62 protein-coding genes and 2 tRNA genes (2 of these 64 only partly in view) are annotated in these 53,980 nt (G+C 68.3%); 44 read left to right on the top strand and 20 right to left on the bottom strand.

What is annotated here, in order from left to right; genetic code table 11:
- A protein-coding gene (locus NO930_RS11050; RefSeq protein WP_256403513.1) for a diphthine--ammonia ligase crosses the window boundary here: on the top strand, positions 1-390 show its 3' portion. 324 nt of this gene lie to the left of the window's left edge; only the last 390 of its 714 coding nucleotides appear in the window; its start codon lies off the left edge, out of view; its stop codon occupies positions 388-390.
- Between the two features lie 79 nt (positions 391-469).
- On the opposite strand, the gene NO930_RS11055 is transcribed toward NO930_RS11050, so the two are convergent.
- A complete protein-coding gene (locus tag NO930_RS11055) occupies positions 470-1,723 on the bottom strand; it encodes a Glu/Leu/Phe/Val family dehydrogenase (RefSeq protein WP_256403515.1) in 1,254 nt (417 codons plus the stop codon).
- Between the two features lie 118 nt (positions 1,724-1,841).
- Positions 1,842-2,423, bottom strand: a complete 582-nt coding sequence (gene cyaB, locus NO930_RS11060) for a class IV adenylate cyclase (protein WP_256403516.1) — start codon at positions 2,421-2,423, stop codon at positions 1,842-1,844.
- Between the two features lie 127 nt (positions 2,424-2,550).
- Here cyaB and NO930_RS11065 point away from each other — a divergent pair, with 127 nt between their 5' ends.
- A complete protein-coding gene (locus NO930_RS11065; RefSeq protein WP_137783956.1) occupies positions 2,551-3,474 on the top strand; it encodes an FKBP-type peptidyl-prolyl cis-trans isomerase in 924 nt (307 codons plus the stop codon).
- A 62-nt stretch (positions 3,475-3,536) separates the two neighbouring features.
- Positions 3,537-3,797 (top strand): DUF8049 family protein, encoded by a 261-nt coding sequence (locus tag NO930_RS11070; RefSeq protein WP_256403517.1) that lies wholly within the window; start codon positions 3,537-3,539, stop codon positions 3,795-3,797.
- Positions 3,798-3,842: 45 nt separating this feature from the next.
- On the opposite strand, the gene NO930_RS11075 is transcribed toward NO930_RS11070, so the two are convergent.
- The 3 genes from NO930_RS11075 to NO930_RS11085 all read right to left on the bottom strand — a co-directional run bounded on the left by NO930_RS11075 (position 3,843) and on the right by NO930_RS11085 (position 5,691).
- The gene (locus NO930_RS11075; RefSeq protein ID WP_256403519.1) at positions 3,843-4,472 is read right to left on the bottom strand and encodes an RAD55 family ATPase; all 630 of its coding nucleotides are present in this window, start codon (positions 4,470-4,472) and stop codon (positions 3,843-3,845) included.
- Between the two features lie 68 nt (positions 4,473-4,540).
- A complete protein-coding gene (locus tag NO930_RS11080; RefSeq protein ID WP_256403520.1) occupies positions 4,541-5,233 on the bottom strand; it encodes a MinD/ParA family ATP-binding protein in 693 nt (230 codons plus the stop codon).
- Between the two features lie 65 nt (positions 5,234-5,298).
- On the bottom strand, positions 5,299-5,691 hold the full coding sequence (locus NO930_RS11085) for a YlbF/YmcA family competence regulator (protein WP_137784113.1): 393 nt from the start codon (positions 5,689-5,691) through the stop codon (positions 5,299-5,301).
- A 132-nt stretch (positions 5,692-5,823) separates the two neighbouring features.
- Between NO930_RS11085 and NO930_RS11090 the strand changes: the two genes are divergently transcribed.
- The 9 genes from NO930_RS11090 to NO930_RS11130 all read left to right on the top strand — a co-directional run bounded on the left by NO930_RS11090 (position 5,824) and on the right by NO930_RS11130 (position 11,999).
- Entirely contained in the window at positions 5,824-6,024 is a 201-nt protein-coding gene (locus NO930_RS11090; RefSeq protein ID WP_137784112.1) for a DUF7576 family protein, read from the top strand.
- A gap of 116 nt (positions 6,025-6,140) precedes the next feature.
- Complete coding sequence (locus NO930_RS11095) at positions 6,141-6,866, top strand: ribosome assembly factor SBDS (protein WP_137784111.1); 726 nt, start codon at positions 6,141-6,143, stop codon at positions 6,864-6,866.
- 122 nt (positions 6,867-6,988) lie between these two features.
- Positions 6,989-7,474, top strand: a complete 486-nt coding sequence (locus NO930_RS11100; RefSeq protein ID WP_256403521.1) for a YbaK/EbsC family protein — start codon at positions 6,989-6,991, stop codon at positions 7,472-7,474.
- Positions 7,475-7,559: 85 nt separating this feature from the next.
- Positions 7,560-8,624, top strand: a complete 1,065-nt coding sequence (locus NO930_RS11105; RefSeq protein WP_256403522.1) for a metal ABC transporter solute-binding protein, Zn/Mn family — start codon at positions 7,560-7,562, stop codon at positions 8,622-8,624.
- A 139-nt stretch (positions 8,625-8,763) separates the two neighbouring features.
- A complete protein-coding gene (locus NO930_RS11110; RefSeq protein ID WP_256403523.1) occupies positions 8,764-9,504 on the top strand; it encodes a metal ABC transporter ATP-binding protein in 741 nt (246 codons plus the stop codon).
- Positions 9,504-10,649, top strand: a complete 1,146-nt coding sequence (locus NO930_RS11115) for a metal ABC transporter permease (RefSeq protein WP_256403524.1) — start codon at positions 9,504-9,506, stop codon at positions 10,647-10,649. Before NO930_RS11110 ends, NO930_RS11115 begins: the two co-directional genes overlap by 1 nt.
- A 51-nt stretch (positions 10,650-10,700) precedes the next feature.
- Positions 10,701-10,985 carry a DUF7545 family protein gene (locus NO930_RS11120; RefSeq protein WP_137784650.1) on the top strand — a complete coding sequence of 95 codons (285 nt, stop codon included), beginning with the start codon at positions 10,701-10,703 and terminating at the stop codon, positions 10,983-10,985.
- A 67-nt stretch (positions 10,986-11,052) separates the two neighbouring features.
- Positions 11,053-11,487, top strand: coding sequence for a thiol-disulfide oxidoreductase DCC family protein (locus NO930_RS11125; protein WP_256403525.1), 435 nt, complete (start codon positions 11,053-11,055; stop codon positions 11,485-11,487).
- Complete coding sequence (locus NO930_RS11130) at positions 11,484-11,999, top strand: GIY-YIG nuclease family protein (protein ID WP_256403526.1); 516 nt, start codon at positions 11,484-11,486, stop codon at positions 11,997-11,999. The genes NO930_RS11125 and NO930_RS11130 overlap by 4 nt, the downstream gene beginning before the upstream one ends.
- Positions 12,000-12,021: 22 nt before the next feature.
- On the opposite strand, the gene NO930_RS11135 is transcribed toward NO930_RS11130, so the two are convergent.
- From NO930_RS11135 to NO930_RS11145, 3 genes are all read right to left on the bottom strand, one after another.
- Positions 12,022-12,522 carry an acyl-CoA thioesterase gene (locus NO930_RS11135; protein ID WP_137784880.1) on the bottom strand — a complete coding sequence of 167 codons (501 nt, stop codon included), beginning with the start codon at positions 12,520-12,522 and terminating at the stop codon, positions 12,022-12,024.
- A 49-nt stretch (positions 12,523-12,571) separates the two neighbouring features.
- The gene (locus NO930_RS11140; protein ID WP_256403527.1) at positions 12,572-13,024 is read right to left on the bottom strand and encodes a bifunctional nuclease family protein; all 453 of its coding nucleotides are present in this window, start codon (positions 13,022-13,024) and stop codon (positions 12,572-12,574) included.
- 91 nt (positions 13,025-13,115) lie between these two features.
- Positions 13,116-13,793, bottom strand: a complete 678-nt coding sequence (locus tag NO930_RS11145) for an ArsR/SmtB family transcription factor (RefSeq protein ID WP_256403528.1) — start codon at positions 13,791-13,793, stop codon at positions 13,116-13,118.
- A gap of 186 nt (positions 13,794-13,979) precedes the next feature.
- Between NO930_RS11145 and NO930_RS11150 the strand changes: the two genes are divergently transcribed.
- The 3 genes from NO930_RS11150 (at position 13,980) to purM (ending at position 17,526) form a co-directional block, all read left to right on the top strand.
- On the top strand, positions 13,980-15,701 hold the full coding sequence (locus NO930_RS11150) for a TraB/GumN family protein (RefSeq protein ID WP_256403672.1): 1,722 nt from the start codon (positions 13,980-13,982) through the stop codon (positions 15,699-15,701).
- Positions 15,698-16,366 carry a metalloprotease gene (locus tag NO930_RS11155; protein ID WP_256403529.1) on the top strand — a complete coding sequence of 223 codons (669 nt, stop codon included), beginning with the start codon at positions 15,698-15,700 and terminating at the stop codon, positions 16,364-16,366. Before NO930_RS11150 ends, NO930_RS11155 begins: the two co-directional genes overlap by 4 nt.
- A 137-nt stretch (positions 16,367-16,503) precedes the next feature.
- Complete coding sequence (gene purM / locus NO930_RS11160) at positions 16,504-17,526, top strand: phosphoribosylformylglycinamidine cyclo-ligase (protein ID WP_256403530.1); 1,023 nt, start codon at positions 16,504-16,506, stop codon at positions 17,524-17,526.
- Positions 17,527-17,570: 44 nt separating this feature from the next.
- On the opposite strand, the gene NO930_RS11165 is transcribed toward purM, so the two are convergent.
- Entirely contained in the window at positions 17,571-18,596 is a 1,026-nt protein-coding gene (locus tag NO930_RS11165) for a polymer-forming cytoskeletal protein (RefSeq protein WP_256403531.1), read from the bottom strand.
- 141 nt (positions 18,597-18,737) lie between these two features.
- On the opposite strand from NO930_RS11165, the gene NO930_RS11170 reads away from it, so the two are divergent.
- The 3 genes from NO930_RS11170 to NO930_RS11180 all read left to right on the top strand — a co-directional run bounded on the left by NO930_RS11170 (position 18,738) and on the right by NO930_RS11180 (position 20,501).
- The gene (locus tag NO930_RS11170) at positions 18,738-18,920 is read left to right on the top strand and encodes a DUF5786 family protein (protein WP_050026968.1); all 183 of its coding nucleotides are present in this window, start codon (positions 18,738-18,740) and stop codon (positions 18,918-18,920) included.
- A gap of 120 nt (positions 18,921-19,040) precedes the next feature.
- Positions 19,041-19,238, top strand: coding sequence for a DUF5800 family protein (locus NO930_RS11175; protein ID WP_137782918.1), 198 nt, complete (start codon positions 19,041-19,043; stop codon positions 19,236-19,238).
- A 72-nt stretch (positions 19,239-19,310) separates the two neighbouring features.
- A complete protein-coding gene (locus NO930_RS11180; protein WP_256403532.1) occupies positions 19,311-20,501 on the top strand; it encodes an LEA/WHy family protein in 1,191 nt (396 codons plus the stop codon).
- A 158-nt stretch (positions 20,502-20,659) separates the two neighbouring features.
- Here the strand turns inward: NO930_RS11180 and NO930_RS11185 are convergent.
- From NO930_RS11185 to NO930_RS14185, 4 genes are all read right to left on the bottom strand, one after another.
- Positions 20,660-20,834, bottom strand: a tRNA-Trp gene (locus NO930_RS11185).
- A gap of 112 nt (positions 20,835-20,946) precedes the next feature.
- A complete protein-coding gene (locus NO930_RS11190) occupies positions 20,947-21,171 on the bottom strand; it encodes a DUF5795 family protein (protein ID WP_049982565.1) in 225 nt (74 codons plus the stop codon).
- An 88-nt stretch (positions 21,172-21,259) separates the two neighbouring features.
- A complete protein-coding gene (locus tag NO930_RS11195; protein WP_137782914.1) occupies positions 21,260-22,285 on the bottom strand; it encodes a DUF5794 domain-containing protein in 1,026 nt (341 codons plus the stop codon).
- On the bottom strand, positions 22,286-22,492 hold the full coding sequence (locus NO930_RS14185; RefSeq protein WP_137782913.1) for a DUF8099 family protein: 207 nt from the start codon (positions 22,490-22,492) through the stop codon (positions 22,286-22,288).
- 329 nt (positions 22,493-22,821) lie between these two features.
- On the opposite strand from NO930_RS14185, the gene guaB reads away from it, so the two are divergent.
- From guaB to NO930_RS11210, 3 genes are all read left to right on the top strand, one after another.
- Positions 22,822-24,309 (top strand): IMP dehydrogenase, encoded by a 1,488-nt coding sequence (guaB, locus tag NO930_RS11200; protein WP_137782912.1) that lies wholly within the window; start codon positions 22,822-22,824, stop codon positions 24,307-24,309.
- 150 nt (positions 24,310-24,459) lie between these two features.
- Positions 24,460-25,044 (top strand): HalX domain-containing protein, encoded by a 585-nt coding sequence (locus NO930_RS11205; protein ID WP_137782911.1) that lies wholly within the window; start codon positions 24,460-24,462, stop codon positions 25,042-25,044.
- A 128-nt stretch (positions 25,045-25,172) separates the two neighbouring features.
- Positions 25,173-27,191, top strand: a complete 2,019-nt coding sequence (locus NO930_RS11210; RefSeq protein WP_256403533.1) for a DEAD/DEAH box helicase — start codon at positions 25,173-25,175, stop codon at positions 27,189-27,191.
- A gap of 37 nt (positions 27,192-27,228) precedes the next feature.
- On the opposite strand, the gene NO930_RS11215 is transcribed toward NO930_RS11210, so the two are convergent.
- Entirely contained in the window at positions 27,229-28,296 is a 1,068-nt protein-coding gene (locus NO930_RS11215) for a phytoene/squalene synthase family protein (RefSeq protein WP_137784138.1), read from the bottom strand.
- Between the two features lie 156 nt (positions 28,297-28,452).
- Between NO930_RS11215 and NO930_RS11220 the strand changes: the two genes are divergently transcribed.
- Positions 28,453-29,598, top strand: a complete 1,146-nt coding sequence (locus tag NO930_RS11220) for an acyl-CoA dehydrogenase family protein (RefSeq protein WP_256403534.1) — start codon at positions 28,453-28,455, stop codon at positions 29,596-29,598.
- Between the two features lie 48 nt (positions 29,599-29,646).
- Here NO930_RS11220 and NO930_RS11225 read toward each other — a convergent pair whose 3' ends face one another.
- From NO930_RS11225 to NO930_RS11240, 4 genes are all read right to left on the bottom strand, one after another.
- The gene (locus NO930_RS11225) at positions 29,647-31,611 is read right to left on the bottom strand and encodes a PH domain-containing protein (protein ID WP_256403535.1); all 1,965 of its coding nucleotides are present in this window, start codon (positions 31,609-31,611) and stop codon (positions 29,647-29,649) included.
- A complete protein-coding gene (locus NO930_RS11230; RefSeq protein WP_256403536.1) occupies positions 31,608-32,072 on the bottom strand; it encodes a PH domain-containing protein in 465 nt (154 codons plus the stop codon). Before NO930_RS11230 ends, NO930_RS11225 begins: the two co-directional genes overlap by 4 nt.
- Before the next feature lie 146 nt (positions 32,073-32,218).
- Entirely contained in the window at positions 32,219-32,902 is a 684-nt protein-coding gene (locus NO930_RS11235) for a YqjF family protein (protein ID WP_256403537.1), read from the bottom strand.
- Between the two features lie 78 nt (positions 32,903-32,980).
- Entirely contained in the window at positions 32,981-33,931 is a 951-nt protein-coding gene (locus NO930_RS11240; protein WP_137783391.1) for a cation diffusion facilitator family transporter, read from the bottom strand.
- A 152-nt stretch (positions 33,932-34,083) separates the two neighbouring features.
- On the opposite strand from NO930_RS11240, the gene NO930_RS11245 reads away from it, so the two are divergent.
- The 8 genes from NO930_RS11245 to NO930_RS11280 all read left to right on the top strand — a co-directional run bounded on the left by NO930_RS11245 (position 34,084) and on the right by NO930_RS11280 (position 42,661).
- Positions 34,084-35,505, top strand: a complete 1,422-nt coding sequence (locus tag NO930_RS11245; protein WP_256403538.1) for a DUF7289 family protein — start codon at positions 34,084-34,086, stop codon at positions 35,503-35,505.
- 105 nt (positions 35,506-35,610) lie between these two features.
- A complete protein-coding gene (locus NO930_RS11250; RefSeq protein ID WP_137783392.1) occupies positions 35,611-36,312 on the top strand; it encodes an HD domain-containing protein in 702 nt (233 codons plus the stop codon).
- A gap of 105 nt (positions 36,313-36,417) precedes the next feature.
- Entirely contained in the window at positions 36,418-36,663 is a 246-nt protein-coding gene (locus tag NO930_RS11255) for a YhbY family RNA-binding protein (protein ID WP_137783389.1), read from the top strand.
- Positions 36,663-37,553, top strand: a complete 891-nt coding sequence (locus NO930_RS11260; protein WP_137783388.1) for a mechanosensitive ion channel family protein — start codon at positions 36,663-36,665, stop codon at positions 37,551-37,553. The genes NO930_RS11255 and NO930_RS11260 overlap by 1 nt, the downstream gene beginning before the upstream one ends.
- A gap of 93 nt (positions 37,554-37,646) precedes the next feature.
- Complete coding sequence (trkA, locus tag NO930_RS11265) at positions 37,647-38,984, top strand: Trk system potassium transporter TrkA (RefSeq protein ID WP_256403539.1); 1,338 nt, start codon at positions 37,647-37,649, stop codon at positions 38,982-38,984.
- A 3-nt stretch (positions 38,985-38,987) separates the two neighbouring features.
- Positions 38,988-40,496, top strand: coding sequence for a TrkH family potassium uptake protein (locus NO930_RS11270; RefSeq protein ID WP_256403540.1), 1,509 nt, complete (start codon positions 38,988-38,990; stop codon positions 40,494-40,496).
- Between the two features lie 150 nt (positions 40,497-40,646).
- Entirely contained in the window at positions 40,647-42,110 is a 1,464-nt protein-coding gene (locus NO930_RS11275) for a TrkH family potassium uptake protein (protein ID WP_303650543.1), read from the top strand.
- Positions 42,111-42,172: 62 nt separating this feature from the next.
- Positions 42,173-42,661 carry a universal stress protein gene (locus NO930_RS11280; RefSeq protein WP_256403542.1) on the top strand — a complete coding sequence of 163 codons (489 nt, stop codon included), beginning with the start codon at positions 42,173-42,175 and terminating at the stop codon, positions 42,659-42,661.
- A gap of 49 nt (positions 42,662-42,710) precedes the next feature.
- On the opposite strand, the gene NO930_RS11285 is transcribed toward NO930_RS11280, so the two are convergent.
- Positions 42,711-42,956 (bottom strand): DUF7999 family protein, encoded by a 246-nt coding sequence (locus NO930_RS11285; RefSeq protein WP_137783204.1) that lies wholly within the window; start codon positions 42,954-42,956, stop codon positions 42,711-42,713.
- A 102-nt stretch (positions 42,957-43,058) separates the two neighbouring features.
- Here NO930_RS11285 and NO930_RS11290 point away from each other — a divergent pair, with 102 nt between their 5' ends.
- From NO930_RS11290 to ftsY, 11 genes are all read left to right on the top strand, one after another.
- Positions 43,059-43,823, top strand: coding sequence for a phosphopantothenate/pantothenate synthetase (locus NO930_RS11290; protein WP_137783203.1), 765 nt, complete (start codon positions 43,059-43,061; stop codon positions 43,821-43,823).
- 106 nt (positions 43,824-43,929) lie between these two features.
- The gene (gene pyk, locus NO930_RS11295; protein ID WP_256403543.1) at positions 43,930-45,687 is read left to right on the top strand and encodes a pyruvate kinase; all 1,758 of its coding nucleotides are present in this window, start codon (positions 43,930-43,932) and stop codon (positions 45,685-45,687) included.
- Positions 45,688-45,768: 81 nt separating this feature from the next.
- Positions 45,769-46,008: a DUF7312 domain-containing protein gene (locus NO930_RS11300; protein WP_137784779.1), complete on the top strand. Its 240-nt coding sequence runs from the start codon at positions 45,769-45,771 to the stop codon at positions 46,006-46,008.
- A 123-nt stretch (positions 46,009-46,131) separates the two neighbouring features.
- Positions 46,132-46,791, top strand: a complete 660-nt coding sequence (locus NO930_RS11305; RefSeq protein ID WP_256403544.1) for an NfeD family protein — start codon at positions 46,132-46,134, stop codon at positions 46,789-46,791.
- Positions 46,788-47,945, top strand: a complete 1,158-nt coding sequence (locus NO930_RS11310) for a M20 family metallopeptidase (RefSeq protein ID WP_256403545.1) — start codon at positions 46,788-46,790, stop codon at positions 47,943-47,945. Before NO930_RS11305 ends, NO930_RS11310 begins: the two co-directional genes overlap by 4 nt.
- Before the next feature lie 177 nt (positions 47,946-48,122).
- Positions 48,123-48,275 (top strand): 50S ribosomal protein L39e, encoded by a 153-nt coding sequence (locus NO930_RS11315; RefSeq protein ID WP_004050128.1) that lies wholly within the window; start codon positions 48,123-48,125, stop codon positions 48,273-48,275.
- Positions 48,276-48,554 carry a 50S ribosomal protein L31e gene (locus tag NO930_RS11320; protein WP_137783565.1) on the top strand — a complete coding sequence of 93 codons (279 nt, stop codon included), beginning with the start codon at positions 48,276-48,278 and terminating at the stop codon, positions 48,552-48,554. It abuts the gene before it with no gap.
- 1 nt (position 48,555) lies between these two features.
- Positions 48,556-49,221 (top strand): translation initiation factor IF-6, encoded by a 666-nt coding sequence (locus NO930_RS11325; RefSeq protein WP_256403547.1) that lies wholly within the window; start codon positions 48,556-48,558, stop codon positions 49,219-49,221.
- Positions 49,222-49,366: 145 nt separating this feature from the next.
- A complete protein-coding gene (gene rpl18a / locus NO930_RS11330; RefSeq protein WP_137783563.1) occupies positions 49,367-49,543 on the top strand; it encodes a 50S ribosomal protein L18Ae in 177 nt (58 codons plus the stop codon).
- The gene (gene pfdA / locus NO930_RS11335) at positions 49,543-50,007 is read left to right on the top strand and encodes a prefoldin subunit alpha (RefSeq protein ID WP_137783567.1); all 465 of its coding nucleotides are present in this window, start codon (positions 49,543-49,545) and stop codon (positions 50,005-50,007) included. Before rpl18a ends, pfdA begins: the two co-directional genes overlap by 1 nt.
- 9 nt (positions 50,008-50,016) lie before the next feature.
- Positions 50,017-51,111, top strand: coding sequence for a signal recognition particle-docking protein FtsY (gene ftsY, locus NO930_RS11340; protein ID WP_256403548.1), 1,095 nt, complete (start codon positions 50,017-50,019; stop codon positions 51,109-51,111).
- On the opposite strand, the gene NO930_RS11345 is transcribed toward ftsY, so the two are convergent.
- Positions 51,112-52,728, bottom strand: coding sequence for a long-chain-fatty-acid--CoA ligase (locus tag NO930_RS11345; protein WP_256403549.1), 1,617 nt, complete (start codon positions 52,726-52,728; stop codon positions 51,112-51,114).
- Positions 52,729-52,898: 170 nt separating this feature from the next.
- Between NO930_RS11345 and NO930_RS11350 the strand changes: the two genes are divergently transcribed.
- The 3 genes from NO930_RS11350 to NO930_RS11360 all read left to right on the top strand — a co-directional run.
- Positions 52,899-53,120, top strand: a complete 222-nt coding sequence (locus NO930_RS11350; RefSeq protein WP_137783472.1) for a hypothetical protein — start codon at positions 52,899-52,901, stop codon at positions 53,118-53,120.
- Positions 53,121-53,222: 102 nt separating this feature from the next.
- Positions 53,223-53,297, top strand: a tRNA-Met gene (locus NO930_RS11355).
- Between the two features lie 266 nt (positions 53,298-53,563).
- Positions 53,564-53,980 carry the 5' portion of a translation initiation factor IF-2 subunit beta gene (locus NO930_RS11360; RefSeq protein ID WP_137783471.1) on the top strand. It continues 195 nt past the right edge of the window, so 417 of the gene's 612 nt are visible here — the first part of the coding sequence; it begins with the start codon at positions 53,564-53,566; its stop codon lies beyond the right edge, outside the window.

Consider the following 53,980-nt stretch of genomic DNA (forward strand, 5'->3'; position numbering starts at 1 on the left):
GCGGGCGCGGTCGAAAGCGAGTTCCAGACGAGCCGGATTCAAGCGATGTGCGACCGGCTCGACATCGACCTGTTCGCGCCGCTGTGGCGAGAAGATCCCGTCGAACTCGCCGAGGCCATGTTCGACGCGGGGTTCGAGATCCGGATCGTGCAGGTCGCGGCGTACGGGCTCGACGAGTCGTGGCTCGGACGACGATACGACGCGGACGCGCTCGACGAGCTCCTCGACCTCCGCGCGGAGTACGGCGTTCATCCGCTCGGGGAGGGCGGCGAGTTCGAGACGTACGTCCTTGACGGGCCGCACATGGACCGACGGATAGCGATGGACACCGAGGCGGTCTGGGAGGGCGACCGGGGACACCTGTCGGTTCGGAACGCTCGACTGGTCTAGCTCCGCGTCTCAGTGAGACCGGCCGGTTCCGCGTGCGACCGCCTCCGCCTTTAGGGCCGACTGTCCGCCTAGTCGCGCTTCAGGGCCAACTCCCCGCCTGGTCGTACGCGCTCACGATCCGTTCGATGGCGACGATGTAGGCCGCAGTCCGGAGGTTCGCGACGTCGTTCGACTCGTAGGCGTCGACGAGGTCGTCGAACGCCTCGACTATCACGCGTTCGAGCTCCTCGTTGACGCGCTCTTCCGTCCAACTGAACCGCTGGCGGTTCTGTACCCACTCGAAGTACGAGACGGTGACGCCGCCGGCGTTCGCGAGGATGTCCGGGATGACGTGGACCCCGCTGTCGGCGAGCACGTCGTCGGCATCGGGCGTGAGCGGGCCGTTGGCCGCCTCGACGATCAGATCGGCGTCGACCTCGCGAGCGAGGTCCGCATCGATCGCGTTCTCCAGGGCCGCAGGGACCAGCACGTCGACGCCGAGCGTGAGTAACTCGTCGTTGGTGATCGCTTCGGTGTCGCCGTATCCGGTGACGGAGCCGGTGTCGGCCTTGTGCGCTTTCACGTCACGGGGATCGAACCCGTCCGGATCGTAGATGCCGCCGGAGGAATCGGAAACGGCGACGATCCGAGCGCCGAGGTCGGAGAGCAGCGCCGCGCCGATCGACCCCGCGTTCCCGTAGCCCTGCACGGCGACCGTCGCGCCGTCGAGGTCGCGGTCGAGCCAGTCAAACGCCTCGCGGGCAGACAGCGCGACCGACCGGCCGGTCGCCTCGACGCGCCCCTCGCTACCGCCGGAATCGAGCGCCTTCCCGGTGATGACTCCGGGCGCCGTGGTGTTCTCCAGCGTCTCGTAGGTGTCTTTTATCCAGTTCATCTCCCGCTGACCGGTGTTGACGTCCGGCGCGGGGATATCTCGGTCCTCGCCGATGAGCGGACGCAGCTCGGTCGCGAACGCACGCGTCAGTCGCTCCAGCTCGCTCTCTGAGTAGTCGGCCGGGTCGATCGCGATGCCGCCTTTTCCACCGCCGTACGGGACGCCGACGATGGCGCACTTGTACGCCATCCACCCGGACAGCGCCTTCACTTCGTCGCGAGTGACGTTCGGGTGATAGCGGATACCGCCCTTGTACGGCCCGCGGTCCCCGTTGAACTGCGAACGGTACGCGCGGACCGTCTCGAGGGATCCGTCGTCGAGTTCGAACGTCAGGTTCGTCTCCAACACCCGCTCGGGGTTTTTCAAGCGCTCGATGACGCCCGGTGACGCGTCGACCGATCCAGCGGCGTCGTCTACCTGCTCTTGTAAGCTCTCGAACGGATTCGCTTGGTCAGACATACGTCCACGTCTCCCGGCGGTGGATTTAGTTGTGACGAACGGTCCGGAAATTGTGACCGTCGTATGCAAAGTGAAGTGAACAAACGTCAAGATGCCAACGCGGCGTCCCTCCGCCGCGTCACTCCCCTTCCAGAAGTAGCCCGAGGTACGACGTCCTGATCTGGTCGGTGCCGTCGAGCCCCAGTTCGGAGAGCACGTCGACCGCCGCGTCGCGGGCCGACGCGACGGCAGGCTCGTCTTCGACTTCGCGTTCGACTTCGACGAACTCACCGAGACCGTCGACGTCGTCGAGCGTGACCGTGTATCCGTCGTATCGCCAGAACTCGCGGCGTTTCTCGACGGTCGCCGCCGGTTCGAAGCCGAGCCCCCCGAAGACCCCCGAAGCCGCCTCGCCGTCGTCGACGCCGGTCTCGTGTTCGATCCGCGTCTTCGATCCCTCGTCGACGAGCGGGCCCTTGTAGGTCAGCTTCGTCGTCTCGAAGCCGTCCTCATCACGGGTCGTGCGGGAGTCCGAGACCGACGCGATCGGCGTCTCGCGCCGCAGCCGGAGCGCTTCGTCGGTCTCGGCGAAATCGCGGTGGGGAGCGTCGTAGTACACGTCTCGCTGGCGGCGAGCGCCGACCCGCTCGGCGTCGACCCGGCGCAGTCGTTCCCGGACGGCCTCGACGTCTGCCGGTACCTTGATCTCGACCTCGTACATGCCCGTGGCTCCGGCGGCGGCGGTGTTAAGCGCCGCGGGAGCGGGCTCGGCGGAGAGACGGAGGCAGACGCCGGCGTCGCCGGGGCGAACCGTGCGCCTTAAGGGTGTAACCGGTGACCTTGCGGGTATGAGCGATCAGGAGCAAGCGGACGCGGCCGAGGACGGAGACGAGGCCGAGACCGAGAGCGCCGGACTGAACGACGGCGACTTCGTGCGGGTCGCGTACACGATCCGAACCGCGGACGACGACCGCGTCATCGACACGACCGACGAGGAGGTCGCCGAGGACGCGGAGATCGACACGGACGAACACGAGTTCGAACCGCGCGTCATCGCGCTCGGTGCGGGCCACGTGTTCCCGTCCGTCGAGGAGACGTTCATCGGCTCGGAGGTCGGCGACGAAGGGACCGTGGACGTCCCCGCTGAGGACGCCTTCGGCGCGTACGACCCCGACGAGGTCGAGACCGTCAAGGCCGACAAGATCCCCGAGGACAGCCGCTACCCCGGCGCACAGGTCCAGATCGACAACCGGCAGGGCTACCTCGAAACGATCATCGGCGGGCGAGCCCGCGTCGACTTCAACCACCCGCTCGCGGGCGAGGACCTGGAGTACGAGTACGAGATCCTCGAAGCGATCGACGACCGCGAGCAGCAGGCCGCCGGCATGCTCGGTATGTACCTCCAGGACGCGCCCGAGGTCCGTATCGAGACGGTCACGGAGGAAGAAGAGACCGTCACCGAAGACGACGACGGCGAGGAGGCCGTCGAGACCGAGGAGGTCGAGAAAGACGTCCTCTACGTGACGGCGACGCAGGCGATGCAGATGAACCAGCAGTGGATGTTCCAGAAACAGCAGATCGCACAGGACCTGATGAGCCGGCTCGACCTCGACCGCGTCGTCGTCGAGGAGGTCATCGAGGGCGGCGGCATGGGCGGGCTCGGCGGCATGATGGGCGGCATGGGCGGAGCCGGCGCGGGCGACATCGAAGAGGCGCTCGAAGACGTCGACGTCGACGCCGACGAGATCGTCGACGAGATCGACGACGCGTAGACTGCGTCTCGCTGCGGCTCAGTATCGGACCCGTTTGAACGCCGACCGTCTCACTGCGTACCATGGAACTCGAACGCGCCCGCGAAGACGTCCTCGTTGCGGCGAGCGCCGGGGCGACAACCGTCGCGCTCGCGCTGCTTTCGGGCGTCGCCGGCGTCGTCGACGTCGGAACGCTCCCGACGCTCGCACCGCTCGCCGTCTACGCGGCGTACCTCTTCTCGCGGAAGGGAGGTCCGTACGGCTCGGCCGATCGCCCGCGAAACTGGGCGATAGCGGCGATCGCGGTCGGAGTCGCAGTTCTCGTCTTCGGCGCGGTCGCGTGAGAGCGGCCTCGCAGGCGGAGGCGATATGGGCCCTGCGCCGTCGGCTCAGGCGATGTCCCGGCTCGTGTCCACCGTGACCGTGTCCGTGAGCTTCAGCTTCAGCGGCTCTTCGAGCGCCGCGCCGCCGCGGAACTTCGGTACGACGAGACGGTTCGCGATCTCCGTCCCCGTCACCGTGGTCCGGAGGTCGAAGACGACGTCGGCCACCTGCGTCGTCACGGTTCGGTTGGGGCCGTCCGTCTCCCCTTTCAGCGCGTGCAACACGGCTATCCCGCCCGCGTCGACGACGCGTCGGCGTACCCCGTTGAGGAACGCGCGATAGCCGTCTCGGTCGCCGGCCTCGAACGGACCGACGGAGTCGACGACGAGCGTTCCTCGCTCCGGGAGGTCGTCTGCGACGGAGAGCGCGTCGTCGATCGGCTCCGCCTCGACGCTGCTGACGACGACCCCGTCGCCGTCCGCGGTTCCGCCGCTGTCGCGCTTCAGTCCGTCCTCGACGGCCTCCGGCGAGCGAACGGTCGTGAGGTACCGGCACTCCCGAACGCGCGCGAGGCGGTCGACGATCAGCTCCGACTGGCTCGCCGGGCTCGCCGTCAGGACCACGACACTACCGCTCGGGAGCCCCCCGCCGAACTCCCTGTCCAGCACCGAGATCCCGGTCGGAAGCGTCTCCATACGATCGCTGCCCGCTCCGAGGGTTTGGCTCTGTCGGTGACCCGCAGTCTCAGGCCCCGTGCCGGTGCTCACGCGACGCGCCAGTCCGAGGCGACGTCACGCCGAACGAGCCGCCGCGCGAGGTCGTCGTACGCCGACCGCACCGTCGGGTCCGAGAGCGGCTCCGCGTCCGCCTCGGGAACGCGTCCGAGGACCGAACAGCCGAACAGGTCGCGGACGCCGTCGGGGACCGACCCGGTCCGCACCGCGACGACGCCGATCGGCGGGCAGTCGAGCCGCCGCGCGATCGCCACCGTCTTGACCGCGTCGCGGAGGGCGGGCCGACGCAGCGGCGTCACCAGCAGACACCGGTCGGCCGCGCGGAGCGGCGCGGCGACGTCGGGCGACGCGCCGGCCGGACAGTCGAGAAGCGTCGGACGCTCCGAGGACGTCGCACCGGCGAGCGACGCGAACACGGCGTCGGCGTCGACGTCGTCGGACGCCCGAGGCGGCGCGAGCACGAGCGGCAGCGAGCGGCTCGGGCGGACCGTTTCTCCTCCGCGAACCGCCTCCGGGATCGTCGGGGGTGCGCCCGTCGACGCGGTGAGCGACGGCGTCGGAGCGGCCACTCCCGCCTCTGTCGCGAGCCCGTTCAGGTTCGGGAGATCCCAGTCGGCGTCGGCGGCGACGACGGACGCGCCGCGGCGGGACAGCGCGCTCGCGAGCCCGACGGTCGTGGTGGTCTTTCCGCTTCCGCCCTTTCCGCCGGCCACGGCTATCACTGGCGGACGTGCGTCGGCATCCGATATAAGGAGGTGCGCGCGCGGTCGACCCCGGCCGGCGGCGATCAGTCCTGACAGCAGCCGCCCGCCTCGCCGCCGAAGTCGACGGCCAGCGGGTCGGAGATGGCCTCGTTGACCGCTTCGAGCGTGTCGGTCAGTTCCTCCTGTGCGTCAAGGAACTCGCTCATGACGGGCATCGAGTGGAGCTCGTCTTGCGCCTCCTGAACGCGCTGGAGGTCGCTGTTCGACGCCTGTCCGGTCTGTCGGGCGTGCATGAACTCCGAGCGGATCTGCTCGAACTCGTCGATCTTCGCTTGGACTGCCTCGTCGCGTTGTACCGCCGCTCGGGCCTCTTCGAAGCGCTCGTACTCGGGCGTCTGTGCGATCCGTTCGCCCAGTTCGCGACCGAGCTGCTCGACCGAGTCCCCTTCGTCGACAGCCGCCTGTTCGACGCTCATGTATGGCAGTTGGCGCGGAGCTAGTTCAACCTGCCGGCGTCGGGAGTCGTCGAGCGACGCCGGTGGCCAGACACCCCGGCCAGAACTGCCGCCCTTCGCGGGTTCAAGTGCCCGGAGGTGTTGTCACCGCCAATGGTAGATCCGACTTCGGACCTCGGGGAGGACGTCGACGAGGAGTCCGCGCCGCGGTGCGTCTCGTGTGGGGGACCGGCGCTCGGCGTCGGCCGGCGAACCGTGACGTGGGTCGACGGCGTCGACGTGACGCACAGACACTTCTGTTCGCAATCGTGTCGCGACGACTGGACGGACGAGCGACCGTCTGCTGTGAGCTGATCGGCTCGGTCCGCCTTACTGGGTGGCGTCACGCGGCGGCGCGAACCCGATCGCCGTCAGCCGCGGCGTCGGAGCGCCGCGGGAGGATTTTTCACGACGGGGGTGGTAGTACCGATATGATATCGCTCGACGAGGCCGTGACGGCTCGACTGGAGTCACACGGTGAACGATTCGAGGTGCTTATCGATCCGGACGCCGCGCTGGCGATGAAACGCGGCGAGTTCGACGGCGACCTCGAAGACGTCATCGCAGCCGAAGACGTCTTCGAGAACGCTTCTCGCGGCGACCGACCGGCCGAAGAGGACTTAGAGACGGTCTTCGGAACGACGGACCCCCTCGAAATCATTCCCGAGGTCGTCGAGCGCGGGGAGATACAGATCACGGCGGAACAGCGCGAGGAGATGGTCGAACGGAAGCACAACCAGCTCGTCACCACCATCACGCGCAACGCCGTCAACCCGCAGATGGACGACTCCCCGCATCCGCCGGACCGGATCGAGCGGGCGTTAGAGGAGGCCGGGTTCCAAGTCGACCCGATGGAACCGGTCGAAAATCAGGTCGACGACGCGCTCGACGCGCTGCGTCCGGTGATCCCGATCCGATTCGAGGAGGTGACGATGGCGGTCCAGCTCCCGGCCGACTATGCGGGCTCCGGACAGGCACAGATCCGCGAGTTCGGCGACCTCGAACGCGAAGAGTGGCAGAACGACGGCTCGTGGGTCGGCGTGCTCACGTTCCCGGCGGGGCTACAAAACGACCTGTACGACCTCGTCAACGAGGTCACCTCCGGCGAGGGCGACGCCCGAGTGATCAAGGACAAAGACGAGATTCGGACGCGCTGACGGACGGAGCGCGGACGCCCGACGCCCTGCGTCGTGGCGGCGATCGCTCGGTCGACTTTCGACCGGCCCGCATACGTACCGCATCCGGGGAGTTGATACCGACGCCCGTTCCGTCGTGTGGTATGCACGAACGCGCGGCGGAGTTTTCCGAGGGCGTACACGAGCGGTACGGTATCGACGTCGACGTGCTGGAGTTCGACGCGGGAACGAAGACCGCGGCCGCCGCGGCCGACGCCGTCGGGTGTGACGCGGCGGCGATCGCTTCTACCATCGTGGTGTCGCTCGCCGATGAGGGGAACGGAGGCGGGTTGGGTGCCGCCATCACGAGCGGCGCGAATCGCATCGATCTCGACGCGGTCGCCGACCACTTCGACGCGTCGGCGGCGGCGATGGCGGACCCCGATCGGATCCGCGAGACGATCGGCTGGAGCATCGGCGGCGTCCCGCCGCTCAGTCACGACGCGACGATACCGACGGTCTTCGACCCGACGCTCACGGAGTACGACACCGTCTACGCCGCGGCGGGAACCCCGAGCGCGCTGTTTGCGATCGACCCGAGACGGCTCGCCGACCTCGCCGACGCGACCGTCATCGATCTGACGGAGTGAACCACGCGAGGCCAGAAGCCCAGTTTTGTTAACTCCGACTTATGAAATAACAATACTTTTCTGTTAACACGTTCTTCGATCCGGTATGGACCAGTCACGACGGTCGGTGCTGAAGCAGGGAGCGGGGTTGGTAGGTACCGGTGTGACCGCGTCGCTCGCCGGCTGTTCGGGCACTGGTGGGAGTGTCGACGGCGGGGAAGGTGCGGGAGACGACTCCGGATCGTTCGGGGGCGGCTACACCGCCTTCTTCACGCTCACCGACTGGACGAACCGGGTCGCCGGCGACCGTGCGACCTTCGAAGATCCGGTCGAGGTCGGTCGGCTCGGGCACGGGTGGGAGCCCAGCGGGACGCTCGCCGCCGACGTCGCCGCCACCGACGCGTTCGTCTACCTCGACCACCCCGAGTTCGCGTGGACGCAAGACCTCGCGTCGACGCTGGAGGCCGACTACGACTCCGTGGCGGTGATAGACGGGCTGTCCAGGCTGGAGGGGGACCTGCTCGCGTGGGATCACGGGCACGGAGACGGCGACCCCGACGGAAGCGGAACCACGGAGACGGAGGACGGTCACGGCGAGGACGGCGACGGTGAAGACGGGCACGACGGCGGCCGGCAGACCGACCCGCACGTCTGGGTCGATCCGGTCCGATCGGCGGAGGTCGTCGAGACGATCGCCGCCGGGCTCGGGGACGCCGACCCCGACAACGCCGAGGCCTACGCCGACAACGCCGAGGCCTACGCCGCGGAACTCGACGAGATCGACGCCGCCTTCGCGGCGCTCACCGAGAGGGCCACGCGCGACGTGGCGGTCATCGCCGGCCACAACTCGTTTCAGTATCTGGAGGACCGGTACGGGTTCCGACTCCACTCGCCGGTCGGCGTCTCGCCGCAGAACGAGCCGACCCAGACCGAGATCGCGGACACCATCGAGATCGTCGACCGAGAGGGAATCGACACGATCCTCTATGATCGGTTCGGCTCGACCACGCTCGCGGAGGCGATACTCGAGAACAGCGACGCGACGGAGATGGCCGCCGTCTCGCCGGCCGGCGGCACGACCCGGGAGTGGAACGAGGCCGGCTACGGCTATCTCGAACAGATGACGGAGATCAACCTCCCCGCCTTTCGGCGGGCGTTCGGCGCGCAGTGAGCCGACTCCGTGTGCCCCCCTCGCGGTGCGGTGCGTCGCCTGTTGCGCGGGGGTGTCTGGCGACTGCTCCGCGTTTGGGACCGATCGCTCGCAGACTAAAAGAGCTAAACGTCCGGCCGACGCAGGGACGACACACGCAGTGACCGCAATCGTCGACCTCGACGGCGTGACGTTCTCCTACGGCGACACCGTCGCCGTGAGAGACGTCTCGCTGACGGTCGATCGGGGTGATTTCCTCGGGCTCGTGGGGCCGAACGGCTCCGGAAAGACCACGCTGTTGCACCTCATGTTGGGACTTCATACTCCCGACGAGGGCTCGGTCGCGCTGTTCGGCCGCCCGATCGACCAGTTCGACGACGGCGGGCGCATCGGCTACGTCTCACAGAAGGCGACGAGCCGCGGCGGGGCCATGCCGGTCACGGTCCGCGAGTGCGTCACGATGGGGCGGTTCGCACACGCCGGGTTCGGTCGTCTCACCGACGCCGACCGCGCCGCCGTCGACGACGCGATCTCGACGGTCGGAATCGGCGATCTCTCTGACCGACTGCTCACGGAGCTGTCCGGCGGACAGAAACAGCGGGCGTACATCGCGCGTGCGCTCGCGAGCGACGCCGACCTCCTCGCGCTCGACGAACCGACCGTCGGCGTCGACGCGGAGTCGCGCGACGCCTTCTACGCCCTGCTCGCCGACCTCAACGACGACGGGATCACCATCATCCTCATCGAACACGACATCGGCGTCGTCACCGACCGCGCGAGCCGTATCGCCTGTATCAACACGGAACTGTACCACCACGGGGACACGGAGTCGTTCGTCGAGAGCGACGCCCTCGCCGAGGCGTACGGCGCGACCGGACAGGTCGTCCACCACCACCACTGATGGCCGACGACACCGCGGGAACCGACGACGGAAGCGACGCGGGCGGAGGCGGCCGGGCCGAAGGCGGCGGCGCGGGCGGTGACGGCAGACCCGCAGACGGCGACGCGTCCGTCCCGAGCGATGCGACGCGAACCCGGGACAGGCGTCGGACCGTCGAGCTCGTCGGCGTCGGCTGCACCGCGGCGCTCGCGGCCGTGATGCTCGGGTTCGTGTTTCTCTACTGGGCGCAGGACCTCCCGATCGCGAGCGGGCTGTACGCGGCGTTCCGGTCGACCGGGCGAGGAATGGACGCGGCGCTCGGCACGAACGTGTTCCGGCACCCGGTCATGTGGCAGTCGATGGCGACGGGCGTCCTCGTCGGGGTCGTCGCGCCGCTCGTCGGCTCGTTCCTCGTTCACCGGGAGATGGCGCTGATCGGCGAGACGCTCGCGCACACGGCGTTCGCGGGCGTCGCGATCGGCATCCTCGTCAACGCGTCGACGGGCTGGGACGGGTCGCTCCTCCTCGTCGCGCTCGTCGTCGCCGTCTGCGGCGCGGTCGCGGTCCAGTGGCTCACGGCGCACACGGACGCGTACGGCGACGTGCCGATCGCGATCATGTTGAGCGGGAGCTTCGCCGTCGGGACGCTGATCGTGAGCTACGGTCGCGGCCTCACCGCGATCAACATCGAGGGGTACCTGTTCGGCAACCTCGCGGTGGTCACCGTCGAGGGAGCGCGGCTCATGAGTGTGCTGTCCGTCCTCGTCGTCGTCGGCGTCGCGCTGACGTACAAACAGCTGCTCTTCATCACCTTCGACGAACAGGCGGCGCGGGTCGCCCAGCTGAACGTCACCGGCTACAACACGCTGCTCGTGGTGTTGACGGCGGTCGTCGTCGTCGGCGCGATGCAGGTGCTCGGCGTCATCCTCGTCGCGGCGATGCTCGTCGTCCCCGTCGCCGCCGCCTCGCAGGTGGCTCGGAGCTTCCGGGAAACGGTGTACCTCTCCGTTATCGTCGGGCAGCTGTCGGTCGTCGGCGGGTTCGCCCTCTCCCTCGGCCTCGGGCTTCCCTCCGGCGGGTCGATCGTCGTCACGGCGATCGGCATCTACCTGGTGAGCATCGCCGCGTCCGGCTTCTCCGTGACGGCGATCTCCGCGCACGGCTGACCGCTCGACCCCTTTCCACAGACCCTTATGTCCCCGCCGCGAGTGAGGCGTATGGGAGAGACGGAAACCTACACGCTCACCGGTCCCGACGGCAACGAAGAGTCGTTCGAACTGCCCGCGGGCCTCGTCGACGTCCTCAGCGAGCAGGGCGAGGAGTCGACGCGGGTCGTAAGCGACGTCGTCGTACAGGCGATGGCCCAGCAGGCGCACGTCATCGTCCACCACAGCGAGGGCGAGGTCCCGGAGGACATCGCGGAGATGGAGGAGACCGCGGCGGAGTTGTTCGAGGAGCGGTTCGGCCAGTCGCTCGAAGACGCGCTCGGCCACTCGCACTGAGTTCGTTCACACAATTTTAATCCGCTCCGACCGGCCGCTTAAGCCGGTTCGACCCGTACGTTTTCGCATGACCACCGACTCGGACGCGCCGGTGTTGATCTTCGACGGGGACTGTCCCTACTGCTCCGTCGCGGCCCTCGCGCTCCGTCGGCTCGACGGGGTCGTCGCGGTGCCGTGGGCGGCCGATCCGGTCGGCCCGTTCCTCGACGCGCAGTTCGGGTCGCGCCCCTTCGCGATGGTGCTCGTCGACCCGACGGAGCGGCTGGTGTACGCCGGCCGCTCCGCGGCCGAGGAACTCGCCGACCGCGCGGGAACGCCCGGGATCGTCGGCGGGCTCGTCCGCGACAACTACGACCGGATCGCCGACGTGGTCGGTACCCTCTCGGGCCGCGGCCGCGACCCCGACGACGTCCACGACGTCTATCCCCTCACCGACGAGGCGAGCGACCGCGTCGACGACCTCCGGCCGGCGGCGAGCGAGCCGCCGGGGGCGCTGTCGTGAGCGGAGGAGCGGGCGGCGATCGCGGCGATCCCGACGGCGGCGGGACGTACACGCTCCTCGTCGAGCTGTCGGAGCCGACGACTATCGAGGTCGGCGCGCTCGGCGAGCACCGACTCCCGCCCGGCGCGTACGCGTACACCGGGAGCGCGCTCGGCGCGGGCGGGTTCGCCCGCGTCGACCGCCACCGCCGGACCGCACGCGGGGAGCACGACGTGCGCCACTGGCACGTCGACTACCTGCTCGGCCGCGACGAGGCTCGGATCGACCGAGTCGTTCGCAGCGTCGGCGTCGACGCCGAGTGCGCGATCGCAGGGGGGCTGCCCGCGGGACCGGTCGACGGGTTCGGGGCGTCCGACTGCGGCTGCGCGAGCCACCTCGCCGCGCTCGATGAGGACCCCGAGGCGGGGGCGGACCCCGCGTCGCAGGTCCGGGACGCGCACGCGTCGGTCACGCCGGCGCGCGGCGGTCGCGTCGACGTCGTCGCCGGCGACGAGCCGGCGCGAGAGGAGTGAGCGTGGCCTCGTCGCGGCCGACTCACAGATCGTAGCGTTCGGTCACCGCGCGCAGCTGCTCGCGTCGTCCCTCTATCGCGTCGTCGCGAAGCGCCTGCTCTTCGGGCGTCGGCGCGGTCACGTCGGGCACCCGCGTCGGGGTCCCGTCGTCGCCGAGCGCGACGAACGTGAAAAACGAGGACGTCGTCGGTCGCTCTTCACCTTTGAGAGGGTCCTCGGCGTGGACGTCGACTTTCACGTCGAGGCTGGTCCGGCCGGTGTTGAACACGTATCCCTCGATCACGGCGACCTCGCCCGTCTCGATCGGGCTGATGAAGTCCACGTGTTCCATCGAGGCGGTGACGACCTCTCGGCTCGAAAAGCGCATCCCCGCTATCCCTCCGCAGATATCCATCCAGTGGAGGACCGCGCCGCCGAGCGCGCGCCCGAGGTTGTTCGTGTCGTTCGGGAGCAGCATCTCCGTCATCTCGGTGTACGACTCGGCGACCGTCGCGGTCCCGGGGTCCGTTCCCGTCTCGTCCATGCGTCGGGTCCGTCTGGCGACGACTTGAACCTCCGGACTCCGTCGCCGGTCAGCGTCCCTCCCGAGAGCCGTCGTCGAACCGAACCGAGTCGGACGGGCGACCCGCCTCGTCGATCACCGGGTCGGAGACGACGATCGGGCAGTCGATCCGGACGGCGAGCGCGAGCGCGTCGGACGGTCGGGCGTCGAAGACGAATCGCTCCGGCTCGCCGTCCTCGTATCGCTCGGCGTCGACCTTGGCGTAGAAGGTCCCGTCGCGGAGGTCGTCGATCCGGACGCGGTCGATCGCGCCGCCGAACTCGGTGAGGATGTCCACGAGGAGGTCGTGGGTGAGCGGCCGGTCGAACGGCTCGCCTTCGAGCGCGGTCCCGATCGACTGGGCCTGGTCGGCACTGACGAATATCGGGAGGTAGTCGCCGCGAACGGAGAGGATGACCGCCGGTACGTCGCCGCCCGGGGCGGACCCGGTCCCGACGCCGACGACATCGGCTTCGTGTGCCATACCGGATCATCGGGGCGACGGCATGAATAGCTGTCCCACGGCGACACCGGGTCGCGGTCGCCGGTCTGGGGTGACCCGTCCCCAGCGCGCCTCAACGCCCCGCGCCCCAGTACCAGTACGCCCACGCGACGGTGAACACGAGCGCGGCGCCGGCGAAGAAGACGACGCCGGGCTCCAGGAGCGAGACGGCGTAGTCCGCGAGCGGGTCAGTGACGTACTCGACCGTCCCGTCGATACCGGACTCAGTGCCGCCGGCGTCGCTTTCGATCGCGGGGCCGCCCGCGGTTCCACCGCCGTCTCCGGTCGTCTGTGAGACCCGCACGGTCGGCCCGGCCACGGAGAGGACTCGCTGGGCCGCGAACGCGGCCAGTCCGATGATTCCGTAGCCGCCGAGCAGACGCATCAGCGCGGTCTTGATCCCGCTCTTCGACTCGCTGCCACCGGCGAACAGCACGAGGGGTTCGTCCGCTGCGGCGTACACGTCCATCTCGCGGCCCTTCTCCGAGTACGTCGTGTCGATCACGTCGACGAGCTCCGCGTCGTCGAGCTTCCCGAGGTGGTACTGGACGTTCTGGAGCGAGGTGTCGACGGCGGCCGCGACCTCCGATTTGGTCGCCGGCTCGTCGTGAAGCCGCGTGAGGATCTCGCGGGCGGTCTCGGAGCCGAGCGCGGCGATGAGGTCGTCCGCGTCCTCGTCGTCGACGCCCACCACGCGCGGCTCCCGGTCGTCCGGAGTTCGGTCCGGAAGAGAGGGCAACAGCCGGGACATGCGCCTATCTCTACCCCGTGAGAATACAAGCCTGTTGGATCGATGACCGGACGGCCGCGCCGGCGGCCACGCGCCGCCGAGCCGCGGGCACACATCATCGACTCACAAACCCTAAACGCGGTGACGGAGTAAGGCGTGGCAATGACAGAGACGCCAGGGGACGCCGAGGACCGGTCCGCGTCCCCGATGGCGAACGATCCTCCGACAGACGCGCCGCCGGACTCGTCCGGAACGTCGCAGACGGGCTCCGTGACGGTCGTCGGGACCGCACACGTCTCCGAGCGCTCCGTCGACGAGGTCGAAGAGGCGATAGAGCGGGAGCGGCCCGACGTCGTCGCCGTCGAACTCGACGAGGGACGGTACCGCCAGATGCAGGGCGAGACGCCCGACGATCTGGACGCCGGCGACCTGCTGAAGGGGAACACCGTCTTCCAGTTTCTCGCGTACTGGATGCTCTCGTACGTGCAGACGCAGCTCGGCGACCGCTTCGACATCGAGCCGGGAGCCGACATGCGCGCCGCGATCGACGTCGCGGAGGGGCTCGGCATCGACGTCGCGCTCGTCGACCGCGACATCCAAACGACGATCCAGCGGTTCTGGGCACGGATGTCGATCACGGAGAAGCTCCGGATGGTCGGGGGACTGGCGTTCGGAGTCACCGATCCCCGGATCGCGGGAGTCGTCGTCGGGTTGTTCGTCGGAATCCTCGCCGGACCGGTCATCGGCCTGTTCGGCGGTGCGCTCGGGATCTCCGACGCGCTGTTGACGAGCGTCACCGGCGGCGTGCTCGCCGCCGTAGCGGTCGGCGTCGTCGTCGATCAGGTCGGGAAGGTCGGGCTCTCGCCCGACGGCCGGCTCTACGCGGCGAGCGGGCTCGGCGTCGCGTCCGGCCTCGCGGTCGCGGCGCTCGGGCTCACGGATGGGTTCGTCACGGCGTACCTCGGCGGGTTCACCGTTACCGCCATCGGGAGCCTCGGCCTCGGCATCTCGTTCGGGCTCACGCTCGGCGTCGTCGCGGCCGGACTGCTCGGCCTCGCCGGTCGCGGCGGGAGCGACCCGGAGCACGGCGGAATCGAAGGACTCGACGTCGATGACCTCACCGACGCCGACGTGGTAACCATGATGATGGAGGAGTTCCGCCAGTTCTCGCCGGGCGGCGCGGAGGCGCTCATCGACGAGCGCGACGCGTTCATCGCCCACCGGCTCGTCGCGCTCCGCGAGGCCGGACACGACGTCGTCGCGGTCGTCGGTGCCGGCCACCGGGCCGGCATCGAGGAGTACCTCGCAGACCCGTCCGCGCTCCCGCCGATGGCGGACCTCGTCGGACGCGAAGGCGGCCGAGGGTTCCCCTGGAAGAAGCTGATCGGCTACGGGATCACGGTCGGGTTCGTGGCCTTCTTCGTCCTGCTCGCGCTCGCCGGCGTCGAGAACGCCTTCCTCTTCCGGCTGTTCGGCGCGTGGTTCCTGATCAACGGCGTCTTCGCGTTCGCGTTCGCCAAGATCGCGGGCGCGCGCTGGCTGTCCGCCGGCGTCGGCGGTGCCGTCGCGTGGATGACCTCGATAAACCCGATGCTCGCGCCCGGGTGGTTCACCGGGTACGTCGAGCTCCGGTCGCTGACGGTGAACGTTGGCGACATCGGGACGCTCAACGACCTGCTCTCGGACGAGACGCTCTCGCCCGGCGACCTCGTCTCGGCGATGCTCGACGTCCCGCTGTTCCGACTCATCGTCGTCGTCGCGATGACGAACGTCGGCAGCATCGTCGCGAGCTTCCTCTTCGCCGTCTACGTCATCCCCGCGATGTTCGGCGCGGAAGTGGGGGGCGTCGACGAGGTGAGCCGGCTGATGATTGAGGGTGCCAGACGCGGTGCCGAGCTGATCGGGAACGCGGTCGCGGGGGGACGATGAGCACGACGCCGCAGGGGCGGCGGATCGCCGGCCTGTACTTCAGCGGAACCGAGCTTCGCGACCTGCTCGTGGCGTGGCTCGCGCTCGGCGTCGCGTTCATGTTCTTCTTCGTGGGCGGATCGGCGGGGATCGGTCGAATCGTGGACGCGGGCGTGGTCCCGCCGCTGGCGGTCGCGCTCTCGACCGCGGGGGTGGCGTTCCTCCTCCACGAGCTGGCACACAAGGTCGTCGCGGTCCGCTACGATCAGGTAGCCGAGTTCCGCGCCGACACGAGCATGCTGTTTCTCGCCGTGATGAGCTCGCTCTTGGGGTTCATCTTCGCCGCCCCCGGCGCGGTCCACCACCGGGGACGGCTGACGCCCCGAGAGCACGGCCACATCGCGCTCGCGGGCCCGGTCGTGAACCTCGTGCTGGCGGTCGTCTTCCTTCCGGCGATGGTGGCGGGGGGTCTCATCGGGAGTCCGATCCTCTCGCTCGTCGGCGCACGCGGGGTGGCTATCAACGTCTTCCTCGCCGCGTTCAACCTGATCCCCTACGGCCCCCTCGACGGGAAGACCGTCATGGGGTGGAGCAAGCCGGTGTGGGCCGTCGCGTTCGTCCCCTCAGTGCTTCTCGCCGTCGGCCTCGTGTTCGTCGGCGGACTCGGATTCGGCGGGCCGTTCTGAGTCCTCCGATCTCGGTTCCGCTCCCGGCGGGTTCGACCCGCGTGTCGTGAGCGGCGTCCGCGTCGTGAGCGGAGGCGTCCACGGTCGCTCCCGTCGGGAACGGTGCGCTTTTGCTCCGCGGGCGTCCCTCGACACACATGACAGAGGGCGACGACACGGACCGGGACGGCACCGCGGCCGACGACGAGCTCACATACGCCGACGCCGGCGTCGACATCGACGCGAGCGAGGCCGCGACCGCGGCGCTCATTGGCGCGGTCGGCGGCGACGTGGAAGGCGAAGGAACCGACAGCGACTACGCCGGACTGATCGACATCGGCGACCGCTACCTCGCGCTCGCGACCGACGGCGTCGGGACGAAGCTGCTCGTCGCCGAGGCGCTCGGCGACTACTCGACGATCGGGATCGACTGCGTCGCGATGAACGTCAACGACCTCGTCGCCGCCGGCGTTCGACCGGTCGCCTTCGTCGACTACCTCGCGGTCGAGGAGCCCGACGAGCGCTTCTCCGAACAGGTCGGCGAGGGGCTCTCTCGCGGCGCGGAGCTTGCGGACATGGCGCTCGTCGGCGGCGAGACCGCGGTGATGCCGGACGTGATCAAGGGGCTCGATCTGGCGGGCACCTGTGCCGGACTCGCGCCGAAAGACGGGGTGTTCGACGGTTCTGCGCGCCCCGGCGACGCCCTCGTCGGCTGGCGCTCCTCCGGGATCCACTCGAACGGGCTCACGCTCGCCCGCGAGGCGACGACGCGAGAGCACGCCTACGACGACCCCTGTCCGTTCGACGGATACGAGACGATCGGTGAGGCGCTTCTCGAACCCACCAGAATCTACGCCGACCTGCTCGGTCCCCTTCGCGATCACGACGTTCACGGCGCGGCCCACGTCACCGGCGGCGGCTGGACGAACCTCGAGCGGCTGGGCGACAACGGATACGTCGTCGACGACCCGTTCGACTCACAGCCCGTCTTCGAGTTCGTCCAGTCGGAAGGAAAAGTCTCGGACGAGGAGATGCATCGCACGTTCAACATGGGGACCGGCTTCGTCGCCGCCGTCGACCCGGCCGACGCCGACGCGCTCGCGGAGGCGACCGACGGGCGCGTTATCGGCCGCGTCGACGACGGCGACGCGAGCGTGTCGATCCGCGGCCTGACGCTGTAAGTCAGCCGTCGGCCACCTCGCTCGCTTTCGCCCGTCTCCCACCGCTACGTCGCTTCCGCGTCGGCGTCCGCCGTCGACGCATCCGCCTCACGGGCGTCGCCGCTGTCGTCGCTGTCGTCGCCGCTGTTCTCGCCGTCGCTGTCGTCTCTGGACTCACCGCCGTCGTCTGTCTCCGCGTCGTCCGTCTCCGCGTCGTCTCTCTCGTTCGACGGGCCGTCCGGCCCGTCTCGGTCGATTTCCTGAACGAGCTTCATCTCGCCGCGAGCGCGGAGCGTGCCGTCTACCTCGGCGTCCTCGTGTACGACCAGGTCGCCGGCGGAGACGTCACCGAGCACCCGAGCGCCGGCCTCGACGGTGACCGTCCCGCTACGGGTGGTGACGTCGCCGTGGATTACCGTGTCCGTCCCGACCCCGATGTCGTCGCGGGCGCGCAGGGAGCCGAACACCTCGTTGCGCTCGCCGACGCGGATCGACTCTGCGCGGATGTTTCCGTGGAGTCGGCAGTCGTCGCCGACGGTCGCCGGGGTGGAGACGCGCCACGCGTCGTCCGATATCTCGGCACCGCGCGGTACCAAGAGGGGGTCGCGGACGTCGTCGCCGTCGGCGAGCGCCGTCGCCAGCTCGTCCGCCGCGTCGGTCTCGCCGATCCGCAGGAGCTGTGAGAGGACGATGAAGTAGAAGACGAGGGTTGGGACGGGGTTCCGGATGACGATCCACCCGTTCGCCTCGAACCCCTCCTCGATCGTCACGTCGTCGCCGATGTCGAGGTCGCCGGAGACCATCAGCTGGCCGCTGACGGTCACCCGCTCGCCGATGTAGGCGTCCTCGCCGACGAGCACGTTGCCGTCGACGGAACACCAGGTGTCGAGTCGACAGTCGCCTTCGGCCTCGATGTCACTCCCGACGCTCACGCGCTCGCCGATGGCGACGTTGCGTCCGCGGAGTCCGAACTCCACGGTCGACTGGCTCCCGACGAGCACGTCGCCGTCGGTGACGAGGTCGTGTTCCTCGACAGTCGTCTCGGACGGGACCGTGAGTTCGTCTACCGGACCGCCTCCTCGCAGCGACACACCGAGAGAACTCCCTCCGGCCGTATAAACCGTGGGGGCCGTCAGACGAAAGTCGGACGCGCGGAACAGTCGACCGTGTGAGTTCCTGTCGAGGCGTTGCGGGGTCACCATCCTTATCACTCCGGACGGGAACGTTCGAGTATGGGATTCGGATCGTACGACGAGAGCGAACAGAAGGATCAGGACGTAGACACCGACGACGACAGCGCGGTCAACGTCCACGAGAACGACCACGACGGGGAGGTCTCCATCGAGGGGGGTGCGTCCACGGACGATCTCGTCGGTCGCCTCTCGGAGATGAAAGACGACGAGGACGACGAATAGTTCGTCGAACTGCGTTCACAAACGCGTCGGAGCCGAACTGAGTTACGGCGACAGACCGACTCCGAAGCGCCGCACCACCGTGTCACGCCCCTTTTATCCGGTCGAGGAATACACCACGCTATGAGCACTGACCTCACGTTCACCAGAGACGGCGTCGACGTCGTTTACGAGGGGACCGAGTTCGAACTGGAAAAAGACCTGATCGAAGAGGCGACCGGCAAGGGATACCGCGATGTCACCGACCACGAAGTCTTACAGATCGTCGCCGAAAGCCCCGAACTCGACGGAGAGCCCGTGCGAATCGGCGACGTGTTGTAGCCTCTTGTAACAGATGTGACACTAGACGGTCCACAGCGGTACGACTTTATCACTCGGCCGATTCGGACCGGTATGAATCCGCGGAAGGCACTCTCCGCGCTCGGCGGGTCGAAGATCAGACTCGTGTTTCTCGCTGTCCTCGTCCTCGGCGGAGCCGTCGGCGGGGGGTTCGCGCTCGGCCTGTTCGGCGTCCCGAGCGTCGCGGCCGTCGACAACTCCTTCGGCGAGGTGACGAACGAGACCAGCGAGATCGAGACGAACCTGACGGTGTCGAACCCGAATCCCGTGGGGATCAGCCTCGACAGCCTCGCGGTCGACTACACCGTCTCGATGAACGATATCGAGATGGCACGGGGCGGTCGCGAGGGGGTCCGGGTGGGAACCGGCAACTCGACGATGGCGTTCGACACCAGCCTCCAGAACGACGACATCCCGGCGTGGTGGGTCGCTCACGTTCGCGACGGCGAACGGACGACGGTTCGGATCGACGCGACCGCGACGTCCGGGATCCTCGGCCGCGGCGTGGACTTCTCACAGACAAGAGAGGTTGAGACCGACCTCCTCGGCGCGTTCAATTCCGAGGAGACGCGGCCGGTGAACGCCGACAGCGCGCTCGTCGACGATCCCGTGCTGTACGTCAACGAGACGCAGGCTGAGTGGGGCGCAGTGAGCGAGTCGGAGACGCCGATCGACATGGCGTTCACCGTCTACAACCCGAACCTCGAGCCGTACGCGATCACGGAGGTCGGCTACACCGTCACGATGAACGACGTCGAGATGGCGACGGGCCGGACCGAAGAGGGATACGTCATTCCCTCGCGTAGCACCGAGACGATCGATCTCACGACCGGGTTGCAGAACGAACGACTCGACGAGTGGTGGGTCACCCACCTCGACGAGGAGGTAAACGGCCACCAAGTGAGCGATCTCCGGATCGAGTTTTACGCCGTGATCGAACTCCCGTCGGGCCAAGCGATCACGGTTCCCCTCGACGAGCTCACCTACGAGGAGACGGTCGAGACAGACATCTTCGGCGAAGGCGACGACGTGCGCGACCGCGAAGAGAGCGATGACGGCGACACAGACGGCGGGTCAGACGACGAAAGTACGGACGGCGGTAGCACCGAAGGCGGATCAGACGACGGATCTGGCGGCGAAGACTCGACGAACGAGACGGACGGAAGCGACAGCGTGATCGACGACGAGAACACGACCGACGACGGAAATCAATCTGACGACGGTAGCGACGTGCTACCGCTCTGACGGGGCGGAGATGCCGTCGTTCTGTAGTCAGATAGACACCTTCGAGTAGGACGGAAGCGTCGCGCGGTTCCGTCGATATTCGGTGATGTAGCACCCGCAAAACTCGCAGATCGTCGGATCTGCGTTTACCTGGGGTTCACAAAGGTTTAAGACCGCTATGGGGCCGGAGGGATTTGAACCCCCGATCGACTGATATCTCCGGTGCGCCTCGGAACTCCAGAGGGTCGTCAACGCGACCGATGATCAGTCGGCCGCTCGGTATATCAGTCTGGAGTGTCGTCCCGGGCGCGAGCCTCTGGAGTCAGTCGCCATGCCTGGCTTGGCCACAGCCCCGCGCGTGATCTCGCATCAGTTGCTTGCCGAAACGCGGATAAAGGGGTTTCGATCGCAGGTGATCGGGAGACGCGAGAGCGACGAGCGAACGCGTCAGTGCAGAGCGAGCCGCTCACTCGCGGTCGTCGTCGCTCCAGTCACACTCCTGGCATTTGTACCCGGTGACGAACTCGGTCACGCTCGGCATGTAGCCGACGGCGATGACGTCGCCGCCGCACTCCGGGCAGTCGCGGTCGGCGTCGGTGATAGATTCGGCCTCCAGCACCGACTCGCCTTCGACTAGTTCCGCGAGCTTCTCGGGCGTCACCATCCGTCCCTGCACGACGCGGTTTGACATACCCGGGATACACGACGGAGCACCTAAACACCGGCGACACGCGCAGACCACGCCGGCGAGTGTTGATTCTCGGCTTCGGTCTCCCGACCTACAGCCACGGCGCCCGCGAGTCGTCCTCCGCGAACGGGTCCGTTCCGTCCGACTCCTCTCCGGCCCCCGAGGGCTCGCCGCCGTTCGCGAGCACCGACACGTCGTCGTCGACGAGGTGTCCGGGGTCGACCGGCGGTGCGTCAAGAGGCGGGTCCGTCGGATCCAGCTCGCCGTCGTGCTCGACATCCGAAGTCTCGTCGTCGTAGGACGAACCGGCGTCAGTCGGCACGCCGTCCGAGGGTGCATCGCTCGGCTGGTCGGGATCACCGTCGGCGTTTACAGACGGGCCGGCGTTGGGGTCGTACGCGAACAGGGTGGTCACGGCGAGCACCGCGAGCGCGATGGGTGCCTCGGTCTGCATGAGGTCGAACGGTCCGAGCAGGATCGGCAACGCGAGCACGCCGAGTGCGACCGCGGAGCCGAACCGAAACCGGTCGATGTCGACGCGGCCGCGGAGGTGCGGCGACAACACTGCGACCGCCAGCGCGAACGCCACGCCGACGCCCGCCGCGGCGGCCCCGTTGACAACGTACTCCGGGGACGTCTCGATAGCGAAGCCGGCGGGCTCGAAGCTCGCGACGAGCCCGAGAGCGATGATGACGCCGGGGCTCGGGAGGTGTTCGCCGATCTCGGAGCTGGCCGTCTTCGCGGCGATCGTGAGGATCACGAGCCCAGCGAACCGCTCGAAGACGGGGAGGTTCAGGAATCCTCGGAACGTCGGCGCGAACGCCGCCTCGATAGCCGCGAGCGGAACGATGACCGCGCCGATCAGGAGCACAGACGAGACCATCTGCTTGCGGTCGCCGTCCATCTCGGCGAGGATCACGGCTGCGGTCGCCGATCCGCCGAAGATCAGGATCCCGGTCTCGACGACGCCGGTCGCCGTCCCCATGACGCCGGCGACGACGAGGGCAGGGAAGATCCCGTCGACGAGCGGGAGCACCATCACGGTCGCGAGCAGCTTCGTCGCGCTGCCGACTTTCCGCTCTAAGCGGAGGGCGACGGGATGACGTGAGACGCTCATTCAGGGGCGATATCCCTGACCGAGTGGGAGACGGTAGGAGGCGGACGACCCGCGATAGCCGAGGGGTCGGCGAGCGGAGTCGAACCCGCAGGCGGCCCGACGAGCCCCTGTAAACCGTTTGCGCGTATTGCCGGCTGTAAAGGCGGTGCCGAGGTCACAGGTCGGCTGGCCGGCGATGCGCATGGTCACGGGACTGTCGGAGTCCATACACAGTATACGTGTTTCGGTCGCGTTAAAGGTTGTGTGAGATGCGACCGCACACTTGTGTAGATGCGTCGGAGAAATTTATATACTGTACGCAGATCCGGACACAGCACACCACGTACAGCGATGATATCACACAGGAGACGCGACAGGCCGACAGATAGCTGATTCGTCTAACGCCCCGGGTGGCGACGTCACGGCCGAAACTCGACGAACGAGTCCCGACGCCTCGTTGATCCATGTCTATGGATCGTTTGTGATTTTGGATGACAACGACGTGCACGTCTGTGCTGACTCGCAACGCTTTTTATCGGGGGCTCACGACGGTTTATATGGCGACAGATTCTGGTCAGTTCTCCGCGAAGCTGGACGTTCCAGAGGCGTTGACGTTCGACGACGTGCTCCTCCGTCCGAAGGAGAGCCGGGTCGAGCCCGACGATGCCGACCTCTCCGCGCGCGTCTCGAAGAACGTCGAACTCACCGTACCGGTCCTCTCGGCGGCGATGGACACCGTCACCGAGAGTGACCTCGCGATCGCGATGGCCCGCGAGGGCGGTCTCGGCGTCCTCCACCGCAACATGACCGTCGAGGAGACGGCGACGGAAGTCGAGCGCGTCAAGCGCGCGCACGAACTCGTCATCCGCCGCGAGAACGTCGTGACCGTCTCGCCGGACGACACGGTTCGCGACGCCGACACCCTGATGGAACGAGAGGGCGTCTCGGGCGCGCCCGTCGTCGACGGTGACGACACCGTACTCGGGATCATCTCCGGGACCGACATCCGGCCGTACCTCGAGGTCGGCGAAGACGACGCCGTGAGCGAGGCCATGACCGACGAGGTCATCACCGCGCCCGAGGACGTCGACGCCCGCGAGGCGCTCGAACTTATGTACGACCACAAGATCGAACGGGTTCCGATCGTCGACGACGACGAGGGCCTCGTCGGGCTCGTCACGATGCAGGGGATCTTACAGCGACGCGAGCACGAGGAGGCGGCACGCGACGAGCGGGGCCGTCTGATCGCCGGCGTCGCCGTCGGTCCGTTCGAGGAGGAGCGCGCGATCGCGGCCGACGAGGCGGACGTCGACGTGATATTCATCGACTGCGCGCACGCCCACAACCTCAACGTGCTCGACTCGGCGAGGGCGATCAAAGAGACGGTCGACGCCGACGTCGTCGTCGGCAACGTCGGAACGCGCGAGGCCGCCGAGGCCGCCGTCGACTTCGCAGACGGACTGAAAGTCGGTATCGGCCCCGGCTCGATCTGTACGACTCGCGTGGTGAGCGGTGCGGGGATGCCGCAGATGACCGCGGTCTCCGAGGTCGCAGACGTGGCCGCCGAACACGGCGTCCCCGTGATCGCCGACGGGGGGATCCGATACTCCGGTGACGCGATCAAGGCGCTCGCCGCCGGCGCGAACGCGGTCATGCTCGGGTCGTACTTCGCCGGTACCGACGAGGCGCCGGGACGCGTCATCACGATGCAGGGGAAAAAGTACAAGCAGTACCGCGGGATGGGCTCCGTCGGCGCGATGAAGTCCGGCGGCGGCGACCGGTACCTGAAAGAGGAGAGCGAAGACGAAGAGTTCGTTCCGGAGGGCGTCGAGGCCGCGACGCCGTACAAGGGTAGCCTCGCCTCGGAACTCCACCAGCTCACGGGCGGGATGCGGTCCGGAATGGGGTACGTGGGCGCAGAGACGATCCCCGGGCTCCACGAGCGGGCCGAGTTCGTCCGCGTCTCGAGCGCCGGCCAGACGGAGGGCCACCCGCACGACGTGATGATCACCGACGAAGCCCCGAACTACAGCCCGAACGAGTAATCCGAACGGGTGATTCGAACGGTGACTCGAGCGCGAGTCGTCCCGTCGGACGCCGAGGGGAAAGCGGCGACGCGGGCCAGAAAAGGTATTTTAATATAGGCCGCGCAGAGACCGATCGTGTGAGCGAACACCTCGTCGCTCCGGTCATTCATGAGTGAGCAATCGCCGCTCGTCCTCGTGGTCGAGGACGAGCCCGACCTGGCCGACCTGTACGCCGCGTGGCTCAGCGACGAGTATAGCGTCTTGACCGCGTACGGTGGTCAGGAAGCGCTCGATCAGATCGACGAGGCCGACGACGACGTGGACGCCATTCTTCTCGACAGGCGAATGCCCGGCCTCTCCGGGGACGAAGTGCTTGCGGCCGTCAGAGAGCGCGGGATCGACTGTCGCGTGGCGATGGTCACCGCGGTCGAGCCGGACTTCGACATCCTGAAGATGGGATTCGACGATTACCTCGTGAAACCGGTCACGAGCGACACCCTCCGCGAAACGGTAGACGGCCTGTTGCGCCGCGGCGAGTACGACACGGACGTACAGGAGTTGTTCTCGTTGACCTCGAAGAAGGCGATACTGGAAACCGAAAAGAGCGCCACGGAGCTGGCGGACAATCAAGAGTACCAGGACCTGACGGAGCGTATCGAGGAACTCCGGTCGAAGGCGGACAATTCGCTGGAAGCGGTGACCGAGGACGACGACTTCGAGCGGCTGTTCTCCGAGTTCGACGTCGAGGAGTGACCGGCGACAACCGATAATCTGGCGACGACCGGCAATCTGGCGACGACCGACACCGTCGGTACATCGGTCGCTAACGCCCGGGTTCCGCGGCGACTCTTTAAATACCACCACGCCGAACCGACGGTCGAATGCGCGTTCGGGACCTTCCGCTTTCCGCGTCGCACGTCGATCACTTCGCCGACCGCGGGGTCCGAGAGCTGTACCCACCGCAGGCCGCCGCGGTCGACGCAGGTGTCTGTGAGGGCTCTAACGTCGTCGCGGCCATCCCGACCGCCTCCGGCAAGACGTTCATCGCACAGTTGGGCCTGCTGACTGCAGACGGCCCGGGGTTGTACGTCTGCCCGCTCCGGGCGCTCGCCCGTGAAAAGTACGAGTCGTTCGCGTCGCTTCCCGGTCTCGATGTGGGGATATCAACGGGCGACTTCGACGCGTCGGGAGAGGACCTCGCGGGCAACGACGTCATCGTCGCCACCTCGGAGAAGGTCGATTCGGCGATCCGAAACGGCGCGTCGTGGGTCGACGAGCTGGCGTGTGTCGTCGTCGACGAAGTGCATCTCCTCGACGCGGAGCGTCGCGGCCCGACCCTCGAAGTGACTATCGCGACGCTCCGCCGACAGAACCCCGACGTGCAGGTCGTCGCGCTCTCGGCGACCGTCGACAACCCGGAGGCGATCGCGGGGTGGCTGGACGCGACGCTCATCGAGTCCGACTGGCGGCCGGTCGATCTCCGCACCGGCGTCGCAGTCGGCGGGTCGATCGCGTTCGACGACGGGACGACCCGCGAGATCCCGCTCGACGAGACGGCTCGGAACGGACGCGGCGGCGGTGGCAGTGGCGGGGGCGGTGACGCCGGCGACGCTGGCGGACCCGACGACGGCGATGCGGGACCCGACGACACCGAGGTCACGGCCGCGCTCGTCGCCGACACGGTCGCCGAGGGGGGCCAGTGCCTCGCGTTCGTGCGGTCGCGGGCGGAGGCGGTGTCGCTGGCGGAGCGGCTCGCCGCCGACGGCCTCGCAGAGCGGATGGGGATCGAGACCGCCGCGGCCGCGGCCGCCGACGAGGCCGCGGCGGTCGACGGGACGGTGACCGGACGCCAGCTCGCCGACTGTCTTCGGTCAGGCGTCGCGTTCCACCACGCCGGGCTCCGCTCCGGCCACCGGGCCGTGGTCGAGTCGGCGTTTCGCGGCCGCGACGTCGCCTGCATCTGTGCCACGCCGACGCTCGCGGCGGGCGTCAACGTCCCGGCGCGTCGGGTCGTCGTCCGCGATCAGAAGCGCTACTCCGGGTCGCGGATGGAGTGGCTCCCGACCCTCGAAGTACACCAGATGTGCGGACGAGCCGGTCGCCCCGGCCTCGACCCGCACGGGGAGGCCGTTCTCGTCGGCGCGGCAGACACCAGGGACGAGCTCGTCGAGCGGTACGTCGAGGGCGAGCCGGAGTCCGTCGAGTCGACGCTCGCCGACCCGGCCTCGCTGCGGACGCACGTCCTCTCTGCTGTCGCCACCGGCTTCGCCGAGACCGAATCGGAGATCCTCGACGTGTTCGAGGGCACCTTCTACGCCCGCGAGGCGGGTGCCGGTGGACTGGCCGACGCGGTCGGCGTCGCGGTGGGTGCCCTCGTCTCAGCCGACATGGTCCGGAGGGAGACGGCGGGGGGAGTCGACGACTACCGGCTCGCCGCGACGCAGGTCGGCGAGACGACCTCGCGACAGTACGTCCGACCGGAGACGGGCGAGCGAATCGTCGGCGGCCTGCGGACCGCCGCGGCCATGTCGAACGCGACGACGCTCACCGCCTTCGAACTGATATGTGACACGCCCGATATGCAGGACACCTACCTCGGCAACGAGGAACGCGCCGAGATGTACCGGTTTGCGCGGAGACACGCCGGCGTGTTGACGACCGAGATGCACGAGACGGACGACTTCGAACAGTGGCTGGAGTCGGTGAAGACGGCTCGCATCCTCGACGAGTGGATCGACGGGGCGACCGTCGAGGAGCTCGTCGAGGCCTACCGGATCGGACCGGGGGATCTCGACTCCCGGATCGAGCGCGCGGAGTGGCTGTTGAGTGCGGCCGAAGCACTCGCGGACACGATCGGCGTCGGCGTCCCGTCGGTTCCCCGGGCACGCTCTCGGCTGTGAGTGTGGATCGAGAGGGCCTAACCGGGCGTCGAACCGGTCAGTCCGCCGGTTCGACGGCCCTGTGGAACGGCGTTCGGGAGATGGTCTTCCGGAGGTCCGCGAGCGAGTCACGCCCCGCTTCGCCGGCGACCGACATCACGGCGAACACCTCTTTTCTGGATATCTTCACGCCGGTCTCGGTGAGCGCGTCTTCCGGACGCGAGCTGAGTTCGCGGAGCGTTCCGACGGCAAGCAGGTACGGGACCGTCCACGCCTCCATCGTGTTCCCGTTCGAGAGCGGCATCGTCTCGAGGTACGCCTGCGCGTCGTCGAGGAACGAGCGCGCGAAATCGGCGGTGCGGTCGACCACGCGGGCCGACGATTCGCGGTTCGCCGGGTGGACGACGCGCTCTTGGTCGACGCCCTCGTCCGCGAGCCACTCCGCCGGGAGGTAGACGTTGTTCTCTTCGGTGTAGTCGTCGTACACGTCCTTCGAGACGTTCACGAGCTGCAAGAGGAGACCGAACTCTTCCGCGGTGTCGCGGAGCCGCCGGGCGCGGTCCTCGGTGACGTCGCCGCGGGTGAGGAGGTTCGTGATGAGGTTACCGACAGTACCGGCGGCGTAGTAGCAGTACTGTTCTAACTCCTCGCGGTCGTCTATCCGGAGGCCGCCCTCTGTCGCGTGGCGGTCGACGAACATCGCCATCCCGTCGACCATCTCGACGACGGGCGGAACGATCGCGGCGCGGGCCTCGGGGTCGAGCTCTTCGAAGGTCGCCACGATCGTCGGGGCCTCGGCGACGACCTCCCAGTCGTCGTCGCGTTGGTCGGGGGCCGGTAGCCACTCGTCGACCGCCTCGCGGAACGCCGCGATGTCGACGTCGCTGTCGGGGTCTATCGCGCGGCGGTACGTCCGCAACACGTCGCTCTGGGCGGCGGGCGGGATATGCCCCGCGTCCTCGACGGTGTCGGCGACCCGACAGAGGAGATACCCCACGCAGATCTGCGAGGCCATCGGCTCCTCTAACACGTCGACGGTCAGCGCAAAAGTTCGGGAGACGCCCTGCACCGCCTCGTGGCACCACGAGAGATCGGGTTCGACGGGGCCGTGTGATCGTCCGCTCATTCGGGTATCGGCTCTTACGTCACAACGCATAAAAAGCCTCGTGGAACGGCAGAGGGTGGCGGCCGCACCGAAGCGATACGCGGCGCAGCGTCCGGAACGAACCCGCGCGAGCGATCGCGTGGCAACGGCTAAGTCACCGTGGGGGAAGCGATCGCCATGGAGCTCACGCTCTCACCGGAGCAGCGACAGATCCGAGACGCCGTCGCGTCGTTCGTCGACGAGGAGGTCGTCCCGCGTGCCGCCGAAATCGACGAGACGGACGAGTTCCCCGCGGATCTGATAGACGAAATGGCCGATCTGGGATTCATGGGAATGCCGTTCCCCGCGGAGTACGGCGGCTCCGGACTCGATTACCACAGCTACGTGCTCGGACTCGCGGAGATCGCGCGGGGGTCGGGCGGGCTCGGCACGATCGTCGCGGCCCACACCTCCCTCGCCGGAACCATGGTGTACGAGTTCGGCGACGAAGCCCAGAAGTCGGAGTACCTCACGCCGCTCGCCGCGGGCGACGACGTCGGCGCGTTCGCGCTCTCTGAGGCGGAGGCCGGCTCGGACGTGCCCGCCATGTCCACCGTCGCTGCGCGCGACGGGGACGGCTACGTCGTGAACGGCGGGAAGCTGTGGATCTCGAACGGGTCCGTCGCCGACACGGTCGTCCTCTTCGCGAAGACGGACCCGGACGCCGGCCGAGACGGGATCTCCGCGTTCGTCGTCCGCCCCGACGAGGACGAGGGGTTCGTCGTCGAGGGGACGGAAGAGAAGCTCGGCGACAAGGGGTGTCCCACGGCGGAACTGCGCTTCGACGACATGTGGCTGCCCGAGAGTCGGCTCCTCGGGGACGAGGGCGAGGGGTTCGTGCAGGCGCTGAAGACCCTGAACGGTGGCCGGATCACCATCGCGGCACGCTCCGTCGGCATCGCTCGCGCCGCGCTCGACGAAGCGACGTCGTACGCGCAAGAGCGCGAGCAGTTCGACCGCCCCATCGCCGACTTCCAGGCCATCCAGCACAAGCTCGCGGACATGGACACCAAGACCCGGGCCGCGGAGCTTTTGATGCACGAGGCGGCCGACCTGAAGATGCGCGGCGAGCCGTTCGTGAAGGAGGCCGCACAGGCGAAGCTGTACGCCTCCGAGATCGCCCGAGAGGTCGCCAACGAAGGGATTCAGATCCACGGCGGCTACGGCTACACGAAGGACTTCCCGGCCGAGCGGTTTTACCGGGACGCGAAGCTCTCCGAGATATACGAGGGCACGAGCGAGGTGCTCCGGAACACCATCGCTCAGCAGTTGCTCGACGAGTAGGGCGCCGCCGGTCCCTTTCGGGGACTGCTTACTGACGGTCCCGGCGCGTCAGCCGTGGTCGTCGCCGCCGTCGCCGTCACTGCCGGCGCTGTCGTCGTCATCGTCGCTGTCGTCGCTGTCGCTGCCGCCACTGCCGGCGCCGGAGACACCGCCAGCGTGGTCAGCACTCGCAGCGTCGCGGGCGATATCGCCGTCGTCACCCTCGTTCCGATGCGCCACGTCGGCGTCGGACGGGAACCGATCGACCGCGTAGTCGCCCGTGTCGACGCGCTCTGCGGGCTCGGAGTAATCGCGGTCGCTCCCCGCGAAGTCGGGTCGGATCACGCCGTCGTCCGGAGGCTCTTCGGCGTTCGCCTCGACCGTTGCCGCGTCCGCGTCGCTGTCCGTCTCGCCGTCCCGCGACGCGTCGGCCTCCGTGACGGCGTCGGTGGTCGCGGCGCTTCGAGCGGTCGCGCCCGCGTCGTCATCGGGAGTTCCGTCTCCGGCCTCGGGTGCCTCGCCGCCGCGGTCGCCTTCGACCCACTCGAATCCGCTCCGTTGCCGTCGCCGCGCCGACACGGCCTCGTGGAGTCGCTCGCGAAGGGCCTCGCGGAGCGTGACGGCCTCGTCGACCGCGATATCGACGGCGGCCGCCTCGTTGCCGGTGAGCGAACCCGATCCGGCGGTGTCTGCGACGATCGTCGCCACCCCCCACCGACGCTGGAACACGGTGCGGCTGTCGATGACGTTTTGCACCCGATAGTACGGGACGACGGTCACCGTTCGGCTCCAGAACCCGTTCCGCGTGAGCAGGTGGTCCTCGCCGAGCCAGTAGCCGCGGTGTGTCCACTTGAGATGGGCGGCCGGCGGCACGGCGAGGAGGAGCACGAGAGGACCGAACCGCGGCAGGTCGGCGGCGAGGTACCAGTCGATCGCGAACGCGATCCCCGTGAAGACGGCGACCGCGAGTGCGTACCGGAACGCGTACCGCCACCGGATCCGTTTCGGGGGGCGCTCAAAGCTCGGATCGCCGAACGACTCCACCTCGCGGGCGAGTCCGTAGACGCGGTCGGCGGCGGCGATCGGGACCGCTGACTGACTTCCCTGATCGCCGTTCTGTCCCGGGGCGTAGCCGGCGGTCTCGATGGCAAGGCTCGCGTAGCCGAGCGCGCGCTTCGCCGGGTTGTCCGTGATCGTGAGCGTCTGGACCTTCTCGGTCGGGATCGACCCGCTGTATCGACGGAAGAGGCCGCGCTCGTACCGCAACTCGTCGCCGGCGCGCGAGAGTCGGAACCCGTAGTAGTTCGAGAACGCGACGCCCGCACCGAGCACCCACGACACGAGGAACAGCCCGCCGACGGCGACGAGCGCCGTCGCGGTGAGCGCGGCGGCGTCCGCGTCCGGAAGGAATCCAGAGAGCACGGGGAACGACCCGGAGCTCAGGAACGCCAACAGGCCGATCAGGCGGCCGTCGAACGACAGCGCGCCGACGAGCGCAAGCTCTTTCGGCGAGATGGCGAACAGCTCCGTCTCAGCGGCGGCGGATCCGCCCGACGCGCCGGCCGTCGCTGGGTCGTCGGTGTCGCTCCCCGTTCCGCTCTCGCCGCCCGCACCGCTCTTTCGACGCTGGACCTCGCGTCGAATCCGCGTCGCCTCGGTCGGCGAGACGAACCGGATCGACCCCTCGGTGCTCGACCCGCCGGCCGTCTCCAGGTCGACGGCCGCGATCCCGATCGCCCGCTGGATCACGCTCTGGCTCACGTCGACGTTCTGTATCCGTCTGTAGGGTATCTCCCGCTCGCGACGCGATATCACGCCCGACGCGATGTCGAGGGTGTCGGCGGTGAGTTCGTAGTCGAACCGCCGGTAGTACGCCGTCTCGTAGCCGAAGGCGGCGAGAAGCATCGCACCGGCGACGCCGACCGCGAGCGGAAGCCCCCAGTCGTTGCTGTTCACGACGAAGAAGGCGACGACGACGAACCCCGAGACCTTCTGAAGCGCGCGGTACGGGATCGACTGGGGCGCGAGTCTCACACCGCGTCCTCCCCGTCGGCGCGGATGGCCAGTCGTTTCAGTTCTTCTCGGAGGTCGCTCGCCCCGCTCGGCGTCAACCCCGGGATCTGTACGTCTGCGCCCCGAGACCCGGCCGTGTACACCACACAGGAGGCGAGGCCGACGGCGCGCTCGACCGGCCCGCGGCGCGAGTCGACGTGCTGAATCCGCACCAGCGGGACGGTCGTCCGGACCTGCGTGATCACGCCGCGGTCGAGGTAGAGCGCGTCCTCGCGGATCTCGTAGCTCCAGCGTCGGTACTTCAACACGGCGTGTGCGACGCCGACGACGAGCGCGACGCCGCCGGCCGCGACCGCCGACCACCGCGGCGCGTATCCCAGGTAGGCCGCGGCGGCGAACGGGAGGGAGACGAGCGCGGCGACGAGCGCCGCACGGAGGATCCACACGACCCGTACGCGGGGATGAAGCGACTGGGCGGTCATCGGTCCGCCCCCGTCGCGCGTCCGAGAGTCATACGCGGTGGTTGTCCGCGATGACGTATAAGTCCCGGCCGTCGGTCCACGGCGTCGCGGTCCGTGGCGCGTTCCCACGGGGACGTCTCGCGCCGATCAGAGCGGGCGACGAGGTGTCAGACCCGACGGATTCGGTCCGCCGTCACGTCGATCGGGTCGGCGACGTGCGCGGTCGGCTCGCCGTCCGGTCGCTCGAACCCGTTCGCCTCGAACAGCGTGTTCGCCCGAAGGTCGACCCGAGCCTCGCGAAGCGTCCACGGCTCGTGTGCGATCTCCCCGACGTAGAGCTCCCGACCGGACGTGTAAAACCGGTAGTTCTCGACGAAGAAGGCGTCGCGCGAGTCCGGATCCGGAACGAAGGGGTCCCCGTCGGGCGCGTAGGTCGCGTCGAATCGGGCGTGCGGGGCGTCGCGGTGCACCCGGCGGCTGGTGAATCGAACCGCGTCGCCGTCACGGCGCGCCGTCATCTCGGCGCGGTAGTACGGCAGGGCGAACAGCCGGCGCGCGACCGCGACGCCGAACCGGTCTGCGGCGTCGAGATTGTAGAAGTAGACGCCCGGACCGCTCGGTCCCTCGACGTACGTGCGGAGGTTCAACTCCGGGAACGAGAGCCCGACCGGCGACCCGCGCGGACGGATGTCGTCCATCACGAACGCGACGACGCCGAGATAGGCGTCGCCGCCGTGCGTGGCGACCGAGAGACGCGCGGGCAGCGTCTCTGCGACGACGGCGGGGTCGACCGCCCAGTGACAGAACAGGCCGTCGCGCCACGTCATCTCCAGCCAGCGAGGAGCGGACATACCGATCGTCGGGGCTCGATGAACAAAGGCGGTGCGGCGGGCGGAGCGACCCGTGAGGATCGAAGCGGTCGCCGAGTCTCAAAACGGGCCGCCGCCGGACGGTCCGCGCGCCGAGCCGGTCGTCGACTCCTCTGCGTCTTTCCACTCGCCGAGCCCGGACGGGTCGAGGTGGACGTGGACGTCGCCCACGTCGTCGAGCGCGCGCAGACCCGTGACGAGTTCCGTCTCGATGTCGTGAGCGTCGTGCAGCGTCATGCTGCCGTCGACCTCGACGTGGACTTCGACCTCCAGATCGGTCCCGTCGTAGTACACGGTGAGATCGTGAACGCCTTCGACGGCGGGGTGATCGCGCAGCGCCGCGACGACCCGGTCGCGGTCGGCGTCGGGTGGCGCGGCACCGACCAGGTAGGTCACGTTCTCGCGGCCGATCTCGATCCCCTGATACACGACGAGGACGCTGACCAGCGCCCCGGCCAACGGATCGAGGACGGGGAATTCGAGGAAGACGCCGAAGATGCCGACAAGCGCCGCGATCGTCGTGTAGATGTCGTTGAGGCAGTCGGCCGACAGCGCGGTGAGCGCCGTGGACCCGAGCGACTCGTTCACCCGCTCCGTGTACCAGTAGAGGAGGTACATGTCGGCCACCGCGAAAAGCAGCGCGACGACCAAGATCGGGCTCGCCGAGACCTCCGTCGGACCGATAAGCCCCGCGTACGACTCGCGCAACAGGAGGAGCCCGAGGATCACGATCGTCGCGCCGACGAAAAGCGCCGTCAGCGGTTCGATCCGCTGGTGACCGTGCGGGTGCGTCGAGTCCGGGTCGTCGTACCGCGCACCGCCCCAGATCAGGACGACGGCGCTCGCGACCAGATCCGCGACCGAGTGGGCCGCGTCGGCGACGAGCGCGACGCTCCCGAAGGCGATCCCGGCCGCGCCCTCGACGAGGATCTTGGCCAGGTTCCCGAGGACGTTCACCGCCGCGGCCCGCTGGAACCGCCCTTTCTCGCTTCGAGAGCCGGGGACCCACATTCGTCCGAACCGTCGGCGGCCGCGTTTAAGAACCTCGTGGCTGGCGCGTCCCGACGCAAATTCGCCCGGGTGCGAACCGGACGCCGCTCCCGGGTATCAGTTCTGATGACTGACGGTCGGGTGTTAAATACGGTGGCGACGTACGTTCCGGCATGAGGGTCGGCGAGCGCGGCCAGAGCGAGGTGATCGGCGTCGTGCTCCTGTTAGGGATCACTATCGCGGCCGTGACGGCCACGGTGGCGACGGGGAGCGTCGCGCTCGGGCTGATCACCGACGAGGCCCAGTCTGCGAGCGTCGAGAACGGCATGTCTCAGCTCTCCTCGCAGTCCAGTCTCGTCGCGCTCGGCGAGACGGACGCGCGCCGGTTCGACCTCGGGAGCGTCGACGGCGGACAGCTTCGCCTCGACGAGGACGCCGGGCACGTCACGGTGCGGGTCGAAAACGGGACCGACGGCGATACGACCGTCTACGACGGGCCGATAGGCACGCTGGAGTACGTCGGGTCGGACCGTACCGTCGCGCTTCAGGGCGGCGGCGTCTGGACCGTCTCGAACGGCTACGGGCGGATGGTCTCGCCGCCGGAGTATCATTACCGGGGGACCACGCTCACGTTCCCGATCGTGCGGCTGAACGGGACGGAGCAGACCCCGCAGTCGGGGACCGGCGTCGTCCGCCGAGTCCCCGGCGACTCGGACAACGTGACTGAGACGGCGAACCCCCTCGAAAACGGGACGGTCGTCGTGGAGGTACAGAGCGACTACTACGAGGGGTGGTACGAGTTCTTCACCCAGCGCGCCGACGGCTCGGTGACGAAGTACGACGGCAACCGGACGACGGTCGCGCGCTTGGTCGTGCCGGACGACGTGGCGTTCGACCGGGCGATATCGCTCGGAGGCGAATACACGCACAACAGCGGAAACAACGGCCTCGACGAGTCGCTCTACGAGGAGGACGAGGTGCACCCGTCGCCGGGGCCGATGATCGACTCCGCGCTACGAGAGGGCGCGGATTCCGGCGAGCCGCTGTCGAACTGTTTCGACGCCGACACCTGTACGGGCGGCACCTACTACGCGTCCGGCGACGTCGACGTCGGCCAGCGGGTGGAGTTCGACACGAGCGGCGACGACGTCACGATCGCGGTCGACGGAGACCTCGACCTCGGCGGAAACGAGCTCGAGATCACGAACGATGGCGACGGCGTCGTCCGGTACTACGTCAACGGCTCCGTGTTCGCGAACGGCGACGCGACGGTGGGGACGACGAGCGACGCCGTCGAGGCGCAACGAAATCGGTTCTACGTGCGAGACGGGTTCCTCGAAGACGGTCCGGGACAGGGAAGCGTCGACGTCGACGCCGTCGTCTACGCCCCGAACTCGGACACGAACCTCGCCGGGAGCGTCACCCTCCGTGGGGGCTTCATCTTCGACACCCTGACCACGAAGAGCAACGCGTTCACCGTCGAACACGACGACACGCTCGACGACATCGAGATCCGTATCGGGGGCGGCAGCGGCCGGAACTCGATCACGTACCTCCACGTGAGCGAGAACGTGGTCGAGGTCGACTTCGACTAGAGCGGTCGGACACCGGCGGTCGAACCGCCGCCGTGGCACCGTCGTAACGCCTAAGAACGAAACGCTCCTCGGTCACGGTAATGAATCATGAGTTTTTCGTCCGAGGTGGTCCCCGTGGGCGTCGAGATTAAGGAGACGGAGGTGAGCGACGAGGAGTTCGCCGAGATGAAGGCGTTCGTGAGAGATTACCTCTCAGCCAGCGTCGAGAGCGAGGAAGACGGCGGTCGGATGCGGTGGTACCCGTGGCACTCGGCCGACTACCGGTTCAACCACATCCTCAACGTCGTCGACCTCGCGACCGAGATCGCGGAGTCGGAGGGCGCGGACCTCGACGTGGTCCGCGTCGCGGCGGTGTTCCACGACGTGGCGAAGCTGGAGGCCGAACAGGACGTACACGCCGAGGCCGGCGCGCGCGTCGCCCGCGAGTACCTGACGAGCCGCGGCGGCTACCCCGAGTGGTTCGTCGACGAGGTGTGCGGCGCGGTCGTCGACCACTCGTACACCGGCGACCTCGACGACGTGCCCCTGGAGAGCCGGTGTCTGATCGAGGCCGACGTGCTCGACAAGGTCGGGGCGAACGGTGCCGTCCTCATGTTGCTGCGGATGGGATACGAGTCTCGCACGCACATGGACGCCGCGAAGATGGTCGACCGCGTCCTACAGCGCGCACACGACCACACGGAGCGCGTCGTCTCCGACAGCGCCGAGAGCATCGCTCACCAGCGCATTAAACGCGTGAAGTGGCTGCGCGAGTGGCTCGAAGAGGAGGTGTCGCGGATGGACGCCGACGGCGTCACAGACCGCTGAGGCGAACCGGAGCGCGAACCGCGCTCGGACCGCGCCCGGACCGGCGAGTCGTACCTCCGACCGCCGAACCTCAAGCTTCAATGGTCACGGGCGTGTTGCGTCCGTATGAGCGACCAACAGCTTCGCAAGGAGGCACACGACCTCGACGTCACCGTCTGGGTCGGGAAACACGGTATCGACGCGGTCGTCGACGAGCTCGGAGATCAGCTCGACGACCGCAAGCTCGTCAAGGTGAAGTTCCTGCGTGCCGCTCGCGGCGGGACGACCACCGACGAGCTCGCCGCTGAACTCGCAGACGCGGTCGACGCCGAACTGATCGAGACGCGCGGGAACACGGCGGTGCTCCACTGATGGCCGTCGCGGTCCCGGCGGGAAGCGTCGTCGCGGTCCGCGGCGCGTTGAATCCGTACTTCGGCCCGTTCACGGCGGCGGCCGTCGACGCGGCGACGTTCCTCATCGTGCTCGCGGCGGTGTACGTGGCGTTCAAGATCGCCGTCGTACCGCTGTCCGTGCGGGTGTTCGACCGCCGCGGGCTCGACGACCACGCGCGGAAGCCGATCCGGAAGCTGTTGGCGTTCGTCGTGTTCTTCGTCGGGATCACGGTCGCGTTCGGCGCGGCCGGCTACGGCGACTTCCTGCAGTCGCTGGCGACGATCGGGGCCGCGGCGACGCTCGCCATCGGGTTCGCGCTCCAGGACGTGCTCAAGAACTTCGTCGCGGGCGTGTTCATCTTCACCGACAAGCCGTTCCGGATCGGCGACTGGATCGAGTGGCAGGGGAACTCCGGCGTCGTCGAGGACATCTCGCTGCGGGTCACTCGCGTCCGAACGTTCGATAACGAACTGCTCACGGTTCCGAACAACGTGCTCACGGGCGACGTGATCAAAAACCCCGTCGCGAAGAAGACGCTCCGCCTGAAGTTCGTCTTCGGGATCGACTACGAGGACGACATCGACAAGGCGACGGAGATCATCGTGGAGGAGGCGGAGCGGAGCGAGGCCATTCTGGACGACCCCGCCCCGTCGGTGCGGCTGACGGAACTCGCGGACTCGTACGTCGGGCTGCAGTCGCGGATCTGGATCGACGACCCCTCGCGCGCGGACTTCGTGAAGGCCCGAGCCGACTACGTGAAGGCGGTCAAAGAGCGGTTCGACGAGGAGGGGATCTCGATCCCGTTCCCGCAGCGCACCGTCTCGGGACGGAACTCGTGGGAGGAGCCGAGCGCGTTCGGCGGGGACTGATCGCCGAGCCGTCTCTTCTCCGGGCCGGTTCGGTCTCGGTCCGAGGTAGCACCGATAGTAACGAACTTCAGTCTCGGGTAACTCGTCTCCTGCATGCACGTGGTCATCATCGGGGCCGGCGAGGTCGGGACGAGCACCGCGGCCAGCCTGGCGTCGGACCACGACGTCGTCGTCATCGACTGCGACGCCGACCGCACTGAGGACCTCAAGTACCAGTACGACGTACTCACTATCACCGGCGACGGGACCGACTCGTCGGTCCAGGAGCGGGCCGACGTCGCGGGCGCCGACATGCTCATCGCCTGCACTGACGACGACCGGACGAACCTCGTCGCCTGCGGGACCGCGAAGACGTTCGGCGACCCGTTCACGATCGCTCGGGTGAAGAGCACGTCGTACCTGAAGACGTGGGAGCGCGACGAGACCGCCTTCGGCGTCGACTTCCTCGTCTGCACGGATCTGCTCACCGCGGAGAACATCGTCCGCGTCATCGGTCTGCCGGCCGCGGTCGACGTCGACCCGTTCGCCGGCGACTTGGTACAGATGGCCGAGTTCGAGATCGGCGCAGAGAGCCCGGTGGCCGACCAGACGGTCGCGGAGGCCGACCGCTTCGAGTCGCTCACGTTCGTCGGTATCTTCCGCGACGGCGAGGTGGAGATCCCCCGCGGCGACACGCGCATCTGTCCGGGCGACCGGGCGGTCGTCGTCGGGAGTCCCGAGAGCGTTCAGGCGTTCGCGAACGACATCGCGCCGGACACCACGCCGAACGACGCCGACGAGATCGTGATCGTCGGCGGCAGCGAGATCGGCTACCAGACCGCCCGCATCCTCGAAGAGCGCGGGCTCCGCTCGCGGCTCATCGAGCAGGACGGCGAGCGCGCGCGGTGGCTCGCGGAACAGCTACCCGACACCGTCGTGATGGAACACGACGCGACGGACACGGAGTTCCTGTCGCGCGAACACGTCGACGAGGCCGACATCGTCGTCACCGCGCTCGACTCCGACGAGCGGAATCTGCTGGCCGCGGTGTTGGCGAAGCGGCTCGGCGTCGACCGCGTCGTGAGCGTCGTCGACAGCGCCGACTACGTCACCGTCTTCGAGGAGATCGGCATCGACGTGGCGATCAACCCGCGGACGGTGACCGCGGAGGAGATCATCCGGTTCACCTTCGAGAGCGTCGCCGAGAACATCGCGGTCCTCGAAAACGACCGTGCCGAGGTCCTCGAACTGGAACTCGACGAGGGGTGTGCCCTGGTCGGCCGGCCGATCCGCGAACTCGTCGAGGAGATCGACGCCAAGTTCGTCATCGGCGCTATCGTCCGCGACGGCGAACACGTCACTCCCCGCGGTGACACCGTCCTCCGGCCGGGCGACCACGTGATCGTGCTCGTCGAGACCGCGTTCACCTCCGAGCTGGCCTCGATGGCCTGACCGATGACGGGACGCACGCGGATCAGGGTGCGATGGCGCGCGAGCGCGGAACTCACCGGCGACGTGCTCGCGTACCTGACCGTACCGCTCGCGTTCCCCCTCCTGGTCGCGCTCTACTACCGGGAGTCGCCGGTCCCGTTCCTCGCCGCCATCGCCGTCGCGCTCGCGCTGGGTGCCGGGTTCCGATCGCTCCGCGACCCCGACGCCGACCTCGGGCCGCGCGAGGCGTTCCTCGCGGTCGCGTCGATCTGGTTTCTGGTCGCCGCGGTCGGCGCGATCCCCTTCGTCGTCGCCGGCACGGGCGTCCTCTCGAACCCCGTGAACGCCATGTTCGAGTCGATGAGCGGGCTGACGACGACGGGCGCGACGGTGCTCGTCGACTTCGGCGTCCACCCCCGAGGCGTGATGATGTGGCGGCAGGTGCTCCAGTGGCTCGGCGGGCTCGGCATCCTGATCTTGGCGACCGCCGTGCTCTCCGAGATCGGCGTCGGCGGGGCACAGCTGATGGAGTCCGAGACGCAGACGCGGGACGTGAGCAAGCTCACGCCGAAGATAAGCCAGACCGCGCGGCTCATCTGGAGCCTCTACGTCGGGCTGACGATACTGGCGGCCGCGACGTACTTCGCGCTCGGGCTCGCCGTCGACCCGCAGATGGACCTGTACAACGCGGTCGCCCACGCGTTCACGTCGGTGTCGACCGCGGGGTTCTCGCCGGAGCCGCTCTCGATCGGGGCGTTTCACCCCGCTATCCAGTGGGCCGTGATCCCCTTCATGGTCGTCGGGTCGACGAGCTTCGTGCTTCTGTACTTCGCGATCAACGGCGAGCCGATGCGCCTGTTGAAAAACGACGAGTTCCACTTCTATCTCGGGTCGATGGGGGTGTTCGCGGCGATCGTCGCGCTCGTGCTCGGGCTCGACCCCGGCACCCCTTTCGGCCCCGAGGCGACGGTCCGTCACGCCGTGTTCAACGTCGTCTCGATGGTGACGACGACCGGGTACGCGAGCGCAGACTTCGAGCTGTGGGCACCGGGCGCGAAACACCTGCTCTTCATGGGGATGTTCCTCGGCGGGATGGTGGGGTCGACGACGTGTTCGATCAAGTCGCTGCGGTGGATGGTCGCGCTGAAGGCGTTCAAACGCGACCTGTACACGAGCATCCACCCCGAGTCGGTCCGACCGGTCCGCAACTCCGGCGCGCCGATCGACGAGGAGACGATCCGCGACATCTACGCGTACATCCTGTTGAGCGTCGTGATATTCTTCTTTTTCACCGTGTTCGTCGTCGTCGACGCCGAGCGGGGCGACGCCCGGGTCACGGAGTTCGAGGCGATGGGCGCGGCGGCGTCGACGTTCCTCAACATCGGCCCCGCGTTCGGCGACGCCGGCCCCTACGGAACCTACGCCTCGTTCCCGCTGTCGACGCGGGCGGTCATGATCGTCCTGATGTGGATCGGGAGAATCGAGATCATTCCGGTGTTGGTGCTGTTCACGAAGTCGTTCTGGACGTCGTGACGCCGCCGGCGGCGGTATCGACGGGTTCTTGCCGTGCCGGGAAGCTACCACGGATATCGACGCGAGGCCGACCCACACGTGAGACGAACTGTCGACGCGCGGGCGACGCTCAGCTACACCGGGAGCATCGTGAAGTACCTCTCGGCATCGATGAGCGTGCCGCTCGTCGTCGCGCTGATCTACCGGGAAGACGTCGTCGCGTTCGCCGTCTCCATCGCGATCGCCGTCGCGGTCGGCGCGGGGCTCGAACGGCTCGACGACGAGCCGGACCTCGGTCCGCGCGACGCGCTCGCGGTCGTCTCGCTCGCGTGGTTCATGGCGGCGGTCGTCGGCGCGATCCCGTACGTCGTCGCGGGGTACGGGACGGAGTCTGCGCTCGCGCACCCGGTCAACGCCTTATTCGAGTCGATGAGCGGCTTCACGACGACGGGCGCGACGGCGACCGCCGAGATCAGCTTCGAGCAGCACTCGCACGCGCTGTTGCTGTGGCGACAGCTCACGCAGTGGCTCGGCGGCATGGGGATCATCGTGCTGATGGTCGCGATCTTACCGCAGCTCGCGGTCAACGGCGCACAGCTGATGAAATCGGAGGCTCCGGGGCCGGGTCTCCAGAAGCTCACGCCGCGGATCGCCGAGACGGCCCGGGCGCTGTGGCTCATCTACGTCGGGTTCACCGCCGCGCTGATCGCGATTCTGTTCGTGCTGGGGCTCACGCCGCTCGCGCCGGAGATGAACCTGTACAACGCGGTCGCCCACGGCCTCTCGACGCTGCCGACCGGCGGCTTCTCGCCGCAGGCCGAGAGCATCGCGGCCTTCTCGCCGGTCGTCCAGTGGGTCTTCGTCCCGTTCATGGTGATCGCGGGCGTGAACTTCGCGCTGTTCTGGTACCTCTTGCGCGGCGAGCCGCGCCGGATGCTGGAGAACACCGAGTTCCGGACGTACCTCGGGCTGGTGACCGCGTTCGCGGGCGTGCTCGCGGTCGGGCTGTTCGCCGGCGGCGCGCCGGCCACGCTGATCGGCGGGATAACTGAGGGGGCGGCCGAGAACGCCCTCAGACAGGGCGTCTTCCAGGTCGCCTCGCTTTTGAACTCCACGGGGTACGCCACCGCGGACTTCGCCCAGTGGGACCGACAGACCCGGTTTTTCCTGCTCTTCGTGATGTTCGTCGGCGGGTCGGCCGGGTCGACCGGCGGGGGTATCAAGGTGATCCGCTGGCTGATCGTGGCGAAGGCGCTGTACCGCGAGCTGTACACGACGGCGAACCCGGACGTGGTCAAGCCGGTCCGGCTCGGCGGCGAGGTCGTCGACGAGGACGTGATCCGCGGCATCTTGGTGTTCACGCTCCTCTACTTCCTCATCTTCGCGCTCGCCGCCGTGTTCATCGAACTCGACACGGCGCGGATGGGCGAGGCGCTCACCGGGACGGAGGCGTTCGCGGCCTCGCTCGCGACGATCGGGAACATCGGACCGGGACTCGGACCGCTCGGCCCCTTCGGGAGCTACGAGTTCCTGCCGAACACGACGAAGGTCGTGATGATCGGGCTAATGTGGATCGGCCGGTTGGAGATCGTGCCGGTCCTCGCGCTGTTCGTCGCCGGGATCGACGACCGGTGAGGGACGCCGGCGCTCGGCGCCGCTCCGACCACCTTCTTAAGTCGCGGCGTCGAAGTCGCGGTATGGCCGATCTGGACGATGCCGGCGATACGGCGGATCGCGACGACACCGACGATCGCGGCGACGCGCCCCACACCGGCAACGCGGACCTGCTCGGTCACGTCCTGTTGCCGGTCGCAAACGAGGACGACGCGCTTTCGACCGCGCGGGCGCTCGAACCGTACGACCCGGCTCGCGTGACCGCGCTCCACGTCGTCGAGAAGGGCGAGGGCGTCCCCGACAAGACGCCCGTCGAGCAGTCGGAGGAACTGGCCGAGGAGGCGTACGCCGCCGTCCGGACGGTGTTCCCGGACGCCGGCGACCACACGGCGTACGGCCGCGACGTGGCCGGAGAGATATTCTCGGCCGCGGAGGCGGTCGACGCGAGCGCGATCGTCTACCGCTCGCGCGGCGGTAACCGGATCATGCAGATGCTCTCCGGGGACCTGTCGATCAAACTCGTGACGGACGCCGACGTGCCGGTCGTCGCGCTTCCGCGCACGGAGTCCTGATCCGCTTCGCCGATCGGCCGTCTCGGCGACGGCGTTTCCTGGGGCCCGGTCAGGCGGGGTCCGCGCTCACCGGCTGCGCCGTCTCGGCGCGCCACGCGTTCCCGCGGCGACCCTCGCGTTCGAGTTCGACCCTGACGACCGTGCCGGCGTCGAGGTCGGAGAGCGCGGACTCAACCTCCGAGTCGCCGTATTCGACGACGTGAACGGTGCTGTTCCGCGGGTGCTCGCGGAGCGTCGTCGTTCCGTGGTCGTTGCACGGTTCCACCACCGTGTACGTGCCGGAACGGTCGGTCATCACCGGACGTTCGTGTCGTATCCCATTAACGTTTGCTGCGGTGGCACCATCCGCGTCGAACTGGAACGGGGCGCTTTACTCGTCGCGCCGACAACGGCGGACATGACCGAGACGGACGTCCCCGACGACCACCCGCGATACGCGTCGCTCGTGACGCGCCACCGTATCGAGGCGGGCGTCGAGGCGGGGATCACTTCGAAGCAGGGGCTCATCGCGCAGGGGCGCGGCGAGGCGTTCGATTACCTCCTCGGCGAGCGGACGCTTCAGAGTGCTGACGACGCCGCCCGCGCCGCCGCCGCCGCGCTCCTCGCGGCGGATCGGCCGGTGATATCGGTGAACGGGAACGTCGCGGCGCTCGCGCCGGGAGAGACCGTCGAACTCGCCGAGGCGGTCGACGCGGACCTGGAAGTGAACCTGTTCAACCACACCGACGAGCGCGTGCGCCGGATCGCGGACCACCTCCGCGATCACGGCGCGGACGAGGTGAAGGGACTGGCCGCGGACGGCGAAATTCCCGGGCTGTCACACGCTCGCGGGACCGTCGACGCCGACGGCATCGAGGCGGCGGACGTGGTCGTGGTCCCCTTGGAAGACGGCGACCGCGCGGCGGCGCTCGACGACATGGGGAAAACCGAGATCGTGATCGACCTCAACCCGGGAAGCCGGTCGCCGCAGACCGCGAGCGTGCCGGTCATCGACAACCTGATCCGGGCCGTGCCGAACGTCACGGCGCACGCCCGCGACCTCGCCGACGCCGCCGACGCGGAACTGGAGGCGATAGTCGATCGCTTCGACGCCGACGCCGCGCTCGCCGACGCGGAGGCCGCGATCCGCGACGGGAGCTTCGGCGCGGGCGAGGGTGCGTGACGGGCGGCGTCGGTCGCGGTGACCCCGGCCGCAGTATGTCACGAACGTTCACTCGGAGCCGACTCAACCGTGTGGCTTTTTCCGGCCCTGCGTCGAACCGAGCGGTATGCGAAACGCCAAGATCGTCTGTACGATCGGTCCCGCCTCGGACGACCGGGACACGATCCGCGACCTCGCCGCGGCGGGGATGTCCGTCGTCCGATTGAACGCCAGCCACGGGACGACGGACCACCGGGAGACCGTGATCGAGCGCGCCCGCGCCGTGGACGCCGAGATCGACGAGCCGCTCGCGGTGATGGTCGATCTGAAAGGGCCTGAGGTCCGAACCGCCGAGATCGACGAGCCGATCGCGATCGCCGAGGGCTCGACGGTGACGTTCGCCGAGGCCGACGACGCCACGCCCGAGCGGATCGGTCTCACTCACTCGATCGCGGCCGCGGGGCCGGGAGACACCGTGCTCCTCGACGACGGCCGAATCGAGTGTCGCGTCGACGGCGTCGACGGCGATTCGGTGACCGCGACCGTCGTGTCCGGCGGGGAACTCGGCTCTAGAAAGGGCGTGAACCTCCCGGGCGTCGCCATCGACGTCGACCTGATCACGCCCGAAGACGAGGCGGAACTCGACTTGGCGGCGCGGACCGACGCCGACTTCGTCGCGGCCTCGTTCGTGCGCGACGCCGACGACGTCTACACGATCGCCGACGAGCTCGAGGCCCGCGGCGGCGACGACATCCCGATCGTCGCCAAGATCGAACGCGCGGGGGCGGTCGAAAACTTGGAGGGGATAGTCGACGCCGCAGACGGCGTGATGGTCGCGCGCGGCGACCTCGGCGTGGAGTGCCCGCTCGAAGACGTCCCCGTGATCCAAAAGCGGATCATCCGGACGTGCGTCAACGAGGGGGTTCCCGTGATCACCGCGACCGAGATGCTGGACTCGATGGTCGCCTCGCGGCGGCCGACCCGCGCCGAGGCGTCCGACGTCGCGAACGCGGTCCTCGACGGGACGGACGCGGTGATGCTCTCCGGTGAGACCGCGATCGGCGACGATCCCGTCAACGTCGTCGAGACGATGGACCGGATCGTCCGGCAGGTCGAGGGCAGCGACGAGTACGCGGAGACGCGTGAGCAGCGCGTGCCGACCGCGGACGAGGGCTCTCGAACCGAGGCGTTGGCGCGCTCCGCGCGCTACCTCGCCCGCGACATCGGCGCGTCGACGATCGTGGCCGTCTCCGAGTCCGGATTCACGGCGCGCAAGACCGCGATGTTCCGTCCGGGGGTTCCAGTGGTCGCGACGACGCCGGACGACCGCGTCCGCCGCCAGCTCGCGCTCTCGTGGGGGGTCCGTCCCGTGTTGAGCGAGTACGCGCACGACATGGAGACGATCCTCGACAACGCGGTCGACGCCGCGCTCGACACGGGGGGTGCCGAGTCGGGCGACACGCTCGTCGTCCTCTCCGGGATGTTGACCGAGTTCGAGGGGACGAACACGACGAACACGCTCAAGGTCCACGTGGCGGCCGAGACGCTGGTGACCGGGAAGGCGGTCGTCACCGGACACACGGCGGCTCCCGTGTACCGCCTCACGGACGGTGCGCTCGACGAGGTTCCCAGCGGGTCGATCGTCGCGCTCGGCCCCGGGTTCGAGGGGGAGTTCACGGGAGACCTCGACGCTATCGCCGGCATCATCGACGCCCGCGAAGGGATGACCGGGTACCCGGCCGTGGTCGCCCGCGAACTCGGCGTCCCGATGGTCTCCGGGGCGACGCTGCCGGAACGCGTCGCCGACGGCGAGACGGTCACCGTCGACGGCGAGCGCGGTATCGTCTACGACGGCGACGTGATCGCGGCGGCGCGGAGCCGGTAGACCGAGCCGGGTCACAGACGCGGCCGTGAGGCGGCTTCCGTCGCCCGCCAGTCCTTTACTGTCGCCTCGCGTAGCGCGGGTATGAGCCGCGAGGACCGCGACGACGACGTTCGGAGCCGGGCGAACGAGCCCCGCGAGGGCGACGGAGACGAGAGCCAGTGGCGGTTCTCCGTCGACGAGGTCGGACCGAACGGCGTCACGGAAGACACCCACACGCCCGCGGACGAGCCGATAGAGCCCGGAACGATCGACCTCGAACACGCCGTCTTCGTCGGGCTCGGCGTGGCGCTCACCGTCGGCGTCTTCGTGCTCGGCTTCTGACGGTCGCGGCCGGCCCCTGAGGTCGCACTCGCCGTCCCGTTCGACGCCGGTCGCGGCGGTCGGGCGGAGACGCCCTCGGCGTCCCGCACCACCACTTATGCCGACGCAGCCGTACGTCCGAACATGGACGCGCTCGCGCAGTCGGGACTTTTGGCCCCCGAGACCCTCCCGCTCCTGTTGTTGACGGCCGGGCTGTTGCTCTCGATGGCGGAGGCGATCGCGCCGGGAGCGAACTTCATCGTCGTGGGCATCGCGCTCATCGGAGCCGGCCTCGGCGGCCTCCTCCTGGCGAGCCTCGGCGTCGCGGGCGCGGGACTCGCGCTCGTCATGGCGCTCCTGACGCTCGGGTTCGGCGCGGCCGCCTTCTACGGCTACCGCGAGTTCGACCTGTACGGCGGGAAGGGCCAACAGCAGACGAGCGACAGCGATTCGCTGAAGGGGAAGACCGGCACCGTCACGGAGGAGGTCACGACCGCGGGCGGCGAGGTGAAGCTCTCCGGCGGCGGGTTCAACCCCTACTACTCCGCGCGGGCCATCGAGGGGACGATCGCGGAGGGCGAGGAGGTGATGGTCGTCGACCCCGGCGGCGGCAACGTGGTCACCGTGGAGTCGATGGGGTACGTGGAAGACGACATCGACAGGGAGCTTGCGGCCGACCGCGCCCGGAAGGAGGCGGAGGGTGACGTCGACAGCGAGACGGGAGCCGACAGCGAGACGGGAGCCGACAGCGAGACGAGAGCGGAGACCGGCCGCGAAACGGAAACCGAGACCGACCGCGAATGACCGAACTCGTCGACCTGACGGAGCGACTGGTCGCGATACCGTCACACGAGGACGCGACCGCCGCCGGCGACGCGGTCGAGTCGTGGCTCCGCGCGGAGACGGACGCCCGCGTCGAGCGCGACGCCGTCGGCAACGTGCTCGCGTACAGGGAGCCGCCGGGAGGGTCCGGTCGCGTCGGGGGCGACGAGACGCTCGCGCTGGTCGGCCACCACGACGTGGTCCCGCCTGCCGAGCAGCAGACGGTCGGCGAGGGGACAGACGGCGAGTACGTCGTCGAGCATCGCGACGGTCGGCTCCGCGGCCGTGGCACGGCGGACATGAAGGGGTCGCTCGCGGCCTGCCTGCTCGCCTTCCGGGACGCGACCCCGCCGGCGGACAGGACGCTCGCGTTCGCCTCGTTCGTCGGCGAAGAGGAGGGCGGAACCGGAGCGAGACACGCGATATCGGAGGGGTTCACACCGGACCGCGCGGTCGTCGCCGAGGGGTCGACCGGCTACTCCGCACCCGGCGTCACGGACGTCGCCGTCGCACACAAGGGCCGGCGCGCGTCGACGCTTGTCGCCCGCGGGACCGCGGCACACGCCTCGGAGCCCGAGGCGGGCGAGAACGCGATCTATCGGGCGAGCGACGCGATAGACGTCGTCCGCGACCTGGACGCGCCGAGCGCGACCGTCTTCGGCGAGTCGGTCACGGGGTCGCTCGCGGTGACGATCGTCGAGGGCGGCGAGACCTGGAACGTGATCCCGGAACGGTGTGCGGTGACGATCGACGAGCGGACCGTGCCGGGCGACCGGGCCGACCTCGGTCGGGTCGAGGAAGCCGTGACGGGCGTGGAGTGGAGCGTCGATCAGGACCTCCCGCCGATGGCCTGCGAGGAGGCCGAGTTCGCGGACGCGGCGCTCTCGGTCGCCCGCGAGGTGCACGACGCCGGCGGCCGCGAGAGCGCCGATCACGACCCCGGTGCGCCGGAACCGGAACACGTCTCGAAGCCGCACGCGACCGACGCCGGGTGGCTCGCAGAGGCGGGCGCCGCCTGTCTCGTCTGCGGGGCCGCAGAGCCCGGCGAGGCGCACACCGACACGGAGAGCGTGGGGATCGACGTGTTAGAACGATGCCGGCGGATCTACCGCGGGATCTGCGAGCGAGAGGCGTGAGCCGTCTCCGGCGCGAGTGAAAGCCGCGAGCGTCGGTGTTCGGAGCGGCGGGTGCAGTGATCGGCGATGTCCGCGGGAGCGGCGACCGGAGGTGTCCGATTGGAGCGGCGACGTGACACCCCCGAACGACGCGGTATGGAAGGGGTTTTATGCGCCCCGGGGAAACTGGGGACCACTATGGGAGACAAATCGAAGGCTCAAAAGAAGCGTCTGGCGAAAGCGGAGCGCCAGAACACCCGCGTCCCCGCGTGGGTCATGATGAAGACCGACATGAACGTCACGCGAAACCCCAAGCGGCGCAACTGGCGTCGGAACGACCTGGACGAGTAAATGTCGACGAGTGATTTCGAGGAGCGCGTCGTCACCGTCCCGCTCCGCGACGCCAACGACAAGCCCGTACAGGAGCGCGCCGACTTCGCCATGAAGATCGTTCGCGAGCACCTCGCACAGCACTTCTCCGTCGACGAGGCGGACGTCGTGCTCGACACCTCCGTCAACGAGGCGGTCTGGGCGAACGGCCGGCAGAACCCGCCGAGCAAGGTCCGCGTCCGCGCGGCCCGCTTCGTCGAGGACGGCGACCCCGTCGTCGAAGCCGAGTACGCCGAGTAGCGTGTTACGGGCGACTTTCACCGGCTCGTCGTACGTCGGGGTGTTCGCCCGCGTCGTCGACGACCTCCTCTTGGTCAGACCGGACGCCGACGAGGAGCTCGCGGAAGCGCTCGGCGAGGAACTCTCCGCGACTCCCCTCCAGACGACCGTCGGCGGCTCCAACACCGTCGGCGCGCTGGCCGTCGGCAACGAGAACGGGATCCTCGTCTCGCCGCGCGCGACGGACCGCGAGCGGTCGCGGATCGCGGAGGTCGCGGACCGGGCGGTCAGCGAACTCCCCGGAGAGATCAACGCCGCAGGGAACGTCGTCCTCGCGAACGACTACGGCGCGTACGTCCATCCCGACCTCGCGCGCGAGTCGGTTACCGCGATCAGAGACACGCTCGACGTGCCCGTCGTCCGCGGTGATCTCGGCGACGTTCGGACCGTCGGCACCGCCGCGGTCGCGAACAACACCGGCGTGCTCTGTCACCCGAAGTCGACCGAATCGGAGCTACAAGCCGTCGAGGACGCGCTCGACGTCCGCGCCGATCTCGGCACGGTCAACTACGGCGCGCCGCTCGTCGGCTCGGGGCTCGTCGCCAACGACCACGGATACGTGGTCGGCGAGGAGACGACAGGCCCGGAGCTCGGTCGGATCGAAGAGACGCTCGGGTTCATCGACTGACCGTTCCGGTCCGATCTCGGCATCGCGGTTCTCCCGTCATCCGTCTCGTCACAGCCTGCTGCGCACCTATACGCCGGTTTCGGGGTGCTCTCACTGGCTCTGTTTTTTAGGAAGATACTTCCCTGTCCCCGCCGGAACGGGGAACATGAGTACCTACACGGTGAGTGGACAGTTCCAGAGTCGAGACGGCGACCAGCCGTTTACCAAAGAGATCGAAGCCGAAAACGAGTCGCTCGCCCGCGAGCGCACCTACACGACGATCGGGAGCCAGCACAACCGGAAGCGTACCCAGATCGAGATCGAGGAGGTGTCCGCGGCATGATGGGCGGCGGACAACAGCAGCTCCAGCAGCTCTCACAGGAACTGCAGGCGCTCGACGAGGAGATCGAGGCGCTCGAAGCCGAGATCGACGACTACCGCGAGGAGAAGAGCGACATCGACGACGCGGTAGAGGCGATCGAGACGCTCGATACGGGCTCGACGGTGCAGGTTCCGCTCGGCGGCGGCGCGTACGTCCGCGCCGAGGTGCAGGACATCGACGAGATCATCGTCTCGCTCGGCGGGAACTACTCCGCAGAGCAGGAGCAGGGCGACGCGATCGACGTGCTCCGGCGTAAACAGGAGTCGCTCGACGACCGGATCGAGGAGACGCAGGCGGAGATCGACGAGCTCGAATCCGAGAGCGACGAGCTCGAACAGCAGGCCCAGCAGATGCAACAGCAGATGCAACAACAGCAGCAACAGCAGATGGAGCAGCTGCAGCAGGCGGCAGACGACGAGGAGTAGCGACGAACCGTGTTCGACGGACTGAAAGACAAGCTCTCCGGGTTCCGAAAAGACGTCGAGGAGAGTGCCGGCGGCGAAGAACCCGAGGCGAGCGACGAGACAGCCGCGGACGAGAGCGCGGCTGCTTCGGACAACTCGACCGACGCCGGATCGCCAACCGGTGAGGACGCGGACGCGAGCGACGCGGCCGAATCCGACGAGACGGGAGACGCCGATCCCAGCACGTTCCAGCGCGCGAAGGCGTTCGCGACCGGGCGGATCATCATCGAGGAGGAGGACCTCGAGGAGCCGCTGTGGGACCTCGAGATGGCGCTCTTGGAGAGTGACGTGGAGATGAGCGTCGCGGAGCAGATCCTCGATACCGTCCGCGAGAAGATGCTCGGCGAGTCGCGAAAGCAGGTGGAGACGACGGGCGAACTCGTCGAGTCGGCGCTTCACGACGCCTTGCTCGACGTGATCGCCGTCGGCCAGTTCGACTTCGAAGAGCGGATCGCCGAGGCCGAAAAGCCCGTGACCATCGTCTTCACCGGCGTCAACGGCGTCGGGAAGACGACGAGCATCGCGAAGCTCTCCGAGTGGCTCGACGAGCGGGGGTATTCTTCGGTGCTCGCCAACGGCGACACCTACCGGGCGGGCGCGAACGAGCAGATCGCGGAACACGCCGACAGACTGGACCGCGAGCTGATCGCGCACGACCAGGGCGGCGACCCCGCGGCCGTCATCTACGACGGCGTGGAGTACGCCGAGGCCAACGACGTCGACGTCGTCCTCGGCGACACGGCCGGCCGGCTCCACACGAGCGACGACCTGATGGCGCAACTGGAGAAGATCGACCGCGTCGTCGACCCCGACATGACGCTTTTCGTCGACGAAGCGGTCGCCGGACAGGACGCGGTCAACCGCGCGAAGGAGTTCAACGACGCCGCCGAGATCGACGGCGCGATCCTCACGAAGGCCGACGCCGACTCCTCCGGCGGCGCCGCGATCTCCGTGGCGTACGTCACCGGCAAGCCGATCCTCTTTCTCGGCACCGGTCAGGGGTACGACGACATCACGCTGTTCGATCCCGAGGAACTCGTCGACAGCCTGCTCGGCGAGGAGTAGCTACCCCTCTCCGACCATCCGGTCCTCGTCGTCCCACTCCCGCTCGCGAAGCTCGTACTTCTGTATCTTCCCCGTCGCGGTCGTCGGCAGTTCCGCGACGAACTCGACCTCGCCGGGCGTCTTGTAGTCGGCGACGCGCTCGCGCACGAACGCCGTGAGTTCCTCGGTCGTCGCGCCCGGATCGTCGGGGTCGCCGCCCTCGGGGACGACGAATGCCTTCGGGGTCTCACCCCACCGTTCGTCGGGCGCGGGGATGACGGCGACGTCGCCGACGACCTCGTGTTCGAAGAGGGTGTCTTCAAGCTCGATAGAGGAGATGTTCTCGCCGCCGGAGATGATGATGTCCTTTTTTCGATCCTGAATGGAGATGAAGCCGTCCTCGTCGACGACGGCCAGATCGCCCATGTGGTAGTATCCGTCCAGCCGCTCCGAGAACGCCTGCTCCGTGGCCTCGGGCTTCTCCCAGTAGCGGTCCATCACTTGGTTTCCACGGACGACGACCTCGCCTATCGTTTCGCCGTCGGGGGCCACGTCGTCGCCGTCCTCGTCGACGACACGGACGTCGGTCCCCAGATAGCCGATCCCCTGCGTCTTTTTCACGGCGAACCGGTCGTCGGAGTCGAGGTCGTAGTGCCGCTTGGCGTCGGACGTTGTCACGAGCGGTCCGGTCTCGGTCGCGCCGTACACGTGTTTCAGCTCCCAGCCGAACTCCTCCTCGACCGTGCGGATCGTCGCCTCCGGCGGCGCGGCACCGGCGGTCGCGACCCGCACCGGGTTCTCTCCGGTCGTCGCTCCGCCGTGATCGGCGTGGTGGTCGCCGAGCATGTTGAGGACGGTGGGTGCCGCACAGAAGTACGAGACGTCTTCGGTGCGGATCCGGTCGAACGCGTCGGCGACGTCGACGCCGCGGGTGCAGATGTGTCGCGCGCCCATTCCCGTGATCGCGTAGATGTGCCCCCAGCCGTTGACGTGGAACATCGGGAGCGTCCAGAGGTAGACGTCGTCGTCCGTGATCTCCTGGTGGACGGTGATGAGGTACGCGTGCAGCGTCTCGGCGCGGTGGGTGCGACAGACGCCCTTCGGGTCGCCGGTCGTCCCGGAGGTGTAGTTTATCGTGATCACGTCGTCTTCGTCCATCTCCGGGCGCTCGTAGGCGGCGGGGTCCGCGTCTTCGAGCGCGCCGTCGAACGACTCCCAGTCGCCGTCGACCGCGTCGGCGTCGTTCGTGAGGAAGACGTCCGTGGGGACCTCCTCGCGGACGGCCTCGACGTTCGCCGCGTACTCGGCGTCGGCGTATATCGCGTCGACGCCCGCGTCGGAGAGCATGTACGCGAAGTCGTCGGGCGTGAGCCGGTAGTTGAGCGGCGTGTGGACCGCGCCGACCTGCATCGCCCCGTAGGCGGCTTCGAGGTGGTAGTGCGTGTTCGGGTCCAACACCGCGACGCGGTCGCCCTTCTCGATCCCCCTGTCCTGGAGCGCGGCCGAGAACCGGTCCGCGCGGTCGCCGAGTTCGGCGTAGGTGTATCGCGTGCCATCGACCGCGAGCACGGCCTCCTCGTCTGCGTAGTGACGCCTCGCCCGATCGAGAAAGTCCGTCGTGAGTAACGGTTTTCGCATCGATCTATCACTATTTATGATCTATGATAGTGTTTGCGGCCGCTGCAAGCTGGCGAGGGGAGTCGTCGTCGAGCGTGCGGGTAGTCGTCGGCGAGCCGGTGGGGGATTGTCGAGGAGGTCGAGCGCGCGTCGTCGTGGGGTTTTATCGGACCGGCGACGAGGAGAGGAGTATGAGCGACGAATCCGGCCGGACGGCGGCCACCGGTGGGTACATAGAGCCGATCGCGGGGCTTTTCGGCCTGCTGTTCGCGCTGATGGCGGGGATAACGGCACCGCGACTGCTCTCCGGCGACCCCGCCGAGGCCGTCCTTCCGATCACGTTCGCCGTCGGAAGCCTCGCGACGATCTGGGTCCGTCGCCGGTACGCGACCGCCGAACCCGACGGGGAGTGAGGTGCCGTCGCGAACGGATTGATATATAAACGTATCGTGGACGAATCGCACACGGGCGACGGGATCAGAACCCTTAACAGTCGCACGCGAGTTTGCTACGATAGCGGGATGGGATAGCCAGGAGATTCCGCCGGGCTCATAACCCGGAGATCGGTAGTTCAAATCTACCTCCCGCTATCTCCTGTCGACGACAGTAAACGCCGAGCGCAGCGAGGCGTGAACCGTCGTCGACGAGATAGCTCTGAACGGTTTGAACCAGAGAGCGGGGAGACGCGGAGCGACCGTGGTTCAAATCTACCTCCCGCTATCTTCTGGACGAACGCCACACCGAAAGCGGTGCATCGGCGTCCCGCCAGTCCGCGGCTCGGTTCGGTCTCTGCACGGGTTTCTTCGGCCGTTCCGAACCCGGAAGCGATTTCCGTCGCGCGGTCGTCCGCTCGCGTATGGACTACGAATCGAGCCTCGACCGCGCGATGGAGGAAGTGCCCGATCTCGGCGGTTCCGACGAGCGACTGTCGGTGCCGGATCCGGAGACGCAGAAAGACGGCGCGTTCACGCGCCTGACGAACCTCTCCGCCATCGCGGACGCGTTGAGCCGCGACCCGGAGCACGTCCACTCGAAGATCCAGCAGGAACTCGGTACCGCCGGCCAGTACGAGGACGGTCGCGCCCGTTACAGCGGGAACTTCCGCGAGCGCGACTTCCAGGCCGCGATCGACTCGTACATCGAGTCGTTCGTCACCTGTTCCGAGTGTGGCCTTCCCGACACGCGGTTAGAGACCGAAAACCGCACGCCCATGCTCCGGTGTGAGGCCTGCGGGGCGTTCCGACCGGTCGCGAAACAGAACACGCAGAACACA

The sequence above is a fragment of the Halorubrum salinum genome (assembly GCF_024494575.1).
Lineage (GTDB): Archaea > Halobacteriota > Halobacteria > Halobacteriales > Haloferacaceae > Halorubrum > Halorubrum salinum.

Excerpts from the sequence above, each read along its gene's own strand:
- NO930_RS11140 (WP_256403527.1), bottom strand. The coding sequence starts at position 13,024 with ATGGCACACGAAGCCGATGTCGTCGGCGTCGGGACCGGGTCCGCCCCG.
- NO930_RS11205 (WP_137782911.1), top strand. The coding sequence starts at position 24,460 with ATGAGTGAGCAATCGCCGCTCGTCCTCGTGGTCGAGGACGAGCCCGAC.
- trkA (WP_256403539.1), top strand. The coding sequence starts at position 37,647 with ATGCACGTGGTCATCATCGGGGCCGGCGAGGTCGGGACGAGCACCGCG.
- NO930_RS11100 (WP_256403521.1), top strand. The coding sequence starts at position 6,989 with ATGCACGAACGCGCGGCGGAGTTTTCCGAGGGCGTACACGAGCGGTAC.
- NO930_RS11210 (WP_256403533.1), top strand. The coding sequence starts at position 25,173 with ATGCGCGTTCGGGACCTTCCGCTTTCCGCGTCGCACGTCGATCACTTC.
- NO930_RS11315 (WP_004050128.1), top strand. The coding sequence starts at position 48,123 with ATGGGAGACAAATCGAAGGCTCAAAAGAAGCGTCTGGCGAAAGCGGAG.
- NO930_RS11215 (WP_137784138.1), bottom strand. The coding sequence starts at position 28,296 with ATGAGCGGACGATCACACGGCCCCGTCGAACCCGATCTCTCGTGGTGC.
- NO930_RS11135 (WP_137784880.1), bottom strand. The coding sequence starts at position 12,522 with ATGGACGAGACGGGAACGGACCCCGGGACCGCGACGGTCGCCGAGTCG.
- NO930_RS11070 (WP_256403517.1), top strand. The coding sequence starts at position 3,537 with ATGGAACTCGAACGCGCCCGCGAAGACGTCCTCGTTGCGGCGAGCGCC.
- NO930_RS11305 (WP_256403544.1), top strand. The coding sequence starts at position 46,132 with ATGGACGCGCTCGCGCAGTCGGGACTTTTGGCCCCCGAGACCCTCCCG.
- NO930_RS11275 (WP_303650543.1), top strand. The coding sequence starts at position 40,647 with ATGAGCGTGCCGCTCGTCGTCGCGCTGATCTACCGGGAAGACGTCGTC.
- NO930_RS11145 (WP_256403528.1), bottom strand. The coding sequence starts at position 13,793 with ATGTCCCGGCTGTTGCCCTCTCTTCCGGACCGAACTCCGGACGACCGG.
- NO930_RS11105 (WP_256403522.1), top strand. The coding sequence starts at position 7,560 with ATGGACCAGTCACGACGGTCGGTGCTGAAGCAGGGAGCGGGGTTGGTA.
- NO930_RS11220 (WP_256403534.1), top strand. The coding sequence starts at position 28,453 with ATGGAGCTCACGCTCTCACCGGAGCAGCGACAGATCCGAGACGCCGTC.
- NO930_RS11190 (WP_049982565.1), bottom strand. The coding sequence starts at position 21,171 with ATGTCAAACCGCGTCGTGCAGGGACGGATGGTGACGCCCGAGAAGCTC.
- NO930_RS11065 (WP_137783956.1), top strand. The coding sequence starts at position 2,551 with ATGAGCGATCAGGAGCAAGCGGACGCGGCCGAGGACGGAGACGAGGCC.
- NO930_RS11345 (WP_256403549.1), bottom strand. The coding sequence starts at position 52,728 with ATGCGAAAACCGTTACTCACGACGGACTTTCTCGATCGGGCGAGGCGT.
- NO930_RS11075 (WP_256403519.1), bottom strand. The coding sequence starts at position 4,472 with ATGGAGACGCTTCCGACCGGGATCTCGGTGCTGGACAGGGAGTTCGGC.
- NO930_RS11240 (WP_137783391.1), bottom strand. The coding sequence starts at position 33,931 with ATGTGGGTCCCCGGCTCTCGAAGCGAGAAAGGGCGGTTCCAGCGGGCC.
- NO930_RS11125 (WP_256403525.1), top strand. The coding sequence starts at position 11,053 with ATGACCACCGACTCGGACGCGCCGGTGTTGATCTTCGACGGGGACTGT.
- NO930_RS11235 (WP_256403537.1), bottom strand. The coding sequence starts at position 32,902 with ATGTCCGCTCCTCGCTGGCTGGAGATGACGTGGCGCGACGGCCTGTTC.
- NO930_RS11290 (WP_137783203.1), top strand. The coding sequence starts at position 43,059 with ATGACCGAGACGGACGTCCCCGACGACCACCCGCGATACGCGTCGCTC.
- purM (WP_256403530.1), top strand. The coding sequence starts at position 16,504 with ATGACAGAGGGCGACGACACGGACCGGGACGGCACCGCGGCCGACGAC.
- NO930_RS11115 (WP_256403524.1), top strand. The coding sequence starts at position 9,504 with ATGGCCGACGACACCGCGGGAACCGACGACGGAAGCGACGCGGGCGGA.
- NO930_RS11320 (WP_137783565.1), top strand. The coding sequence starts at position 48,276 with ATGTCGACGAGTGATTTCGAGGAGCGCGTCGTCACCGTCCCGCTCCGC.
- NO930_RS11310 (WP_256403545.1), top strand. The coding sequence starts at position 46,788 with ATGACCGAACTCGTCGACCTGACGGAGCGACTGGTCGCGATACCGTCA.
- NO930_RS11055 (WP_256403515.1), bottom strand. The coding sequence starts at position 1,723 with ATGTCTGACCAAGCGAATCCGTTCGAGAGCTTACAAGAGCAGGTAGAC.
- guaB (WP_137782912.1), top strand. The coding sequence starts at position 22,822 with ATGGCGACAGATTCTGGTCAGTTCTCCGCGAAGCTGGACGTTCCAGAG.
- NO930_RS11270 (WP_256403540.1), top strand. The coding sequence starts at position 38,988 with ATGACGGGACGCACGCGGATCAGGGTGCGATGGCGCGCGAGCGCGGAA.
- NO930_RS14185 (WP_137782913.1), bottom strand. The coding sequence starts at position 22,492 with ATGGACTCCGACAGTCCCGTGACCATGCGCATCGCCGGCCAGCCGACC.
- pyk (WP_256403543.1), top strand. The coding sequence starts at position 43,930 with ATGCGAAACGCCAAGATCGTCTGTACGATCGGTCCCGCCTCGGACGAC.
- NO930_RS11085 (WP_137784113.1), bottom strand. The coding sequence starts at position 5,691 with ATGAGCGTCGAACAGGCGGCTGTCGACGAAGGGGACTCGGTCGAGCAG.
- NO930_RS11255 (WP_137783389.1), top strand. The coding sequence starts at position 36,418 with ATGAGCGACCAACAGCTTCGCAAGGAGGCACACGACCTCGACGTCACC.
- NO930_RS11170 (WP_050026968.1), top strand. The coding sequence starts at position 18,738 with ATGGGATTCGGATCGTACGACGAGAGCGAACAGAAGGATCAGGACGTA.
- NO930_RS11195 (WP_137782914.1), bottom strand. The coding sequence starts at position 22,285 with ATGAGCGTCTCACGTCATCCCGTCGCCCTCCGCTTAGAGCGGAAAGTC.
- NO930_RS11095 (WP_137784111.1), top strand. The coding sequence starts at position 6,141 with ATGATATCGCTCGACGAGGCCGTGACGGCTCGACTGGAGTCACACGGT.
- NO930_RS11120 (WP_137784650.1), top strand. The coding sequence starts at position 10,701 with ATGGGAGAGACGGAAACCTACACGCTCACCGGTCCCGACGGCAACGAA.
- NO930_RS11180 (WP_256403532.1), top strand. The coding sequence starts at position 19,311 with ATGAATCCGCGGAAGGCACTCTCCGCGCTCGGCGGGTCGAAGATCAGA.
- NO930_RS11285 (WP_137783204.1), bottom strand. The coding sequence starts at position 42,956 with ATGACCGACCGTTCCGGCACGTACACGGTGGTGGAACCGTGCAACGAC.
- pfdA (WP_137783567.1), top strand. The coding sequence starts at position 49,543 with ATGGGCGGCGGACAACAGCAGCTCCAGCAGCTCTCACAGGAACTGCAG.
- NO930_RS11230 (WP_256403536.1), bottom strand. The coding sequence starts at position 32,072 with ATGACCGCCCAGTCGCTTCATCCCCGCGTACGGGTCGTGTGGATCCTC.
- rpl18a (WP_137783563.1), top strand. The coding sequence starts at position 49,367 with ATGAGTACCTACACGGTGAGTGGACAGTTCCAGAGTCGAGACGGCGAC.
- NO930_RS11350 (WP_137783472.1), top strand. The coding sequence starts at position 52,899 with ATGAGCGACGAATCCGGCCGGACGGCGGCCACCGGTGGGTACATAGAG.
- cyaB (WP_256403516.1), bottom strand. The coding sequence starts at position 2,423 with ATGTACGAGGTCGAGATCAAGGTACCGGCAGACGTCGAGGCCGTCCGG.
- NO930_RS11260 (WP_137783388.1), top strand. The coding sequence starts at position 36,663 with ATGGCCGTCGCGGTCCCGGCGGGAAGCGTCGTCGCGGTCCGCGGCGCG.
- NO930_RS11245 (WP_256403538.1), top strand. The coding sequence starts at position 34,084 with ATGAGGGTCGGCGAGCGCGGCCAGAGCGAGGTGATCGGCGTCGTGCTC.
- NO930_RS11300 (WP_137784779.1), top strand. The coding sequence starts at position 45,769 with ATGAGCCGCGAGGACCGCGACGACGACGTTCGGAGCCGGGCGAACGAG.
- NO930_RS11150 (WP_256403672.1), top strand. The coding sequence starts at position 13,980 with ATGGCGAACGATCCTCCGACAGACGCGCCGCCGGACTCGTCCGGAACG.
- NO930_RS11280 (WP_256403542.1), top strand. The coding sequence starts at position 42,173 with ATGGCCGATCTGGACGATGCCGGCGATACGGCGGATCGCGACGACACC.
- NO930_RS11175 (WP_137782918.1), top strand. The coding sequence starts at position 19,041 with ATGAGCACTGACCTCACGTTCACCAGAGACGGCGTCGACGTCGTTTAC.
- NO930_RS11155 (WP_256403529.1), top strand. The coding sequence starts at position 15,698 with ATGAGCACGACGCCGCAGGGGCGGCGGATCGCCGGCCTGTACTTCAGC.
- NO930_RS11090 (WP_137784112.1), top strand. The coding sequence starts at position 5,824 with ATGGTAGATCCGACTTCGGACCTCGGGGAGGACGTCGACGAGGAGTCC.